This is a genomic window from Pseudomonas sp. GW821-FHT09E04, from assembly GCF_059416185.1.
Genome location: NZ_JBWKOR010000005.1, coordinates 113,194 through 170,864, shown reverse-complemented (window position 1 = coordinate 170,864; position 57,671 = coordinate 113,194). Strand labels below are relative to the sequence as shown.

At 61.7% G+C, this 57,671-nt stretch carries 50 protein-coding genes (2 of these 50 only partly in view); 25 read left to right on the top strand and 25 right to left on the bottom strand.

Translation table 11 applies throughout. From position 1 onward, the window contains the following. From AC07N4_RS19585 to AC07N4_RS19570, 4 genes are all read left to right on the top strand, one after another. Positions 1-1,852: the 3' portion of a YgiQ family radical SAM protein gene (locus AC07N4_RS19585; RefSeq protein ID WP_493065810.1), read on the top strand. The gene continues 461 nt to the left of window position 1, outside the view; 1,852 of the gene's 2,313 nt are visible here — the last part of the coding sequence; its start codon lies off the left edge, out of view; it ends in the stop codon at positions 1,850-1,852. A gap of 255 nt (positions 1,853-2,107) precedes the next feature. Next, a complete protein-coding gene (locus AC07N4_RS19580) occupies positions 2,108-5,383 on the top strand; it encodes a transglutaminase family protein (RefSeq protein ID WP_493065809.1) in 3,276 nt (1,091 codons plus the stop codon). A gap of 88 nt (positions 5,384-5,471) precedes the next feature. Further along, on the top strand, positions 5,472-7,958 hold the full coding sequence (locus AC07N4_RS19575; protein ID WP_102620128.1) for a circularly permuted type 2 ATP-grasp protein: 2,487 nt from the start codon (positions 5,472-5,474) through the stop codon (positions 7,956-7,958). Continuing rightward, the gene (locus AC07N4_RS19570; protein ID WP_102620127.1) at positions 7,958-8,854 is read left to right on the top strand and encodes a transglutaminase family protein; all 897 of its coding nucleotides are present in this window, start codon (positions 7,958-7,960) and stop codon (positions 8,852-8,854) included. The genes AC07N4_RS19575 and AC07N4_RS19570 overlap by 1 nt, the downstream gene beginning before the upstream one ends. 66 nt (positions 8,855-8,920) lie before the next feature. On the opposite strand, the gene AC07N4_RS19565 is transcribed toward AC07N4_RS19570, so the two are convergent. Continuing rightward, positions 8,921-9,100, bottom strand: coding sequence for a hypothetical protein (locus tag AC07N4_RS19565; protein ID WP_085732676.1), 180 nt, complete (start codon positions 9,098-9,100; stop codon positions 8,921-8,923). 68 nt (positions 9,101-9,168) lie between these two features. After that, positions 9,169-9,756 (bottom strand): cytokinin riboside 5'-monophosphate phosphoribohydrolase, encoded by a 588-nt coding sequence (locus AC07N4_RS19560; RefSeq protein ID WP_102620126.1) that lies wholly within the window; start codon positions 9,754-9,756, stop codon positions 9,169-9,171. Positions 9,757-10,097: 341 nt separating this feature from the next. Between AC07N4_RS19560 and azu the strand changes: the two genes are divergently transcribed. Both azu and AC07N4_RS19550 read left to right on the top strand, forming a co-directional pair. Continuing rightward, positions 10,098-10,544 (top strand): azurin, encoded by a 447-nt coding sequence (gene azu / locus AC07N4_RS19555; RefSeq protein WP_493065808.1) that lies wholly within the window; start codon positions 10,098-10,100, stop codon positions 10,542-10,544. 184 nt (positions 10,545-10,728) lie between these two features. After that, positions 10,729-11,013 (top strand): hypothetical protein, encoded by a 285-nt coding sequence (locus AC07N4_RS19550; RefSeq protein ID WP_102620124.1) that lies wholly within the window; start codon positions 10,729-10,731, stop codon positions 11,011-11,013. Between the two features lie 94 nt (positions 11,014-11,107). Here AC07N4_RS19550 and nadE read toward each other — a convergent pair whose 3' ends face one another. The 3 genes from nadE to AC07N4_RS19535 all read right to left on the bottom strand — a co-directional run bounded on the left by nadE (position 11,108) and on the right by AC07N4_RS19535 (position 14,176). After that, the gene (gene nadE, locus AC07N4_RS19545; protein ID WP_493065807.1) at positions 11,108-11,935 is read right to left on the bottom strand and encodes an NAD(+) synthase; all 828 of its coding nucleotides are present in this window, start codon (positions 11,933-11,935) and stop codon (positions 11,108-11,110) included. A 4-nt stretch (positions 11,936-11,939) separates the two neighbouring features. Beyond that, positions 11,940-13,163 carry a nicotinate phosphoribosyltransferase gene (gene pncB, locus AC07N4_RS19540; protein WP_102620123.1) on the bottom strand — a complete coding sequence of 408 codons (1,224 nt, stop codon included), beginning with the start codon at positions 13,161-13,163 and terminating at the stop codon, positions 11,940-11,942. A 107-nt stretch (positions 13,164-13,270) separates the two neighbouring features. Continuing rightward, positions 13,271-14,176 (bottom strand): LysR family transcriptional regulator, encoded by a 906-nt coding sequence (locus AC07N4_RS19535; RefSeq protein ID WP_007950669.1) that lies wholly within the window; start codon positions 14,174-14,176, stop codon positions 13,271-13,273. Positions 14,177-14,337: 161 nt separating this feature from the next. Here AC07N4_RS19535 and amaB point away from each other — a divergent pair, with 161 nt between their 5' ends. The 9 genes from amaB (at position 14,338) to AC07N4_RS19490 (ending at position 25,205) form a co-directional block, all read left to right on the top strand. After that, positions 14,338-15,828, top strand: coding sequence for an L-piperidine-6-carboxylate dehydrogenase (amaB, locus tag AC07N4_RS19530; protein ID WP_493065806.1), 1,491 nt, complete (start codon positions 14,338-14,340; stop codon positions 15,826-15,828). An 89-nt stretch (positions 15,829-15,917) separates the two neighbouring features. Further along, positions 15,918-17,201: an L-pipecolate oxidase gene (amaA, locus tag AC07N4_RS19525; RefSeq protein WP_493065805.1), complete on the top strand. Its 1,284-nt coding sequence runs from the start codon at positions 15,918-15,920 to the stop codon at positions 17,199-17,201. 364 nt (positions 17,202-17,565) lie between these two features. Beyond that, complete coding sequence (locus tag AC07N4_RS19520; RefSeq protein WP_096819799.1) at positions 17,566-18,699, top strand: ABC transporter substrate-binding protein; 1,134 nt, start codon at positions 17,566-17,568, stop codon at positions 18,697-18,699. Positions 18,700-18,845: 146 nt separating this feature from the next. Next, a complete protein-coding gene (locus AC07N4_RS19515) occupies positions 18,846-19,760 on the top strand; it encodes an ABC transporter permease subunit (RefSeq protein WP_007950661.1) in 915 nt (304 codons plus the stop codon). Positions 19,761-19,763: 3 nt separating this feature from the next. After that, positions 19,764-21,065, top strand: a complete 1,302-nt coding sequence (livM, locus tag AC07N4_RS19510) for a high-affinity branched-chain amino acid ABC transporter permease LivM (protein ID WP_096819798.1) — start codon at positions 19,764-19,766, stop codon at positions 21,063-21,065. Then, entirely contained in the window at positions 21,062-21,934 is an 873-nt protein-coding gene (locus AC07N4_RS19505; RefSeq protein ID WP_096819797.1) for an ATP-binding cassette domain-containing protein, read from the top strand. The genes livM and AC07N4_RS19505 overlap by 4 nt, the downstream gene beginning before the upstream one ends. After that, the gene (locus tag AC07N4_RS19500) at positions 21,931-22,647 is read left to right on the top strand and encodes an ABC transporter ATP-binding protein (protein ID WP_096819796.1); all 717 of its coding nucleotides are present in this window, start codon (positions 21,931-21,933) and stop codon (positions 22,645-22,647) included. The genes AC07N4_RS19505 and AC07N4_RS19500 overlap by 4 nt, the downstream gene beginning before the upstream one ends. A 757-nt stretch (positions 22,648-23,404) precedes the next feature. Next, positions 23,405-24,169, top strand: coding sequence for an SDR family oxidoreductase (locus AC07N4_RS19495; RefSeq protein WP_007950653.1), 765 nt, complete (start codon positions 23,405-23,407; stop codon positions 24,167-24,169). Between the two features lie 130 nt (positions 24,170-24,299). Then, a complete protein-coding gene (locus AC07N4_RS19490) occupies positions 24,300-25,205 on the top strand; it encodes a cation diffusion facilitator family transporter (RefSeq protein ID WP_102620120.1) in 906 nt (301 codons plus the stop codon). 39 nt (positions 25,206-25,244) lie between these two features. Here AC07N4_RS19490 and AC07N4_RS19485 read toward each other — a convergent pair whose 3' ends face one another. From AC07N4_RS19485 to AC07N4_RS19455, 7 genes are all read right to left on the bottom strand, one after another. Continuing rightward, positions 25,245-26,378 carry an AGE family epimerase/isomerase gene (locus AC07N4_RS19485; protein ID WP_493065804.1) on the bottom strand — a complete coding sequence of 378 codons (1,134 nt, stop codon included), beginning with the start codon at positions 26,376-26,378 and terminating at the stop codon, positions 25,245-25,247. A 100-nt stretch (positions 26,379-26,478) separates the two neighbouring features. Further along, positions 26,479-27,051, bottom strand: a complete 573-nt coding sequence (locus tag AC07N4_RS19480; RefSeq protein WP_493065803.1) for a HupE/UreJ family protein — start codon at positions 27,049-27,051, stop codon at positions 26,479-26,481. Positions 27,052-27,078: 27 nt separating this feature from the next. Continuing rightward, positions 27,079-27,693 carry an urease accessory protein UreG gene (gene ureG / locus AC07N4_RS19475; protein WP_007950645.1) on the bottom strand — a complete coding sequence of 205 codons (615 nt, stop codon included), beginning with the start codon at positions 27,691-27,693 and terminating at the stop codon, positions 27,079-27,081. Between the two features lie 22 nt (positions 27,694-27,715). After that, positions 27,716-28,390 carry an urease accessory protein UreF gene (locus AC07N4_RS19470; RefSeq protein WP_493065802.1) on the bottom strand — a complete coding sequence of 225 codons (675 nt, stop codon included), beginning with the start codon at positions 28,388-28,390 and terminating at the stop codon, positions 27,716-27,718. Further along, entirely contained in the window at positions 28,387-28,887 is a 501-nt protein-coding gene (gene ureE / locus AC07N4_RS19465; protein WP_096819791.1) for an urease accessory protein UreE, read from the bottom strand. Before ureE ends, AC07N4_RS19470 begins: the two co-directional genes overlap by 4 nt. Positions 28,888-29,090: 203 nt before the next feature. Continuing rightward, positions 29,091-29,723, bottom strand: a complete 633-nt coding sequence (locus AC07N4_RS19460) for a TetR family transcriptional regulator (protein ID WP_096819790.1) — start codon at positions 29,721-29,723, stop codon at positions 29,091-29,093. A gap of 174 nt (positions 29,724-29,897) precedes the next feature. Continuing rightward, a complete protein-coding gene (locus AC07N4_RS19455; protein WP_457383106.1) occupies positions 29,898-30,404 on the bottom strand; it encodes a hypothetical protein in 507 nt (168 codons plus the stop codon). 376 nt (positions 30,405-30,780) lie between these two features. On the opposite strand from AC07N4_RS19455, the gene AC07N4_RS19450 reads away from it, so the two are divergent. Further along, positions 30,781-32,856, top strand: a complete 2,076-nt coding sequence (locus tag AC07N4_RS19450; protein WP_493065801.1) for an AsmA family protein — start codon at positions 30,781-30,783, stop codon at positions 32,854-32,856. Between the two features lie 30 nt (positions 32,857-32,886). On the opposite strand, the gene AC07N4_RS19445 is transcribed toward AC07N4_RS19450, so the two are convergent. Next, positions 32,887-33,792, bottom strand: a complete 906-nt coding sequence (locus AC07N4_RS19445; protein ID WP_493065800.1) for a LysR substrate-binding domain-containing protein — start codon at positions 33,790-33,792, stop codon at positions 32,887-32,889. A gap of 119 nt (positions 33,793-33,911) precedes the next feature. On the opposite strand from AC07N4_RS19445, the gene AC07N4_RS19440 reads away from it, so the two are divergent. From AC07N4_RS19440 to AC07N4_RS19430, 3 genes are all read left to right on the top strand, one after another. Then, positions 33,912-34,550 carry an FMN-dependent NADH-azoreductase gene (locus AC07N4_RS19440; RefSeq protein ID WP_493065799.1) on the top strand — a complete coding sequence of 213 codons (639 nt, stop codon included), beginning with the start codon at positions 33,912-33,914 and terminating at the stop codon, positions 34,548-34,550. Next, entirely contained in the window at positions 34,551-34,856 is a 306-nt protein-coding gene (locus AC07N4_RS19435; protein ID WP_096819785.1) for a DMT family transporter, read from the top strand. A gap of 91 nt (positions 34,857-34,947) precedes the next feature. After that, positions 34,948-35,838 (top strand): alpha/beta fold hydrolase, encoded by an 891-nt coding sequence (locus AC07N4_RS19430; protein WP_493065798.1) that lies wholly within the window; start codon positions 34,948-34,950, stop codon positions 35,836-35,838. On the opposite strand, the gene AC07N4_RS19425 is transcribed toward AC07N4_RS19430, so the two are convergent. Then, complete coding sequence (locus AC07N4_RS19425; RefSeq protein WP_096819783.1) at positions 35,835-36,728, bottom strand: DMT family transporter; 894 nt, start codon at positions 36,726-36,728, stop codon at positions 35,835-35,837. The genes AC07N4_RS19430 and AC07N4_RS19425 overlap by 4 nt on opposite strands. Before the next feature lie 98 nt (positions 36,729-36,826). Between AC07N4_RS19425 and AC07N4_RS19420 the strand changes: the two genes are divergently transcribed. The 3 genes from AC07N4_RS19420 (at position 36,827) to AC07N4_RS19410 (ending at position 39,102) form a co-directional block, all read left to right on the top strand. Further along, positions 36,827-37,621 carry an AraC family transcriptional regulator gene (locus tag AC07N4_RS19420; protein ID WP_102620224.1) on the top strand — a complete coding sequence of 265 codons (795 nt, stop codon included), beginning with the start codon at positions 36,827-36,829 and terminating at the stop codon, positions 37,619-37,621. A 63-nt stretch (positions 37,622-37,684) separates the two neighbouring features. Next, the gene (locus AC07N4_RS19415; RefSeq protein WP_025111807.1) at positions 37,685-37,990 is read left to right on the top strand and encodes a PsiF family protein; all 306 of its coding nucleotides are present in this window, start codon (positions 37,685-37,687) and stop codon (positions 37,988-37,990) included. A 98-nt stretch (positions 37,991-38,088) separates the two neighbouring features. Next, a complete protein-coding gene (locus AC07N4_RS19410) occupies positions 38,089-39,102 on the top strand; it encodes an AI-2E family transporter (RefSeq protein WP_096819781.1) in 1,014 nt (337 codons plus the stop codon). Positions 39,103-39,159: 57 nt separating this feature from the next. Here AC07N4_RS19410 and AC07N4_RS19405 read toward each other — a convergent pair whose 3' ends face one another. Then, positions 39,160-40,434, bottom strand: a complete 1,275-nt coding sequence (locus AC07N4_RS19405; RefSeq protein ID WP_096819780.1) for an Hsp70 family protein — start codon at positions 40,432-40,434, stop codon at positions 39,160-39,162. A 293-nt stretch (positions 40,435-40,727) separates the two neighbouring features. On the opposite strand from AC07N4_RS19405, the gene AC07N4_RS19400 reads away from it, so the two are divergent. Beyond that, entirely contained in the window at positions 40,728-41,678 is a 951-nt protein-coding gene (locus AC07N4_RS19400) for a DnaJ C-terminal domain-containing protein (protein ID WP_493065797.1), read from the top strand. 23 nt (positions 41,679-41,701) lie between these two features. Then, positions 41,702-42,007 carry a chaperone modulator CbpM gene (locus tag AC07N4_RS19395; RefSeq protein WP_096819778.1) on the top strand — a complete coding sequence of 102 codons (306 nt, stop codon included), beginning with the start codon at positions 41,702-41,704 and terminating at the stop codon, positions 42,005-42,007. A 4-nt stretch (positions 42,008-42,011) separates the two neighbouring features. On the opposite strand, the gene AC07N4_RS19390 is transcribed toward AC07N4_RS19395, so the two are convergent. After that, entirely contained in the window at positions 42,012-43,139 is a 1,128-nt protein-coding gene (locus AC07N4_RS19390) for a sensor histidine kinase (protein ID WP_493065796.1), read from the bottom strand. 177 nt (positions 43,140-43,316) lie between these two features. Between AC07N4_RS19390 and AC07N4_RS19385 the strand changes: the two genes are divergently transcribed. After that, positions 43,317-50,312, top strand: coding sequence for an NEL-type E3 ubiquitin ligase domain-containing protein (locus AC07N4_RS19385; RefSeq protein WP_493065795.1), 6,996 nt, complete (start codon positions 43,317-43,319; stop codon positions 50,310-50,312). Positions 50,313-50,412: 100 nt separating this feature from the next. Here the strand turns inward: AC07N4_RS19385 and ureC are convergent, their stop codons facing one another. The 9 genes from ureC to urtC form a co-directional block, all read right to left on the bottom strand. Further along, entirely contained in the window at positions 50,413-52,113 is a 1,701-nt protein-coding gene (gene ureC / locus AC07N4_RS19380; protein WP_493065794.1) for an urease subunit alpha, read from the bottom strand. Positions 52,114-52,268: 155 nt separating this feature from the next. After that, positions 52,269-52,574 (bottom strand): urease subunit beta, encoded by a 306-nt coding sequence (locus AC07N4_RS19375; RefSeq protein ID WP_096819774.1) that lies wholly within the window; start codon positions 52,572-52,574, stop codon positions 52,269-52,271. Further along, entirely contained in the window at positions 52,574-53,107 is a 534-nt protein-coding gene (locus AC07N4_RS19370) for a GNAT family N-acetyltransferase (RefSeq protein ID WP_102620108.1), read from the bottom strand. The genes AC07N4_RS19375 and AC07N4_RS19370 overlap by 1 nt, the downstream gene beginning before the upstream one ends. A 5-nt stretch (positions 53,108-53,112) precedes the next feature. Then, positions 53,113-53,646 carry a GNAT family N-acetyltransferase gene (locus AC07N4_RS19365; protein WP_493065793.1) on the bottom strand — a complete coding sequence of 178 codons (534 nt, stop codon included), beginning with the start codon at positions 53,644-53,646 and terminating at the stop codon, positions 53,113-53,115. 9 nt (positions 53,647-53,655) lie between these two features. Then, positions 53,656-53,958 carry an urease subunit gamma gene (gene ureA / locus AC07N4_RS19360; RefSeq protein ID WP_007950602.1) on the bottom strand — a complete coding sequence of 101 codons (303 nt, stop codon included), beginning with the start codon at positions 53,956-53,958 and terminating at the stop codon, positions 53,656-53,658. A 334-nt stretch (positions 53,959-54,292) separates the two neighbouring features. Then, on the bottom strand, positions 54,293-55,132 hold the full coding sequence (locus tag AC07N4_RS19355) for an urease accessory protein UreD (RefSeq protein ID WP_102620106.1): 840 nt from the start codon (positions 55,130-55,132) through the stop codon (positions 54,293-54,295). A gap of 43 nt (positions 55,133-55,175) precedes the next feature. Further along, positions 55,176-55,874, bottom strand: a complete 699-nt coding sequence (gene urtE, locus AC07N4_RS19350) for an urea ABC transporter ATP-binding subunit UrtE (RefSeq protein ID WP_007950600.1) — start codon at positions 55,872-55,874, stop codon at positions 55,176-55,178. A 14-nt stretch (positions 55,875-55,888) separates the two neighbouring features. Further along, positions 55,889-56,758, bottom strand: coding sequence for an urea ABC transporter ATP-binding protein UrtD (gene urtD, locus AC07N4_RS19345; RefSeq protein ID WP_085711202.1), 870 nt, complete (start codon positions 56,756-56,758; stop codon positions 55,889-55,891). Continuing rightward, on the bottom strand, positions 56,755-57,671 hold the 3' portion of the coding sequence (urtC, locus tag AC07N4_RS19340; protein WP_493065792.1) for an urea ABC transporter permease subunit UrtC. It continues 163 nt past the right edge of the window; the window shows 917 of its 1,080 coding nt (coding positions 164-1,080); its start codon lies off the right edge, out of view; it ends in the stop codon at positions 56,755-56,757. The genes urtD and urtC overlap by 4 nt, the downstream gene beginning before the upstream one ends.

The window sequence follows — 57,671 nt, the reverse complement described above, 5'->3', positions numbered from 1 at the left end:
CGGCATCGAAGCCTCCCTGCGCCGCATCGCCCACTACGACTACTGGCAGGATCGCGTGCGCAACTCGATCCTGATCGACGCCAGCGCCGACATCCTGCTGTACGGCAACGCCGAGCGCGCGATTGTCGAAGTCGCCCAGCGTCTGTCCTACGGTCACAAGATCGAAGACATCACCAATGTCCGTGGCACCGCTTTCATCCGTCGCGACACCCCTGCGGGCTGGTACGAAGTCGACTCCACGCGCATCGACCGTCCGGGCAAGATCGACAAGATCATCAACCCGTACGTCAACACCCAGGACACTCAGGCTTGCGCCATCGAGCAAGAGAAGGGGCCGGTTGAAGATCCGGAAGAAGCCAAGGTCGTGCAGATCCTGGCCAGCCCGAAGATGACGCGTGACAAGACCGTGATCCGCCTGCCGTCGATGGAGAAAGTGCGTGGTGATGCGGTCCTGTACGCTCACGCCAACCGTGTGCTGCACCTGGAAACCAACCCGGGCAACGCCCGTGCCTTGGTGCAAAAACACGGCGAAGTCGACGTCTGGTTCAACCCGCCGCCGATTCCGATGACCACCGAAGAAATGGACTACGTGTTCGGCATGCCTTACGCACGTATCCCGCATCCTGCGTACGGCAAGGAAAAGATCCCGGCCTACGACATGATCCGCTTCTCGGTGAACATCATGCGTGGCTGCTTCGGCGGCTGCACCTTCTGCTCGATCACCGAGCACGAAGGCCGGATCATCCAGAACCGCTCCGAAGAGTCGATCATTCGCGAAATCGAAGAGATCCGCGACAAGGTGCCGGGTTTCACCGGCGTCATTTCCGACCTCGGCGGCCCGACCGCGAACATGTACCGCATCGCCTGCAAGAGCCCGGAAATCGAATCCGCGTGCCGCAAGCCGTCCTGCGTGTTCCCGGGCATCTGCCCGAACCTGAACACCGACCACTCGTCGCTGATCCAGCTGTATCGTAGCGCCCGTGCGTTGCCGGGTGTGAAGAAGATCCTGATTGCCTCCGGCCTGCGTTACGACCTCGCGGTCGAGTCGCCGGAGTACGTCAAAGAGCTGGTGACCCACCACGTCGGCGGTTACCTGAAGATCGCCCCGGAACACACCGAGGAAGGTCCGCTCAATCAGATGATGAAGCCGGGGATCGGCACGTACGATCGCTTCAAGCGCATGTTCGAGAAGTACACCAAGGAAGCGGGGAAAGAGCAGTACCTGATTCCGTACTTCATCGCCGCGCACCCGGGCACCACCGACGAAGACATGATGAACCTCGCCTTGTGGCTCAAGGGCAACGGCTTCCGTGCCGACCAGGTGCAGGCGTTCTATCCTTCGCCGATGGCCACCGCCACCGCGATGTACCACTCGGGCAAGAACCCGCTGCGCAAGGTCACCTACAAGAGCGACGGCGTGACCATCGTCAAGAGCGAGGAGCAGCGTCGTCTGCACAAGGCGTTCCTGCGTTATCACGACCCGAAAGGCTGGCCGATGCTGCGTGAAGCGCTGATCCGCATGGGCCGCGCCGACCTGATCGGGCCGGGCAAGAACCAGTTGATCCCGACGCATCAGCCGGCCACCGACAGCTACCAGAGTGCCCGTCGCAAGAACTCGACGCCGTCCGGCAGCCATAAAGTGGCGAAGGACGTAAAAGAGAAGACCACCAAGATCCTCACCCAGCACACCGGTCTGCCACCCCGCGCCAGCGACGGCGGTAATCCGTGGGACAAGCGTGAGCAGGCCAAGGCTGCGGCATTCGCCCGCAACCAGCAGGCCGCCAAGGAGCGCAAGGAAGCCGCGAAAGGCAAAGGGCCGAAACCGGCACGCAAGCCGGTCGTACCGCGCTAAAGAGAACGCCAACCTTCGGGTTGGCGTTTTTGCATTTCGCTGATCGTTCCCACGCAGAGCGTGGGAACGATCACGGGAGAGGGTCAGGGGGAGGGGTTCTTCGCAACATTTGCGTGCAACTGTGCCAAACCATTTCACCGCATCGCCCGATTTTGGTGCTGTACTGCCTTGAGCATTTCGGGAAAGCGCCCAAGCCTCTGCATGGCATAAGTCTTGCGCGCTTTCGAATACGCTTAGGCTCGCAGGAGGCACGCCGTGTCGATTCATGTCGCATTGCATCACGTCACGCATTACCGCTACGACCGCGCTGTCGAACTCGGCCCGCAGATCGTGCGTCTGCGCCCGGCTGCCCACAGCCGCACGCGGATTCTGTCGTATGCGCTGAAAGTCTCGCCCGAGCAGCACTTCATCAACTGGCAGCAGGACCCTCAGGGCAACTACCTCGCACGACTGGTGTTCCCCGAGAAAACCGCCGAGCTGCGGATCGAGGTCGACCTGCTGGCCGAGATGGCGGTGTTCAACCCGTTCGACTTTTTCCTCGAGCCCTACGCCGAGAAAATCCCTTTTGCCTACGCCGCCGATGAACGCAAGGAACTGGCGCCGTACCTCGAAACCCTGCCGCTGACGCCAAAACTCAAGGCCTATCTGGACGCCATCGACCGCACGCCGCTGCCGGCGGTGGATTTCCTCGTGGCGCTCAACCAGCGCCTGAGCGAGGACATCAATTACCTGATCCGCATGGAACCGGGCGTGCAAACCCCGGAGCACACCCTCGAACACGCCTCCGGCTCCTGCCGCGATTCGGCATGGCTGCTGGTGCAACTGCTGCGCAATCTCGGGCTGGCGGCGCGTTTCGTCTCCGGTTACCTGATACAACTGACCGCCGACGTGAAAAGCCTCGACGGCCCGTCCGGCACCGAAGTGGACTTCACCGATCTGCATGCCTGGTGCGAGGTGTACTTGCCCGGCGCCGGCTGGATCGGCCTCGATGCGACATCGGGGCTGTTCGCCGGTGAAGGGCATATCCCGTTGGCCTGCAGTCCTGATCCGTCCTCGGCGGCGCCGATCAGTGGTCTGGTAGAGCCTTGCGAATGTGAGTTCAGCCACGAAATGTCCGTGGAGCGGATCTGGGAAGCGCCTCGGGTCACCAAGCCCTACACCGATGACCAATGGCTGGCAATCCAGGCGCTGGGCCGGCAGATCGATGCCGACCTGTTGGAAGGCGATGTGCGTCTGACCATGGGCGGCGAACCGACCTTCGTGTCCATCGACGACCCGGATGGCGCCGAATGGAACACTGCCGCGCTGGGCCCGGACAAGCGTCGGCTCTCCGCCGAACTGTTCCAGCGCATGCGCAAACACTACGCGCCAAAAGGGCTGGTGCATTTCGGTCAGGGCAAGTGGTATCCGGGCGAGCAACTGCCGCGCTGGTCGCTGAATTGCTATTGGCGCCGCGACGGCCTGCCAATCTGGCACAACACCGCGTTGATCGCCGATGAGCAACAGGATTACGGCGCCGATGGCGCATTGGCCGGGCGCTTTCTGGCGAGTGTCGCCGAACGCCTGAAACTGCCGACACGTTTTGTGTTTCCGGCCTACGAAGACAATTTCTATTACCTCTGGCGCGAGGGTGCCTTGCCGAGCAACGTCAGCGCCGAAGACTCGCGTCTGGAGGAACCGCTGGAACGTGCGCGACTGCGCAAGGTGTTCAGTCAGGGGCTGGACAAGGTCATCGGTCAGGTGCTGCCGCTGGCGCGCACCGCCAAGGGCGATCAATGGCAGAGCGGGCGCTGGTATCTGCGGGATGAGCATTGCCGGCTGGTGCCGGGGGATTCACCGCTCGGTTATCGCCTGCCATTGGGTTCGCAGCCTTGGGTGAAGGCGGCGGAGTATCCGTTCATTCATCCGAACGACCCGAATCAGGACTTCCCCGAACTGCCCGACACTGCGCAACTCAATCGCCATGATGCGCCGGCTGCGGCGGATGAACGGGCGCCAAAGATCGACGAATCCGCCGACTGGCTGACCCGCACCGCGTTCTGCGCCGAGGCACGGGAAGGCCGGTTGTATCTGTTCATGCCGCCGCTGGAGCGGGTCGAGGATTATCTGGAGCTGGTGGCCGCCATCGAAGCCACTGCCGAGGAACTGCACTGTCCGGTGCTGCTGGAAGGCTACGAGCCGCCGAGCGATCCGCGCCTGAGCAACTTCCGCATTACGCCGGATCCCGGCGTGATCGAGGTCAACGTCCAGCCGTCCGCGACGTGGGACGAGTTGGTCGAGCGTACGGAGTTCCTGTACGAGGAGGCGCGCCAGACCCGACTGTCCACCGAGAAATTCATGATCGACGGGCGACACACCGGCACCGGTGGCGGTAACCATTTCGTACTCGGCGGAGCAACGCCGGCGGACTCCCCGTTCCTGCGCCGCCCGGATCTGCTGCGCAGCCTGATCAGCTATTGGCACAACCATCCGTCGCTGTCCTACCTGTTTTCCGGTCTGTTCATCGGTCCGACCTCTCAAGCACCGCGAGTCGATGAAGCGCGCAACGATTCGCTGTACGAGCTGGAAATCGCCTTCGCGCAGATGCCGGCGCCGGGAGAAGCGTGCGCGCCATGGCTGGTGGATCGCTTGCTGCGCAATCTGCTGATCGACGTCACCGGCAACACCCACCGCGCCGAGTTCTGTATCGACAAGCTGTATTCACCGGACGGCGCCACCGGGCGTCTCGGTCTGCTGGAGTTGCGTGCATTCGAAATGCCGCCCCATGCGCGCATGAGCCTGGCTCAGCAGCTGTTGCTGCGGGCACTGGTGGCGCGGTTCTGGCGCGAGCCCTATGCACCGCCGAAGCTGGCGCGCTGGGGCACCGAGTTGCATGACCGCTTCCTGCTGCCGCACTTCATCGAGCAGGACTTTGCCGACGTCATCGTCGAACTCAACAATGCCGGTTATCCGCTGCGTGCCGAATGGTTTGCGGCGCATCTGGAGTTTCGCTTTCCCAAGGTCGGCGATTACGCCGTCAACGGCATCGAGCTGGAGTTGCGTCAGGCCCTTGAGCCCTGGCATGTGCTGGGCGAGGAGGGCGCGGCGGGCGGCACGGTGCGTTACGTCGATTCATCGCTGGAGCGTCTGCAGGTCAAGCTCACGGGGCTGCCGCCGCAGCGTTATCTGCTGACCTGCAATGGCATCCCGGTACCGCTGCAACCGACCGGGCGGGTCGGCGAGTTTGTCGCCGGTGTGCGTTTCCGTGCGTGGCAACCGGCCAACTGCCTGCAACCGACGATCCCGGTGCATGCGCCGCTGGTGTTCGACCTGCTCGACACCTGGATGCAGCGCTCGCTGGGCGGTTGTCAGTACCACGTCGCGCATCCGGGCGGGCGTAATTACGAGACGTTGCCGGTCAACGCCAACGAAGCGGAGAGCCGGCGCATGGCGCGTTTCTTCCGCATCGGGCACACGCCGGGGAAACTTCCTATACCCATTGTCGAAACGAACGACGAGCTACCGATGACTCTCGATTTGCGACGCTTTTAGATCGTACGCGACGCCCGGATTTTTCGTATATCCGGGCGTCATGTGCCTGCGTTAGTCTGACCGTTCCTTGCTGGCTGCCGAGCTTTCCATGCCTGACCTGCTTGACCGCTACCCGCTGACGGCGGGCACTTACCACGAACTGCTCGATGCTGGCGGGGCGGTGCGTCCGCACTGGCAGCGGCTGTTCGACCAATTGCAGCGCAGCACCCCGACGCAACTGGTGCAGCGTCAGGCATTGCTGACCCGGCAGATTCAGGAAAACGGCGTCACCTACAACGTCTATGCCGACCCCAAGGGCGCGGATCGTCCGTGGGAACTCGACCTGCTGCCCCACGTGATCGCCGCTGACGAGTGGCAACAGCTGTCGGCCGGGATCGCCCAGCGCGCGCGCCTGCTCAATGCGGTGCTGGCGGATCTGTACGGTCCGCAGCGGCTGATCAGCGAAGGGTTGCTGCCGGCGGAGCTGGTGTTCGGCCACAACAACTTCCTCTGGCCCTGTCAGGGTATCTCGCCACCGGACGGGGCCTTTCTGCATCTGTATGCCGTGGATCTGGCGCGCACGCCGGACGGGCGCTGGTGGGTGACGGCGGATCGTACCCAGGCGCCGTCCGGTGCCGGCTATGCGCTGGAAAACCGCACCATCGTGTCCCGGGCCTTCCCCGAGCTGTACCGGGACTTGAAAGTGCAGCATCTGGCCGGATTCTTCCGTACCTTGCAGGAAACCCTGGCCCGTCAGGCACCCTGCGACGATGACGCGCCGCTGGTGGTGTTGCTGACCCCGGGGCGTTTCAACGAAAGCTATTTCGAACATCTTTATCTCGCGCGCCAGCTCGGCTATCCGCTGGTGGAGGGCGGTGACCTGACGGTGCGCGATGCCACGGTCTACCTGAAAACCCTCAGTGGCCTGCGTCGGGTTCACGCGATCATGCGTCGGCTCGACGATGACTTCTGCGATCCGCTGGAACTGCGCACGGATTCGGCGCTGGGCGTTCCCGGGCTGCTTGAGGCCGTGCGTCAGGGCCGGGTGTTGGTGGCCAACGCGCTGGGCAGCGGCGTGCTGGAGTCGCCGGGGCTGCTGGGTTTCTTGCCGAAGATCAATCAGTACCTGTTCGGCGAAGAACTGATCCTGCCCTCCATCGCCACCTGGTGGTGTGGGGAGGCGCCGGTGCTGGCCCAGGCGTTGGAAAAATTGCCGGAGCTGCTGATCAAACCGGCTTTCCCATCCCAGAGTTTTGCGCCCGTTTTCGGACGTGATTTGAGCGAAAAACAGCGCCAGAGTCTCGCCGAGCGCATGCAGGCCCGGCCTTATGCCTATGTCGCGCAAGAACTTGCGCAACTGTCCCACGCGCCGATCTGGCAGCCCGAGGACGGCCAGTTGCAACCGCGAGCCATCGGCATGCGCATGTATGCGGTGGCCAGTCGCGACGGCTATCGAGTGCTGCCCGGTGGCCTGACCCGGGTGGCGGCCGAAGCCGATGCCGAAGTGGTGTCGATGCAGCGCGGTGGTGCGAGCAAGGACACCTGGGTGCTGGGTGATCGGCCGCCAAGCGGTGAACAATGGAAGGCGCAGCGCAACATCGGTGTGCCTGATCTGGTGCGGCGCGATCCCTATCTGCCGTCGCGGGTGGTGGAAAACCTGTTCTGGTTCGGCCGTTACTGCGAGCGTTGCGACGACAGCGCGCGGTTGTTGCGGATCATGCTGGCGCGGTACGTCGACGGTGATGATCCACAGGCTCTGCAGGCTGCCGTGGAGCTCGGTGAGCGCCTGATGCTGCTGCCAGACGAAGGCGAGTTGCCGGAGCGCCTGCTCGCGGCTTTGCTCGGCGAGGACTGGTCGTTCAGCTTGCGTTCCAACCTGCAACGCTTGCAGTGGGCGGCGTCGCAGGTGCGCGGCAAGCTCTCGCGGGAGAACTGGCAGGCGCTGGTGGAGTTGCAGCGCGAGGCGACGGAACTGGACACCGACGAGCCGGACTTCGGCGAGCTGCTGGATTTTCTCAACCGGCTGGTGATGTCGCTGGCGGCGCTGTCCGGGTTTGCCCTCGACGACATGACCCGCGACGAAGGCTGGCGCTTCCTGATGATCGGCCGGCGCATCGAGCGTCTGCAATTTCTCAGTAGCAGTCTCGCGGGTTTCCTGCGCGGCGCCGGGGCGTTCGATCAAGCGGGGCTTGAGTGGTTGCTGGAACTGGGCAACAGCAGCATCACCTATCGTTCGCGCTATCTGGCGGTGGCACAGTTGATTCCGGTGCTCGACCTGTTGCTGCTGGACGAGCAGAACCCCCATGCGGTGTTGTTCCAGTTGAAACTGGTGACGCGCACCCTCAAGCGTCTGAACGATGATTTCGGTGTGCCGAGGGAGGCCGGGTTGCCAGAACTGGTCGAGCGTCTGGCGCGCTTCGACCTGGGGTGTCTGGAAAATCCCCTGTTCGGCGAATCCAGCGTACGCGCGGCCCTCGACGGGCTGGCGGATCTGCTGCAAGACATCGCCGACGCCAGCGGCCAGGTGTCCGATCGTCTGGCCCTGCGCCATTTCGCCCATGTCGATGATGTCAGCCAGCGCACGGTGTCCGTCTGATGAATGCCCACTACCAGATCCTCCACGACACCTGCTATCACTACGACAGCCCGGTCTCGCTGGCGCAGCAACTCGCGCACCTGTGGCCCCGGGAATGTGCCTGGCAGCGCTGCACCGAGCAGCAATTACTGATCAGTCCGGAGCCGACCGCACGTCGTGACGAACAGGATGTGTTCGGCAATCCGCTGACACGTCTGGCGTTCGAACGGCCTCATGATGAATTGCAGGTCAACGCACGGCTGACGGTCGAGGTGCTGGCGCGGCCGGCGCTGGATTTCAATCTGTCACCGGCCTGGGAATTGACGCGCAATGCGCTGACCTACAGCAGTCAACCGTTGTCCGCTGAGCTGCTGGAGGCTTGTCGCTACCGGTTTCAGTCACCCTACGTTCACTTGAAACGCAGTTTCGTCGAGTTCTCCGAAAGCTGTTTTCCGCCTGGGCGACCGTTGCTGCTGGGCGTGCAGGCGTTGATGGAAAAGATCTTCGACGAGTTCACCTTCGATGCCGAGGCGACGCAAGTCGCGACTCCGCTGGTCGAGGTGCTGGAGCGGCGGCGCGGAGTCTGTCAGGACTTTGCCCACCTGATGCTGGCCTGCGTGCGTTCCCGAGGATTGGCGGCGCGCTACATCAGCGGCTATCTGCTGACACGACCGCCACCGGGGCAGCCGCGATTGATCGGCGCCGATGCGTCCCATGCCTGGGTGTCGGTGTTTTGCCCGGTGCTGGGCTGGGTGGATTTCGATCCGACCAACAATGTGCAACCGGCACTGGAGCACATCACCCTGGCCTGGGGCCGGGATTTCTCCGATGTGTCGCCGTTGCGCGGGGTGATTCTGGGAGGGGGGAGTCATGATCCCGAGGTCAGGGTCACGGTGATGCCACTGAATGAGTCATGAAACACACTGCAGGAGCGGGCAAGCCCGTTCCTGCAGGTTTTGCGTTCAGTGGTCCTGCGGTGTTGCTCAGGCGTCGGGCGCCGGGTCTTTCGGTGCATCAACATCATCATCGGTCGCCACTTCACCGTCAGGGTTCAGTGCCGCTTCTTCAGCCATCTGCTTCTTGCGCTGAAGCTTTTCCTCTTTCTTCTGTTCCTTGGCCAGGTCACGTTGACGCTTGGCGAAGGAGTAATTGGGTTTGGCCATGGGCGATCCTCTTGGGTCGAAGGTGAGGTTGAGCGGCGCGTATTCTGCCCTGTATCGGTGCCCGGGGGTTAACCGGGTTTCTGGTCGACCCACTTTGGCGTGACGGTCGGCTGCCACTGGTCGAGAGCATCGAGCAGCGATTGCGGCGATTCGCTCACTTGCAGCATGTCACGGTGCGGTGCGCGAACGAAGCCTTCGCCGACGATGTGATCGAGAAATTCGGTGAGTTTGCTGTAGAAACCGTTCACTTCCAGCAGGCCCAGCGGCTTGCCGTGGTAGCCGAGTTGGCCCCAGGTCCAGACTTCGAACAGCTCTTCAAGCGTGCCGAGGCCACCTGGCAGGGCGATGAACGCATCGCTGAGTTCGGCCATGCGCGCCTTGCGGGCGTGCATGCCGTCGACCACTTCCAGGCGCGACAGGCTCTTGTGACCGATTTCCTTGTCCATCAGGCTCTGCGGAATGATGCCGATCACTTCACCGCCGGCCGCCAGTGCGGCATCCGCGACAATCCCCATCAGGCCGACAGCGCCACCGCCGTAGACCAGCGTCAGTTTGCGCTCGGCAATGGCTTTGCCGAGGGCGATGGCGGCTTCGGTGTACGCCGGGGTGGTGCCGGCGTTGGCACCGCAAAATACACAAACGGATGTGAGAGACATGCCTTCCTCCTGGGTCAATCCGTCACAGGGTAATGGCTGGCACGCCTTGATCCAAGGGCTAGACTTCGCGTTTCGGGGTTTCATAGGTGCCGCTGGCGCCACAGGCGTAGGCGGCGAGCAGGCTGCACAACAGACTGTTGAAGGACATGACTGATGCTCCAGATGAGAGTTGAGCCCTGAAGATACGGCCCGGCCAATCGTCTGGCTGTTAGATTGTTTCGATGAGTGTCATAGCCTGAAAGTTGTATACAATTTTTGACTCAAGTCATAGGAACTTGCGAAGATTTCAGGCAGTCTTTCCCCCATTCGTGTTTTTGTTAACCCTGCCTTGGAGATTCACCATGTTTTCCAAAGTTGTTGCGGTATCCCTGCTGGCGCTGGCCAGCAGCCAATTGATGGCTGCCGAGTGCAAAACCACCGTTGACTCCACCGACCAGATGTCCTTCACCACCAAGGAGATCGTGATCGACAAGAGCTGCAAGACTTTCACCGTCGAACTGACCCATTCCGGCAGCCTGCCGAAGAACGTCATGGGCCACAACCTGGTGGTCAGCAAGACCGCTGACATGCAGCCGATTGCCACTGACGGCCTGGCCGCGGGCATCGACAAGAACTACCTGAAGGACGGTGACGAGCGCGTCATCGCCCACACCAAGATCATTGGCGCCGGCGAGAAAGATTCGCTGACCATCGACGTATCGAAACTGGCAGCCGGCACCGATTACGGTTTCTTCTGCTCGTTCCCGGGCCACATCTCGATGATGAAAGGCACCGTGACCCTGAAGTAAGTTTCAGAGCCACCTGTCAGCAAAAAGCCGCTGTAGTTCGCTACAGTGGCTTTTTTTATGTCTGAACCGTTTGTCGGGTTCTGCTCTGAACCTGTTAGTTCTGACAGTAGACGCAGGTTTGCTTCGAGGCTCAAATCTCCGGACGTCGTGCTTGTCGTGCGACATGAGAAAGAAGGAGATGGTCATGACCGATAACGTTCAGCTGAAAATTACCAAAGTCACGGATTTGAAGGACAATTTGATCGAACAGGAGGGTAAAACCTCTGATCGGACACTGATTGTCTATGGCGAAGCCTATCGTCTAGCGGAAGTAACCATCGAAGATGATTTTCTCCCCCGTGGGAAAGTGACCACGGATCCAGCAGGGAAATGGAAGGTAACGCTGGAAGAACTGCCGGAGGGTGAGCGTTACTTTCAGGCGGAGGTTGACGGAAAGCGTTCGCAGAGCTGGATTGTATATATCGTGTGACAGAGTTCAGCGGTGGCTTTTGTAATCGAAGCGAGCTTTCTGACCTGTGCTGAGTGAGGCGCTTTGAACAAGCGCCTCACTTTTACACATGACATCAAGGCGCAAACGGCATGACGCGTTTGTGATGGGTCTTTTTGTACGTGTTGACGATGATGTCGAACGCTTCCTGACGCACCGGCTCGCCGTGCAGAAAGGCGTCGATCTCGGCGTAAGTCACGCCGTGGGAGGCTTCGTCCGGTTTGCCCGGCGACAGGTCTTCCAGGTCCGCCGTCGGCACTTTTTCCACCAGCGATTCCGGTGCGCCGAAGCTGCGGGCGATGGCCCGGACCTGGTTTTTCACCAGACCGCTGAGCGGGGCCAGGTCGCAGGCGCCGTCACCGAACTTGGTGAAGAAACCCATCACCGCTTCCGCCGCGTGGTCGGTGCCGATCACCAGGCCATGGGCCGCGCCGGCGATGGTGTACTGAGCGACCATGCGCATCCGCGCCTTGGTGTTGCCGAGCACGAAATCCACCGACACTGCGTGCTTGCCTTCGAAGGCTGCGACTTCGCCGGCCAGGGATTTCACTGCCGGGCCGATGTTGACGGTGTGGCGTTCGTCCGGGGCGATGAAGTCCACCGAGGCCTGGGCGTCGTGTTCATCGAACTGCACGTCGTACGGCAGGCGCACAGCGATGAACTTGTAGCCGTTGTCGCCGGTGCGCTCGCGCAGTTCACGCATGGCGCGCTGGGCCAGGAGCCCGGCGGTCAGCGAGTCGACACCGCCGCTGATGCCCAGCACCAGGGTCTTGAGCCCGGAATTGATCAGGCAATCCTGGATGAAGGTGATGCGTCGGGCGACTTCCGCTTCGAGGGCCTGGTAATCGGCGAACGGCGGCTGAACGTTGAGCTGTTCAGCAATCTCACGCTGTACGGCTTGCATGAATTCACTCCTTGCTAGAAAGGCTGGAAACGGCAGGAACCTGGAAAACGTGTCGCAAATAGGCGACGAAATTCGGGTCTTTGCAGTGGGTCTTGCCCGGCTCGTCGGAGATCTTCGCCACCGGTTGGCCGTTGCAGGCGGTCATTTTAAGCACGATGCTCATCGGTTCGACACCCGGAATGTCACAGGTCAGGTTGGTGCCGATGCCGAAGCTGACATTGATCCGACCGCGCAGCGCGCGGAAGATCTCCAGCGACTTGGGCAGCGTCAGGCTGTCGGAGAACACCAGGGTCTTGCTCATCGGGTCGATGCCGAGCTTGTGATAGTGAGCGATGCATTTTTCGCCCCACTGCACCGGATCCCCGGAATCATGACGCAAGCCGTCGAACAGCTTGGCGAAGAACAGATCGAAATCACCGAGGAAGGCATCGGTGGTGATGCAGTCGGTCAGGGCGATCCCCAGCAGGCCGCGGTACTCGCGAACCCAGCAATCGAGTGCGGCAATCTGGCTGTCGATCAGTCGCGGGCCGAGTTGCTGGTGGGCCATGATCCATTCGTGGGCCATGGTGCCCAGCGGTTTCATGTCCAGTTCGCGGGACAGGTGCACGTTGCTGGTGCCGACGAAACGCCCGGGGAAATCATGCTTGAGCACGTTCACCACTTCTTCCTGCACGCGGTAGGAAAACCGCCGGCGTGTGCCGAAATCGGCGACCTGCAACTGCGACAATTCTTCGGTCGAGGCGTTGGCCGTCAGCCAGTCGAACTTGCGGTAAAGCTGTTCGCGGGCCTGTTCCAGCACCGTTTCTCGGTAGCGATAGCGGTTGCGCACTTCGCTGACGATCGCCAGCAGCGGCACTTCGAACAGAATCACATGCAGCCACGGCCCGCGCAGACGGATGAACAGTTCGCCGTTCTCGATGCCGGTGTGCAGGTAGCGCAGGTTGAAGCGGAACAGGCCGAGGAATCGCAGAAAGTCAGGTTTGAGGAAGCTGATGCGCTCAAGGAAACTCAACTGATCGGCGCTCAGGCTCAACTCGGCCAGACGCTCGACCTGGAAGCGGATCTCCGCCAGATACGGGCGCAGATCTTCACTGTTACGGCAACGAAACTCCCATTCGACTTCGACGTTGGGGTAGTTGTGCAGCACCGCCTGCATCATCGTCAGTTTGTAGAAGTCGGTGTCGAGCAGGTTCTGCACGATGCGATCGGCAAACACACTCTCGCTCATAACGGGGTCTCCAGGCGGACCGCGCGTTGGCGCGGTATCAATCAATGGCGCTAGTGGCTCATATCCGGGGTGTGGATTGCCAGCGATTTTTATCCCGGCGCTGAGCCTCAGACCGCATCAGGACTGTCGATCTGCTCCAGCATCCACTTCACGAAATCCCGCACCTTGGGTACTTCCGCCGCGTGTTCCGGGTAGGCCAGGTAATACGCATCGGTGCTGGGCATTGCATGCTGCCAGGGAATGACCAGTTTGCCGTCGGCCAATTCCTCTTCCACCAGAAACCTTGGTAACAGGGCGACGCCGCAGCCGACCTGCGCGGCGCGGATGCACATATAAAAGGTTTCGAAACGCGGGCCGTGGTAGCTGTGTTCGGTCTGGTAGCCCTGGCTGTCGAACCAGTCGTGCCACGCCTGTGGGCGCGAAGCATTCTGCAGCAGCACCAGATCGGTGAGTTGCGTTGGATCAGTCAACGGAGTGTCCGGCAGACTGCTCGGTGCGCAGACCGGCACCAGTTCCTCGCCAAACAACTTCAGGCATTCGGTGCCGGGACGTGAACCCTGGCCGAAATAGAACGCCAGGTCGCTGCGCCCTTGCAGCAAGTCATCGGCCTCCTGCTCGTTGCACAGGTCCAGATGAATCGACGGATGGCGCAGGCGCCAGCCCTTGAGGCGCGGCACCAGCCAGCGTGCGCCGAAGGTCGAGGGTGTGGAGACGCGCAGGACTTCGGTCTCGCCGCCGTAGGAACGCAGGTAATGGGTCGACATCTCGACCTGGGTCAGGATTTTTCGTACTTCCACCAGGTACAAATCGCCGGCCGGGGTCATCTGCAAACGGCGGCGTACCCGACGGAACAACAAGTGCTGTAACAATTCTTCGAGTTGCGCCACCTGCTTGCTGACGGCGCTCTGGGTCAGGTTCAGTTCCTCGGCGGCCCGGGTGAAACTCAGGTGCCGGGTCACGGCCTCGAAGCACTGCAACGCGGTGATCGACGGCAAGTGGCGTTTGTTCAGCATGGGCGATCCTTTTCTTGTCTTTCTGCGCAGCATGAATAAACGGAATGATATCTCGCGTAAAGGTCGTTTGTTGCACAGCCTTCCTGACGCTACAACTAAAGGTCTGCCCGGTCGTGAAAACGCGCCCGCACACATTCAGTTTTTTGCTTGAGGAGTGACCCATGGTTGCCGCATTGCTTGATCGTCTTGGTGTGAACCCGGCCCTGTACCAGAACGGCAAAGTGCCGGTGCATTCGCCCATCGACGGCAGCCGCATCGCCGCCGTGAACTGGGAAGGCCCGGCCGAAGTCGAGCAGCACATCAGTCGCGCAGATCATGCGTTCGAACAATGGCGCAAGGTGCCGGCCCCGCGTCGCGGCGAGCTGGTGCGCCAGTTCGGCGAAGTGCTGCGCGAGTACAAGAATGATCTTGGCGAACTGGTTTCCTGGGAGGCCGGCAAGATTACTCAGGAAGGCCTGGGTGAAGTGCAGGAGATGATCGACATCTGCGACTTCGCCGTCGGCCTGTCCCGCCAGTTGTACGGCTTGACCATCGCTTCCGAGCGCCCGGGCCACCACATGCGTGAAACCTGGCACCCGCTGGGCGTGGTCGGCGTGATCAGTGCGTTCAACTTCCCGGTCGCGGTTTGGGCGTGGAACACCACGCTGGCGCTGGTCTGCGGTAACCCGGTGGTGTGGAAACCTTCGGAGAAAACCCCGCTGACCGCACTGGCCTGTCAGGCGTTGTTTGATCGCGTGGTGAAGAACTTCACGGATGCCCCGGCCAATCTCTGCCAAGTCATCATCGGCGGTCGTGATGCCGGCGAAGCGCTGGTCGATGACCCGCGTGTCGCATTGATCAGCGCCACCGGCAGCACCCGCATGGGCCGCGAAGTGGCGCCGAAAGTCGCCGCACGTTTCGCCCGCAGCATTCTCGAACTGGGCGGCAACAACGCGATGATCCTCGGCCCGAGCGCCGATCTGGACATGGCCGTGCGCGCCATCCTGTTCAGCGCCGTCGGCACCGCCGGCCAGCGTTGCACCACCTTGCGTCGCCTGATCGCCCATGAATCGGTGAAAGAAGAAATCGTCACCCGTCTCAAAGCCGCGTACTCCAAGGTCCGTATCGGTCACCCGCTGGAAGGCAACCTGATCGGCCCGCTGATCGACAAACACAGCTTCGAAAACATGCAGGACGCGCTGGAGCAAGCGCTGAGCGAGGGCGGCCGGGTGTTCGGCGGCAAGCGCCAACTGGAAGACCAATTCCCCAACGCCTACTACGTGTCGCCGGCCATCGTTGAAATGCCGGAGCAGAGCGACGTGGTGTGCAGCGAGACTTTCGCGCCGATCCTGTACGTGGTCGGTTACAACGACTTCGAAGAGGCGCTGCGCCTGAACAATGCGGTACCGCAAGGTCTGTCGTCGTGCATCTTCACCACCGATGTGCGCGAGGCCGAGAAATTCATGTCGGCAGTCGGCAGTGACTGCGGCATCGCCAACGTCAACATCGGCCCGAGCGGCGCTGAAATCGGCGGCGCGTTCGGTGGCGAGAAAGAGACGGGTGGTGGTCGCGAGTCGGGCTCGGATGCATGGCGCGCTTACATGCGCCGGCAGACCAACACCGTGAACTACTCGCTGGAGTTGCCGCTGGCGCAGGGCATTACGTTCGACTGACAGTTTTCTCAAAGCTATCGACCGTTCCCACGCTCTGCGTGGGAACGGTCATTTTGGTGTGTTTGGCAGGTTTCTGTTGGAGTCTGGCAATGCCGTTACGCGAAGAATGTCTGTGGGAAAAACTCACGCCGCAACGACCGGATAACACGGCGCTCAGGGGCGAGGTCAAAGTCGATGTCTGCGTGATCGGCGCCGGGTTTACCGGGTTGTCGGCGGCGCTGCATCTGTTGGAAAAGGGCAAAAGCGTCTGCGTGCTCGAAGCCCATCGCGCCGGGCATGGCGGGTCCGGGCGCAACGTCGGCCTGGTCAACGCCGGGATGTGGATTCCGCCGGACGAGATCGAGGCCGGGTTCGGCGAGGCCGTCGGCAGTCAGCTCAACCGCATGCTCGGTGCGGCGCCGGCGCTGGTGTTCAGCCTCGTGGATAAATACAACATCGATTGCCAGTTGCGCCGCGAAGGCACCCTGCACATGGCGCACAACGCCAAGGGTGAGGCGGATCTGCGCAGTCGCGAAGAACAGTGGAAACGCCGCGGTGCGCCGGTCGAACTGCTGACCGGCAAGGCCTGTGAACAGGCGACCGGGACGCAGAAGATTGCCGCCGCGTTGCTCGACCGGCGTGCCGGCACGCTCAACCCGATGGCTTATGTCACCGGGCTGGCCAACGCTGTCATCAGCCTTGGCGGAAAGATGTTCGATCACTCCCCGGTCACGCGCCTTGAGCGTCAGGGCCAGCAATGGTCGGTGCAGACCGAGCAGGGTTCGGTGCTCGCCGAACAAGTGGTGATCGCTTCCAACGCCTACACCGAAGGCGACTGGACCGAACTCAAACGCAATTTCTTCCCCGGTTACTACTATCAGGTCGCTTCGGTGCCGCTCACCGAAGACGCTGCTCATGAAATCCTCCCGGGCGGTCAGGGCTCGTGGGATACCCGCCAGGTGCTGAGCAGCATCCGTCGCGACAAGGACGGGCGTCTGTTGCTGGGCAGCCTTGGCAACGGCAATCAGAAACCGACCTGGTTCCTCAAGGCCTGGGCCGACCGGGTGCAGCAGCATTACTTCCCCAACCTCAAACCTGTGGAGTGGGAATGCACCTGGACCGGGCGCATCGCTTTTACTCCCGATCATTTGATGCGCCTGTTCGAGCCCGCGCCGGGACTGGTGGCCGTCACCGGTTACAACGGCCGTGGCGTGACCACCGGCACCGTGGTCGGCAAAGCCTTCGCCGACTACCTGTGTAACGGAAATCCTCAGGCGTTGCCGATTCCCTTTGCACCGATGCAGCCCCTGGCGGGCGTGGGTTTGCGCAGTTGTCTGTACGAGGCCGGGTTCTCGCTGTATCACGCGGGCCAGTGCCTGCGCATTGTCATTTGAGTGTTGAAATATGTTGCGTGAAGCGGCGCTTTTCGGCGTAGCGACTAGCCTGTAATGGTGCGGGTTGTAGCAGTCCCGCACCAGCAGTGTGCAGTTCGGTGACGCGGGCTGTTACAGGCTGGTTGCACGTCGTTTGGCGCCGCGGTTGCAATGATGGCGCGTGCGGGTTGCGCCTGAAAAAATAAATGGTTTCACCTTCCGCGGTTTAGACGGTTGCACGCCCAATGAAAATGGGAACGAAACAGTCGAAATAACAAGAAAGCAGCGACTTTTTGAAGAATAAAAAACCGATGGCACGGCCCTTGCTCTGAGCAATCCAGTGAAGTCGCAGTGCCAACTAAAAAAAACCTTGGAGCACCACCTCATGTCCCAGACGTTTTACAAGAAAGGCTTTCTGGCCCTCGCAGTGGCTACTGCGCTGGGTGTTTCTGCGTTTGCACAAGCTGATGTGAAAATCGGTGTGGCGGGCCCTATGACTGGCGCCAACGCGGCATTTGGCGAGCAGTACATGAAGGGGGCACAAGCGGCGGCCGATGCGGTCAACGCGGCGGGCGGCGTCAACGGGGAGAAAATCGTCCTGGTCAAAGGTGATGACGCCTGCGAACCGAAACAGGCGGTGACGGTCGCCAAGGACCTCACCAACCAGAAAGTCGCCGGTGTGGTTGGCCACTTCTGCTCGTCCTCCACCATTCCTGCGTCGGAGATCTACGACGAAGCCGGCATCATCGCGATCACCCCGGGTTCCACCAACCCGCAAGTGACCGAGCGCGGTCTGAGCGCCATGTTCCGTATGTGCGGGCGTGACGACCAGCAAGGCATCGTCGCCGGCGACTACATCGTCGACGTGCTCAAGGGCAAGAAAGTGGCCGTGCTGCACGACAAGGACACCTACGGTCAGGGCCTGGCCGATGCGACCAAGGCACAGTTGACCAAGCGCGGCGTGACGCCGGTGCTGTACGAAGGCCTGACCCGTGGCGAGAAAGACTTCAGCGCCGTGGTCACCAAGATCCGCGCGGCCGGTGCCGACGTGGTCTACTTCGGCGGCCTGCACCCGGAAGCCGGTCCACTGGTCAAGCAACTGCGTACCGAAGGCCTGAAAGACGTGAAGTTCATGTCTGACGACGGCATCGTGACCGACGAACTGGTGACCACCGCTGGCGGCCCGCAATACGTCGACGGCGTGCTGATGACCTTCGGCGCCGATCCGCGCCTGCTGCCGGAAAGCAAGACTGTAGTGGATGCCTTCCGCAAGGCCGGCACCGAGCCTGAAGGCTATACCCTGTACGCCTACGCTTCGGTTCAGGCACTGGCTGCGGGCTTCAACGGCGCCAAGTCCAACAAGGGCGAAGACGCTGCCAAATGGCTGAAAGCCAACCCTGTGAAAACCGTGATGGGCGAGAAGACCTGGGACGCCAAGGGCGACCTGAAAGTCTCCGACTACGTGGTTTACCAGTGGGACAAGGACGGCAAATATCACCAGCTGGAAAAACAGAAGTAAGGGCTGACGCGATCGGCTGACCTCTGCAGAAATTCTGTGGGGGCCAGCCCGGTCGTGGCTGACATTGCTCCGACGTACATCTGTATTTTTCCTAGAAGAACCGCGCGCCTCAGGGTGTGCAGGTTCTCACTGCGTGAGATTGCGTTATGGATGGTATTTTCCTGCAGCAACTGGTCAACGGCCTGACCCTCGGGTCGGTCTATGGCCTGATCGCCATCGGCTACACAATGGTCTACGGCATCATCGGCATGATCAACTTCGCCCACGGCGAGGTTTACATGATTTCCGCTTACCTCGCGGCAATCAGTCTGGCTCTGCTGGCTTACTTCGGTATCGAATCCTTCCCGCTGCTGATGCTCGGCACACTGGTCTTCACCATCGTCGTCACGGGGGTGTATGGCTGGGTCATCGAACGCATCGCCTACAAACCACTGCGCAACTCCACCCGACTGGCACCGCTGATCAGCGCCATCGGTATCTCCCTGATCCTGCAAAACTATGCCCAGATCAGCCAGGGCGCCCGCCAACAGGGTGTTCCGACGCTGCTCACCGGCGCCTGGCGCATCGACGTCGGCTCAGGCTTCGTCCAACTGACCTACACCAAGATCTTCATTCTCGTTGCCGCCTTCGTCGGGATGGGCCTGCTGACCTACGTGATCAAGTACACCAAGCTCGGCCGCATGTGCCGCGCGACCCAGCAAGACCGCAAGATGGCTTCGATTCTGGGGATCAACACCGACCGGGTGATTTCCTATGTGTTCATCATCGGTGCAGCGATGGCGGCCCTGGCCGGCGTGCTGATCACCATGAACTACGGCACGTTCGACTTCTACGCAGGCTTCGTCATCGGCATCAAGGCGTTCACCGCTGCGGTGCTCGGCGGGATCGGCTCGCTGCCTGGCGCCATGCTCGGCGGGATCATCCTCGGGATCTCCGAGTCGCTGTTCTCGGGCCTGGTCAACTCCGACTACAAAGACGTGTTCAGCTTCTCGCTGCTCGTACTTGTTCTGGTCTTCCGGCCTCAGGGCCTGCTGGGCCGTCCTCTTGTGTCGAAGGTGTAAGCGATGTCTTCAACCACTACAAAATCCATTGATGTCAAAAAAAGCCTGGTTGAGGCGATTCTCGCCGGTCTGATTGCCCTGATCGTGTTCGGGCCGATTGTCGGCGTGGTACTCGACGGCTACAGCTTCAACCTCGAACCGACCCGCGTGGCGTGGATCATTGCCATCGTCATGGCCGGCCGGTTTGCCTTGAGCCTGTTCCTGCAAACCCCCAAGGGCCTGAAAATCCTCGAAGGATTCGAGAGCACCGGTTCCGGCGTGCATGTGCTGCCCGCCGATCACAAATCCAGGCTGCGCTGGATCATCCCGCTGCTGATCGTACTGGCCGTGGCCGTGCCGTTTGTTTCCAACTCCTACCTGCTGGGCGTGGTCATCCTCGGGTTGATCTACGTGTTGCTGGGGTTGGGACTGAACATCGTGGTCGGTCTGGCCGGCCTGCTCGACCTCGGTTACGTGGCGTTCTACGCCATCGGCGCTTACGGTCTGGCGCTCGGTTATCAGTACCTCGGCCTGGGTTTCTGGACGGTGCTGCCGCTGGCGGCAATCACTGCCGGGCTGGCCGGTTGCATCCTCGGTTTCCCGGTGTTGCGCCTGCACGGCGACTACCTGGCGATCGTGACCCTCGGTTTCGGTGAAATCATCCGTCTGATCCTCAACAACTGGCTGTCCCTGACGGGCGGCCCGAACGGCATGCCGGCACCACTGCCGACCTTCTTCGGCCTGGAGTTCGGCAAGCGGGCGAAGGATGGCGGGGTGCCGTTCCACGAGTTCTTCGGCATCGCCTACAACCCGGACGTGAAGTATTACTTCATCTATGCGGTGTTGTTCCTGGTGGTGCTGGCCGTGCTGTACATCAAGCATCGTCTGGTGAAGATGCCGGTCGGTCGCGCCTGGGAAGCCCTGCGTGAAGACGAGATCGCCTGCCGCTCGATGGGCCTCAACCACGTGCTGGTCAAACTCTCGGCGTTCACCATCGGAGCGTCCACCGCCGGTCTGGCGGGTGTGTTCTTCGCTACCTACCAAGGCTTCGTCAACCCGACCTCGTTCACCTTCTTCGAATCGGCGCTGATCCTCGCCATCGTCGTGCTCGGCGGCATGGGTTCGACCATCGGTGTGGTGATCGCAGCGTTCGTGCTGACGGTTGCTCCGGAACTGCTGCGCGGCTTCGCCGAATATCGTGTGCTGCTGTTCGGGATCCTGATGGTGTTGATGATGATCTGGCGACCTCGCGGGCTGATCCGCATCAGCCGTACCGGGGTCACTCCACGCAAAGGTGCCATTCACTATGAGAGGACTGCGCCATGAGTGAAGTCGTACTCTCTGTTGAAAAACTGATGATGCACTTCGGTGGCATCAAGGCCTTGAGCGACGTCAGCCTGAAGGTCAAACGCAACTCGATCTTCGCCCTGATCGGCCCCAACGGTGCCGGCAAGACCACGGTGTTCAACTGCCTGACCGGGTTCTATAAAGCCTCCGGCGGCAAGATCGAACTCAACGTGCGCGGCCAGCAGACCAACGTCATCAAGTTGCTGGGCGAGTCGTTCAAGCCGACCGACTTCGTCTCGCCGAAAAACTTCGCCAGTCGCCTGTATTACAAGATGTTCGGCGGCACCCACCTGGTGAACCGCGCGGGTCTGGCCCGGACGTTCCAGAACATTCGCCTGTTCAAGGAAATGTCGGTGCTGGAAAACCTGCTGGTGGCCCAGCACATGTGGGTCAACCGCAACATGCTGGCCGGCATCCTCAACACCAAGGGCTATCGCAAGGCCGAAAGCGATGCGCTGGACTGCGCGTTCTACTGGCTGGAAGTGGTGGATCTGGTGGACTGCGCCAACCGTCTGGCCGGTGAACTGTCCTACGGCCAGCAACGCCGTCTGGAGATTGCCCGGGCCATGTGCACTCGGCCGCAGATCATCTGCCTCGACGAACCGGCCGCCGGCCTCAACCCTCAGGAAACCGAAGCGCTGAGCGCGATGATCCGGCTGCTGCGCGACGAGCACGATCTGACCGTGGTGCTGATCGAACACGACATGGGCATGGTAATGAGCATTTCCGATCACATCGTGGTGCTGGACCACGGCATCGTCATCGCCGAGGGCGGTCCGGAGGCTATCCGCCACGATCCGAAGGTGATTGCGGCTTACCTGGGCGCCGACGAAGAGGAAGTCGTATGACGCAACCCATCCTCGAACTCAAGGATCTGGACGTGTTCTACGGCCCGATCCAGGCCCTCAAAGGCGTCTCGCTGCAGATCAACGAAGGGGAAACCGTCAGCCTGATCGGCTCCAACGGCGCGGGCAAGTCGACACTGTTGATGTCGATCTTCGGCCAGCCACGGGCGGCAGGCGGACAGATCGTTTATCAAGGCGTGGACATCACCCACAAGTCATCGCACTACATCGCCTCCAACGGCATCGCGCAGTCGCCGGAAGGGCGGCGGGTGTTCCCCGACATGACCGTCGAGGAAAACCTGCTGATGGGCACCATCCCGATTGGCGACAAGTACGCCAAGGAAGACATGCAGCGCATGTTCGAGCTGTTCCCGCGGCTTGAAGAGCGTCGCACTCAGCGCGCAATGACCATGTCCGGCGGCGAACAGCAGATGCTCGCCATCGCCCGGGCGCTGATGAGCCGTCCCAAGCTGTTGCTGCTGGATGAGCCGAGCCTGGGGCTGGCGCCGATCGTGGTGAAACAGATCTTCGCCACCCTGCGGGAACTGGCGAAAACCGGCATGACCATTTTCCTTGTCGAGCAGAACGCCAACCATGCGTTGAAACTGTCCGACCGGGCGTACGTGATGGTCAACGGCGAGATCCGCCTGACGGGCACCGGCAAGGAACTGCTGGTGAATGAGGAGGTGCGTAACGCCTATCTCGGCGGGCACTGAGTTTTCAGGTTTTCCACAGCGATACAGAGCCCCGAGACGCCAGTCCCGGGGCTTTTTTGTATCCAGAATCCATCACGATCCACGCCATTCCCGAAATTGTGGAAAACAAAATCCCCAACCTGCCAAAGCGCGACATATAGACGCTGCAAATCGCTGTTTTTCCACAGTTTTGACTTGTCCCCGTTTGCTGTGGAGCCGGCTGTGAATAACGTGGGAGTAGCTGGCTGAGAGCCTTTAAAACCGTGGCTTGCAGGCCTGTGATTGTTTTTTGATCAGGCCTTTTCCCAGTTGCTGGGGGTTCGTTTGTCAACCTTTTTATGGCCATGGCAAAACAGGCGAATGCATGTGCGCAAGCCTGTGGATAAGTCTGTGATTAAACTCTGGAAAGACTGCGCTAAGGGCCGTGATTACTGGCCCTGCGCAATCACGGCGGTGACCGGTCGGTCGTGCAAAATGCCTTGCCCGGCACAATCGGCGGATCAGGGTCAAGCGAAAAACTTTGCTTTTGCGGCGCAAAGCCTTGTGTGGCGTGGCTTTGCGCATTTCCACTTGCCCCCGGAAACTGTGGAAGGGCTTGTGGATAACGTGCGTGCATGTGGCTACAGGCCACGCCACTCAAGGCGTTGCGAGCATTGATCAAATAATGAGCAGAAATGCACGCCAGTCGGTGGTTGCTCGTGAATGCGGGGCCGGGCATGCTGCCTGCTGATTTTCTATTCCAATGGCTGCCCCGGGTGGCCGAAGCAAGGAGAACACGATGTCCAACACCCTGTTTATCACCGGCGCGACGTCCGGTTTTGGTGAAGCCTGTGCCCGTCGTTTTGCCGAGGCCGGCTGGAAACTGGTGCTGACCGGTCGTCGTGAAGAACGCCTCAACGCGCTGTGTGCCGAGCTGTCGAAGCAGACCGAAGTGCATGGCCTGGTGCTGGACGTGCGTGATCGCAAGGCGATGGAGGAGGCGATTGCCAACCTGCCGCCGTCCTTCGCCAAGCTGCGCGGCCTGATCAACAACGCAGGTCTCGCGCTGGGCGTGGACCCTGCACCGAAGTGCGACCTCGACGATTGGGACACCATGGTCGACACCAACGTCAAAGGCCTGATGTACAGCACTCGCCTGTTGCTGCCACGCCTGATCGCCCACGGTCGCGGCGCCGGTATCGTCAACCTCGGTTCCATCGCCGGTAACTACCCGTACCCGGGCAGCCACGTTTACGGTGCGACCAAGGCGTTCGTTAAGCAGTTCTCGCTGAACCTGCGTTGTGACCTGCAGGGCACCGGCGTGCGTGTCAGCAACATCGAACCGGGGCTGTGCGAGAGCGAGTTCTCGCTGGTGCGCTTCGCGGGCGATCAGGCGCGTTACGACGCTACCTACGCCGGTGCCGAGCCGATCCAGCCACAGGACATCGCCGAGACGATTTTCTGGGTTCTGAACGCACCGGCGCACATCAATATCAACAGCCTGGAACTGATGCCGGTGAGCCAGACCTGGGCGGGTTTTGCCATCGAGCGTAACAAGGCTTGATACGGTTTTGCCCTCTTCGCCAGCGGGCTGGCGAAGAGGGCAAATCGGCCAGAATCTGGCAGTAAGGTAGACTCATCCCTCAACAACCCCGCCGCACCCTGCGGTTTTCAAGGTTTTTCGAGGAGTTCAAGTGAGTAACCGAGGTGAGCAGTCGCTGCTCAAACAATCGACCATCCTGATGTTCGCCGTGGCGATCGCCGGGATCGTCACCGGTTTTGTTTCGGGTTCCCAGTCCATCCTGTTCGATGGCTTTTTTTCGTTGATTGCAACGTTCATCAAAGTCCTGATGTTGATCACGGCGAAGCTCATCGCCAAGCAAAGCAACCAGCGCTTCCAGTTCGGCTTTTGGCATCTGGAGCCGATGGTGCTGCTGATCGAGGGCAGTTTCCTGCTGCTGATCGCGATCTATGCGTTTCTCAACGGCGTGTTCGGCATCATCAACGGCGGTCGTGAAATCGAGCTGGGTCTGGTGATCATCTACGCGGCGGTGTTTACCGTTGTCGAGTTCGCCTACTTCTTCTACGTGCGCCACCGTAATCGCAAGCTCAAGTCGAGCCTGATCCAGTTCGACAACATCAGTTGGCTGGTGGACGCGATGCTGTCCGTGGGCCTGTTGATCAGTTTCCTCGCGGCGCTGCTGCTCAAGTCCCAGGGCTATGGCGAATGGGCGAAATTTGTCGACCCGCTGATTCTCATCGTGCTGGCCCTGACCATGCTGCCGCCGGCCTTCAAGATCCTTGGCCCGGCGCTGCGTGACGTGCTCGGTATTGCGCCGGACACGCTGGACGACCAAGTCCGTCAGGTAATGGACGCGGCCAAGGTCGAACATGGTTTTGATGACTACGTGTCTTACGTGCAGAAGCACGGACGGGCGCGGTTCATCGAGATTCATGTGGTGTTGCCGGCGGATTACCGGCTGCAGAGCGTCGGCCAGTTGGATGTGCTGCGTGAGGCGATTTCCGCGAAGCTGGGCAAACCGGATGCGGCGCGCTGGCTGACCATCAGCTTCACTGGCGACAGGAAGTGGATTGCCTGATGTTGTGTGGCGAGGGAGTTTGCCCCCTCGCCACTGTTGTCAGGTCAGATAGTCGGCGAGGCCGCGATAGCAGGTCGCCAGGTGATACGGCGTGGTCGACGGCATGTCCTTGCGGCTGACCTCGCCCTGTTCGTCGCGGCACTCGTTCCAGCCACCGGCATGCAGGAAGCGCTGCTGCAACGCCTGCAACTGGCGCAGCACGGCGGCTTCGCTGTCCGGACGCAGTGTCAGCGCGCGCAGGTATTCGGCCTGGGCCCAGATGCGCTGGGTCGAATCTTTCGGGCGTCCGTCCCTATTCAGATCGAGCATGGCCCGCACGGCACCGGACGGCTGCACCACACCGAACTGCTCGGTGAACGCAAAGGCCCGGTCCAGGGCGGCATGCAGTTTCGAACCGCACAGCAGGGGCGAGGACTCCAGCAGGAAATACCACTCGAACTGATGGCCCGGCTCATACCAGTTATCCACAGCCCCCAGCGGTTTTTCCATCAGCACGCCATGTTGCGGATCGACGAAACGCTTGTGCATGGCTGTGCATAACTCGCTCAGCGCTTGCTTGACCTGTGCATCTTCGCGCACGGCCAGCGTGGCCAGGAAGGCTTCGGCCAGGTGCATCAATGGGTTTTGCAGCGGGCCGGTTTCCAGGGTAATCCAGTCACGGTCGAGGCAGGCTTCATAGAGGCCGTCACCGGTGGCGAAACGTCGGCCGATGACTTCCAGCGCAGCGTTCAGGGTCGATTCGACCAAGGGCTCGCGGGACTTTTCCCAGTAATGCGCGCAAGCGAACAGGATGAAGGCGTGGGTGTAGAGGTCCTTGCGCTGATCCAGCGGTTTGCCCTGCGGATCGATGCTGTAGAACCAGCCGCCGTGCTCGGCATCGTGGAAGTGCCGTTGCAGGGATCGGAACAGTGCGGCCGCCCGAGCTTCGGCGTTATCCACAACCCCGATCAGGCTGGAAAACAGATACAGCTGCCGTGCGCAGGCCATGGCCCGATAGCGCTGCGGTGGCAGCGGCTGATGCGCGGCGTCCAGCGCCTCGTAAGGCAACGCCATGTCGGCGTTCCAGCCCGGTCCTTGCCAAAGGGGCACGATCACGTCCAGAAAGTGCTGTTGCACTTCACCGAACAGGGTGGTCAATTCTGGCAGGGAGGTGGAGCGGGAAGCGTGGGGCATGGGCGGACGTCGTCACGGCAGGGGCGATTGCGCGACATGGTAGCAGAGAGTGGCGATCGATCGTTCCCGCGCCATGCGCGGGAGCGATCAGAGGTGCCATTCAGCCGGCCAGCAACCACGCGCCCGTCACGGCCGAAGCTGCTCCGGCCAGTCGAACCAGCGGCGCGGCCGCCTGAGGCAGAAAACGCACGACCGCATAACCCACTGCGTGCAGTGCAGCCGTCGCGACCACGAAACCGGCGGCATACGCCCACGGGCTCGACATATCCGGCAACTCCAGACCGTGGGCCACGCCATGGAACAGCGCAAACAGCGCCGTTGCCGCCACCGCCATCACCAATGGCGGACGCACCGCCAGCGCCACCGCCAGGCCCAGCGCCAGCACCGACGCGGCAATCCCGCTTTCCAGCGCCGGCAACTCCAGCCCTTCAAACCCGAGCAGGCCGCCGATCAGCATGGTGCCAACGAAAGTGCACGGCAGCGCCCAGCGTGCCGCGCCTTGCTGCTGCGCCGCCCACAGACCGACGGCCACCATCGCCAGCAAATGGTCGAGGCCGCCGATCGGGTGACTGATGCCGGCCACCAGGCCAGAGTCGCCGTGGCCGGGGTGGGCGAAGGCCAGTGCCGGGGTCAGCAGTAGCGCGACGGCGCCGAGAATGCGTTTGAGTGTCATGGATAAGCTTCCTTGTTGATCAGTGAATCAGGCTGCGGTCAGCAGGCCCTGGCGTTCGATGAAGGCGATGATGTCTTCCAGGCCCTGACCGGTTTTCTGGTTGCTGAACACGAACGGCTTGCCGTTGCGCATGCGTTGGGTGTCGCTGTTCATCATCTCCAGCGAGGCGCCGACCAGCGGCGCGAGGTCGATCTTGTTGATCACCAGCAGGTCGGATTTGCAAATGCCGGGCCCGCCCTTGCGCGGCAGCTTGTCGCCGGCCGACACGTCGATCACGTAGATGGTCAGGTCGGACAGTTCCGGGCTGAAGGTCGCGGAAAGATTGTCGCCACCGGACTCCACCAGAATCAGGTCCAGCCCCGGAAAACGCCGGTTCAGTTGATCCACCGCCTCAAGGTTGATCGAGGCGTCTTCACGAATGGCGGTGTGCGGGCAGCCACCGGTTTCCACGCCGATGATGCGTTCCGGTGCCAGCGCTTCGTTGCGCACCAGAAAGTCGGCGTCTTCGCGGGTGTAGATGTCGTTGGTGACCACCGCCAGGTTGTAGCGTTCGCGCAGCGCCAGGCACAGGGCCAGGGTCAACGCGGTTTTGCCGGAACCGACCGGGCCGCCAATGCCGACGCGAAGGGGTTGTGTGTTCATGTGATTCTCCAGATAAAAGGCCCTAGGAACGGAACAGGCGGCTGTACTGGCGCTCATGGGCCATGCACGCCAGGGACAGACCGAACGCGGCGCTGCCGAGGTGTTCGGGATTGATTCGGGTGGCGTCCTGCTGCGCCTGTTGCAGCAGCGGCAGCAGTTCGCTGGTCAGGCGCTGGGCGGCTTGCTGGCCCAGCGGCAGGGTTTTCATCAGTACCGCGAGCTGGTTTTCCAGCCAGCTCCACAGCCACGCGGCGAGGGCGTCCTGCGGGCTGATCTGCCAGGCGCGGGCCGCCAGCGCCCAGCACAAGGCAAGGTGCGGTTCGGCGCAGTGTTCGAGAAAGTCCCGCGCTGCCTGATCGAGTTCGGGCAAGCCGTTGAGTAATTGCTGCAACGAGTAGCCCATTTGCCGGCTCTCCAGATGCAGTTCGCGGGTTTCGCGGCTGGCGCGGTGGCTTTCGCAGATACGCAGCAGCTCATCCCAGTTTTCGTCCGCTGCGCTCTGGCAATGGGCGAGCAGCATGGGTGCTTCGAACCGCGCGAGATTGAGCAGCAATTGATCGCTGATCCAGCGGCGGGCGCTGTCCGGGCTGTCGACGCGGCCGTTATCCACCGCCATCTCCAGGCCTTGGGAATAGCTGTAACCGCCAATCGGCAACTGCGGACTGGCCAGGCGCAGCAGCGCCCAGGCCGGGTTCACAAACGGACGCCGAACTGGTGGAGTTTCGGCGCGTAGTTGAAGTCCTCGTCACCGTGCCGCGAGTGGTGATGGCCGCCACCGTAGGCGCCGTGTTCCGGCTGGAACGGGGCTTCGATGGATTCGACCTGCGCGCCCAGTTGTTCAAGCATCGCCTTGAGTACGTAATCGTCGAGCAGACGCAACCAGCCGTCACCGACTTGCAGCGCGACGTGGCGATTGCCCAGGTGATAGGCCGCGCGGGTCAGTTCAAAGGCGTTGGCGCAGGTGACGTGCAGCAGTTGTTCGGGGCGGGCGCAGACCCGGACGATCCGGCCATCTTCGGCTTGCAGGCATTCGCCGTCATGCAGTGGCGGCTGGCCGCGCTCCAGAAACAATCCGACGTCTTCGCCTTCGGCACTGAAACAGCGCAGGCGGCTTTTGCTCCGGGCTTCGAAAGTCAGGTGCAACTCGGCGGCCCAGACGGGTTGAGGGTCGATTCTGCGATGAATCACCAGCATCGGAAAGCTTCCTGCTATGGACAATGCTCAGGCTAGAGCAAGGGGCTTGCCAATCGGACGAGACGTAGGAAAACCCTGTCGGAGCCTAGCGGATGTTTCAAGATGTTGCAGGATTGTGAGGTGTTTTGGTGCATGAAGGTTTTTACATGCACCAATTTACGGCGCAAAAAAAATCGCAGCTCCAGGCTGCGATTTTGGTCTGCTTACTCGGTACTCCCGAGCCCTTGCCAGTGCTTGAGCCCGATAAAGATGAAGCGCAACTGCTGGGTGATCTTCGCCTGTGGCGTCAGATGCTCGGGCAGGGCTTCGGCCGGTGGATCGATGATGTCCGGCAGGGTGGCGAACACCGATTTGACGATCAGGTCGGCCATCACGCTCAGGCCCTCACGATTGAGATGCTGCAGCTTGGGCATCAAGGCCAGATCCGCCGCCAGGTCGGAACTGATGTTCTCGCGCAGGCGACCAATCGCCTGACGCACCGGCAGCGATCCGCCGTACTGCTCACGGGCCAGAAACAGGAACTGCGAGCGGTTGGCGCTGACCACGTCGAGGAAGATCCGCACCGACGCATCGATGATCCCGCCCATGACGAATTCGTTGTGGCGCACCAGGCGGATGGTTTCGCGGAAGGTCTGGCCAACTTCGCTGACCAGTACCAGGCCGAGTTCGTCCATGTCGGCGAAATGCCGGTAGAAACCGGTGGGCACGATGCCAGCGGTTTTCGTCACTTCACGCAGGCTCAGGCTGCCGAATCCTCGGCCGCTTTCCATCAAGTGGCGGGCAGCGTCCATCAGGGCGTTGCGGGTCTGTTGTTTCTGTTCGGCGCGGGGCAGCATCGCAAGGGTGTGTTCTTAGGCAAGACAAGCGCCGCACTCTAGCAAATCGGCTTTGTCGGCGTCGAACGGCAGCGGGGGAGATGGAAGCGGGAAATCGCGACTTCTTTATACAGGCTGCTGAAAAGTCAAAAGCCCAATCCGGGGATTGGGCTTTTTTTCCAGGCCGCCACGGGCTTAGCTCAAAGCGCTGTTGCGTTCGATCACGCGGTCACCACCACCTTCGGCCAGGGTTTGACCTTGTGGGGTTTTGTCGTAGCCATCTGCAGCCAGGGTTTGGCCTTGTGGGGTCTTGTCGTAGCCGTCAGCAGCGAGGGTCTGGCCTTGTGGAGTGCGATCGGAACCATCGGCTGCAAGGGTTTGACCTTGTGGAGTGCGATCCGAGCCGTCTTGAACCAGACCTTTTTCTTCCAGACGATCACGGCCGCCTTCAGCTACGGTTTGACCTTGTGGGGTCTTGTCATAGCCATCTTGAACCAGACCTTTTTCTTCCAGGCGGTTACGACCGTTTTCAGCCAGAGTCTGGCCTTGTGGAGTGCGGTCAGAACCGTCAGCGGCAACAGTCTGGCTGAACACCGAGTGGCTGGATTTCACTTGCGGGGTAGCCTGGTCGGCGGCTGGCAGAGCGAAAGCGGTGCTGGCCAGCATCGAGAGGGTAAGACTGAACAGAAGTTGGCGTTTCATGATGGGTTGCTCCTTGGGAGGGCGATAAAGTGGGTACGAAGCTAATGCTACTCTCGATAAGTCGATATAAAAGTTCATAAACACAATGGTAATAATCAACAGAATTGATTGTTCGCTTGGGAGGCTCTAGCTCGGGCGTTTCAGGCGAGCGGTTTTGCACCGCAGTGGGTATTTTCCACCCACTTGCGCCTCGCAAAAGTGCGGGGCCGGTAACGCCGACTCGACCGATCGGTCAGAATGGCGACCGTTTTTTGGCCCTGATGGGGCTTTCGATTAAACCTGCGGGCTGTTTGTCAGTCGTAGACTTCATGAGGGCCCTATCAGGCCCGTCGTTTCAGCGGTGTCGATCCGCCGTCGTATTCAGGAGCTTTGTGCAATGACGCGCACGCGTAAAATCTTCGCCTGGACCTTCGCCACCCTCGTGTTGTTGCTGGCGGTGCTGGTCCTGATCATCGTGTTCTTCGACTGGAACCGGATCAAACCGCCCCTCAACGCCAAAGTCTCGGAAGAATTGCACCGACCGTTCGCCATCAACGGCAACCTCGCCGTGGTCTGGCAGCGTGAGCCGGACGAGGGCGGCTGGCGCGCCTGGGTGCCGTGGCCGCATGTGGTGGCCGAAGACCTGACCCTGGGCAACCCGGATTGGTCGAAGCAGCCGCAGATGGTCACCCTCAAACGGGTTGAACTGCGCATTTCGCCGCTGGCGCTGCTGGCACAACGGGTGACGATCCCGCGTATCGACCTGACTGAACCCAACGCCCAATTGCAGCGCCTGGCCGATGGCCGCGCCAACTGGACGTTCAAATTCGATCCCAAGGACCCGAATGCCGAGCCCTCGAGCTGGGTGGTGGACATCGGCGCCATCGGTTTCGACAAGGGCCATGTCACTCTGGACGACCAGACCCTCAAGACCAACCTCGACCTGTTGATCGATCCGCTGGGCAAACCGATTCCCTTCAGCGAAATCGTCGGCGACAAAGCGGCGAAAACCGCGCTGGAAAAAGGCGGTGCACCGCAGGATTACGCTTTCGCACTGAAAGTCACCGGCCAGTACCACGGTCAGAAACTCGCCGGCCAGGGCAAGATCGGCGGCCTGCTGGCCTTGCAGGACGCGGCCAAACCGTTCCCGCTGCAGGCCCAGGCGAAGATCGGCGACACCAGCATCGAACTCGCCGGCACGCTGACCGATCCACTGAACCTGGGCGCCCTCGATCTGCGCCTGAAACTGGCGGGCGCCAGCCTGGGCAATCTCTATCCGCTGACCGGCGTCACCCTCCCGGATACACCGCCATACGCCACCGACGGTCATTTGATCGCCAAACTGCATGAGCCGGACGGCGCGCAGTTCCGCTATGAACAGTTCAACGGCAAGATCGGCGGCAGCGACATTCACGGCGATCTCGCCTACGTCGCCAGTCAGCCACGGCCCAAGCTGAGTGGCGCGCTGCTGTCCAATCAACTGCTGTTCGCCGACCTCGCACCGTTGATCGGTGCCGACTCCAATGACAAGCAAAAGGCCCGCGGCGGTGAAAGCAAACAACCGACGGACAAAGTGCTGCCGGTGGAAGAGTTCAAGACCGAGCGCTGGCGCGATATGGATGCCGACGTCGAATTCACCGGCAAACGCATCGTCCACAGCGAGAAGTTGCCGTTCACCGACCTCTATACCCATCTCAAACTCAACGACGGCGAACTGAGCCTGGAGCCGCTGCGCTTCGGCGTGGCCGGCGGCAACCTTGATGCGCAGATCCGCCTCAACGGCCGCACTGAACCATTGGAAGGCCGGGCGAAACTGACCGCGCGCAAGTTCAAGCTCAAGCAACTGTTCCCGACCTTCGAACCGATGAAGACCAGTTTCGGTGAACTCAATGGTGACGCCGACATCAGCGGTCGCGGCAACTCGGTGGCCAAGCTGCTGGGCGGTGCGAACGGCAACCTGAAGATGCTGATCAATGACGGCGCGATCAGTCGTGAGCTGATGGAACTGGCGGGCCTCAACGTCGGCAACTACGTGGTCGGTAAAGTCTTTGGCGACAAGGAAGTGAAGATCAACTGCGCGGCGGCGGACTTCGACATCAAGACCGGGCTGGCGACCACGCGGCTGTTCGTGTTCGATACCGAGAACGCGATCATCTACATCGACGGCACGGCGAACATGGCCACCGAGCAACTGGACCTGACCGTGACCCCGGAATCCAAGGGCTGGCGCCTGATCTCCCTGCGCTCGCCGTTGTACGTGCGCGGCAAGTTCATCAAACCTGATGCCGGGGTGAAAGCGGTGCCGCTGATCCTGCGTGGGGCCGGCATGGTGGCGCTGGGCGTGATCGCCGCACCGGCGGCGGGGCTGCTGGCGCTGGTGGCGCCGAGCGGCGGCGAGCCGAATCAGTGCGCGCCGTTGCTGGAGCAGATGAAGGCAGGCAAGGCGCCGGTGACCGTCAAACCCACCCGATAAACCGCCAATGATCATAGCCTCGGGCCGAGGCTATGATCGCGGCGACAGTCCCGACAGCAGCGCCTCTTCGCGCAGCCAGGCAAAAAACGCTTTCACCGGTGGATGCCGCTCACGCCCCGGAACGCACAGGGCGCTGTAACCGGCGCCATCGACTTGCACCTCGCCCTTGTACGGCACCAGCAGACCGCTGGCGACGCTCTCCGACACCAGAATATTGCTCGCCAGCACCAGCCCTTGCCCGGCAATGGCAGCTTGCAGCGCGTAATGTTCTTCGTCGTATTCGCGGATCGCCGGGTGCTGTTTCAACCAGTTCTCGCCTGACTGCGCGCTCCATGCTTCCCAGCCATGGGCATACAACTTCGAGTTGTGCCAGCGCACGCTGATCAGCGCCGGGGTGCGACGGGCGGCCAGCGCCACCTGTTCCGGCGAGCCATACACGCCGAACGATTCATCGAACAGGCACAACCCGTAGAGGTTCGGGTAATCGTCGAGGCTGTAGCGCAGCACCAGGTCGACGCTGGCGTCCTGATGCAGGTCGATCACTTCGCAGTGCGTGTCCAGCCGCACATTGATGTGCGGGTGTTTTGCGTAAAACCGCCCCAGTCGCGGCACCAGCCACAGCGCGGCGAAGGCGGCGGTGGTCGACAGCGTCAGGCTGCTGCCGCTGCGTTGCGGGCGCAGGGTGTCGACGCTTTGCGCCACCTCCAGAAACGCCCCGTGCAGGCTGCGGAACAGCCGCTCGCCACCCTCGGTCAGTCGCACTTGACGCGGCAGGCGTTCGAACAGTGCCACGCCGAGCCAGTCCTCCAGCGAGCGGATCTGATGGGAAATCGCCGTCGGCGTCACCGCCAGTTCTTCGGCGGCAGCCTTGAAACTCAATAGCCGTGAGGCGGATTCGAACGCGCGCAGGGCGGTCAGCGGCAATGAAGCGAACATGAAAACTCCATGGATGAAATCAATTCAGCCAGACTGATTTTTGCTCATTTGAGGCGATGACTGAATGGCAGCAATCTGGCGCCACGCAGCCACTCAAGTCTAGTCCCAAGGAGATTCAGATGAGCAAGATTCTTGCGATCCATGCCAGCCCACGCGGTGAGCGCTCCCATTCACGGCGCCTGGCGGAAAGTTTTCTCAGCGCTTGGCAAGTCCGTCATCCGCAGGCTCAGGTCACCCGCCGTGAAGTCGGGCGTGCATTGATTCCGGCGGTGAATGAAGCGTTTGTCGCGGCGGCGTTTTACCCGGAGCCTGAAGCACGGCCGCTGTCGATGCAGGCCGATCTGGCCCTCAGCGATCAACTGGTGGGCGAGTTGTTCGAGCACGATCTGCTGCTGATTTCCACGCCGATGTACAACTTCAACGTGCCCAGCGGCCTCAAGGCCTGGGTCGACCAGATCGTACGCCTGGGCCTGACGTTCGATCACACCCTGGACAATGGCATCGCCCAGTACACGCCGCTGTTGCGCGGCAAGAAAGCGCTGATCGTCACCAGTCGCGGCGGTTTCGGTTTCGGCCCGGGTGGCGAGCTGGAGGCGCTGAATCACGCCGATCCATGGTTGCGCACGGCGCTGGGTTTCATCGGCATCAACGACGTCACGGTGGTCGCGGCCGAGGGCGAGGAATCCGCCGAACGCACCTTCGCGGTGTCGGTGGCTGAGGCCGAGCAGCGCTTGCTCGACCTGGCCCGGGCGTTCTAAGTGGCCTGGCTGTTTCTGCTGATTGCCGCCGGGTTCGAAGTCACCTTCGCCATGGGCATGAAGTACGCCGAGGGTTTCACCCGGCTGTGGCCGTCGCTGGTTACCGTGGTCGCGGCGGTAGGCGGGATTTATTTCCTGACCCTGGCAATGCGCGAGCTGCCGGTGAGCATCGCCTACCCGATCTGGACCGCCATCGGCTCGCTCGGCACGGTGTTTCTCGGTTTCGCGCTGCTGGGCGAGAGCCTGACGCTGGTGAAGTTGCTGTCGGTGGGGCTGATTGTGGCGGGGGTGGTGGGGCTGAAGTAGGCTGGTCGTGGAGTTGTCATCATCGAGGAGGATGCTTGGCGGGCGTTTTGCACGTCATGCATCCACCCACCGACCACAGGGATGTCTGCCCATGTCGCAGGATTCGGCCACACGTTATCCACTGGTGCTGGTGCCGGGAATGCTCGGGTTTATCCGGCTGGTGCTGTACCCGTACTGGTACGGGATCATCGCCGCGTTGCGCCGGGGTGGTGCGACGGTGATTGCGGTGCAGGTGTCGCCGCTCAATTCCACCGAAGTGCGTGGCGAGCAGTTGCTGGCGCGCATCGATGAAATCCTGCGCGAGACCGGCGCCGCGAAGGTCAATCTGTTTGGCCATAGCCAGGGCTCGCTGACGGCGCGTTACGCGGCGGCGAAGCGCCCGGATCTGGTGGCGTCGGTGACGTCGGTGGCCGGACCCAATCACGGTTCGGAACTGGCCGACTATCTGGCGAAACACTATCCGGCAGACAGTGCCCGGGGCCGCATTCTTGAGGCACTGCTGCGTTTTGTCGGCTGGTTGATGGCACTCATGGAAACCGGTTACCACGGGCCGAAACTGCCGGTGGATATCCACGCCTCGCACCATTCCCTGACCACCGAAGGTGTGGCGCTGTTCAACCAGCGTTATCCACAGGGCTTGCCGGAAACCTGGGGCGGGCAGGGGCCGGAAGAGGTCAACGGGGTGCGTTATTACTCGTGGTCCGGCACCTTGCAGCCGGGCAAGACCGACCGTGGCGGCAACCTGTTCGACGGTACCAATCGCAGTTGCCGGTTGTTTGCCAAGACCTTCGTGCGCGAGCCGGGACAGTGCGACGGCATGGTCGGACGCTACAGCTCGCACCTGGGCACGGTCATCGGTGATGACTACCCGATGGATCACTTCGACATCGTCAACCAGTCACTGGGACTGGTCGGCAAAGGCGCGGATCCGGTGCGGCTGTTTGTCGAGCACGCGGCGCGGTTGAAAGCCGCCGGGGTCTAGGCGGCGCTCGGGGTGCGGGAGCGGCCGAGGACGGTCGTCCAGCGCTCGGAAAGAATCACCCCGCCCAAGGTCAGCAAACCGCCTACCAGGTGATACATCGCCAGTTGTTCCTTCAACACCACCGCGGCAATCAGCGCGGTGATCAACGGCAACAGGTTGAAGAACAGCGTGGTCCGACTCGGCCCCAGACGCTGTACAGCCTGCATCCACGCCAGCGGCGCGAGCATCGAGGCCAGCAGGCACGCGTACAGCACCAGCGGAATGTTCTGCAGGGTCAGGCCGGTTTTCGGCGACACGGCGTACAGCGGAAACAGCACCACCACCGCCACCAGCACCTGCAAGTACAGCAACACCAGCGGCGGCAGGCGCAGCTGCCATTTTTTCAGCAGGGTGCTGTAGATCGCGTAGGCGAGGGTGGCGATCAGCATCATCGCGTCACCCAGGTTCACCCCGTGTTGCAGCAAAGCGCCGAGGCTGCCGGACGACACCACCACCAGCACACCGGCGAAGGACAGCACCGCACCGACCAGCGCACCAGCGGTCAGGCGCTGGCCAAGGCTGATGATCGCCATGGCCAGCGACATCAACGGCATCAGCGAGAGGATGATGCCCATGTTGGTGGCGGTGGTCATGGTCGCGGCGAAGTAGGCCAGGCTCTGGTAGACCGCCATGCCGAGCACGCCGAGGATAAAAATCTTGCCCAGGTTCGGGCGGATCTGCGGCCAGTGCGCGATTACCTTCCTGAGCATGAACGGGGTAAACAGCAAACCGGCCAGCAGCCAGCGGTAGAAGCCGATTTCGGCGGGGAAGATCGCACCGACGGCAAGCTTGTTGATCACGGTGTTGCCGGCCCAGATGAAAATCGCCAGCAGGGGAAACGCGTATTGCATGGGAAGAGAAACCAGTACGTTGATGAACGGTGATTATCCCCTGTCTGGATGCAGGCCTATACTGCGAACCGGACAACCTGCCTCTGATTCCGGACAGCATGAACAGTAAACACATCGATCTGCTGGATTTCAGCGAACTGCCGTCGGCGGTGTATTTCCGCTATGCCGACTTCAACGCCCACGAATACGCCGCGCCGCACCGCCATCCGTGGGGCACGCTGGAATACGCGGCCCACGGCGTGCTGCACATGGATGTCGACGGCAGCCGCTTCATGTCGCCACCGCAGTACGCGGTGTGGGTGCCACCGCAGGTCGAGCACAGTTTCTACAGTCATCAGCCGGTCAATTATCGGGCGGTGTGCCTGGCGCCCGAGGTGTGCGCGGATTTGCCGGCGCAGGCTTGCACCCTGGCGATCAGCGACATTCTCAAGGCAATCCTCAAGGACTTCGCCGCCCGGGATGTGAAGATCCCCGCGTTCGATGCCGACCAGCGCCTGGCCCAAGTGCTGGTGGATCAGTTGCGGCAGGCGCCGGTTCATCAGTGTTATCTGCCATACGCCAGCAGTCCCGGGTTACTGACCATCCTCGAAACCCTGCAGGCCGAGCCCGGCAACAATGAACCGCTGGCGCACTGGGCGGCGCAGGTGCATGTCAGCGAGCGCACCCTGGCCCGGCAATTCGTGCGGGAGTTGGGGATGAGTTTCGGCGAATGGCGCCAGCGGCTGCGCTATCTTGCGGCCATCGAGGCGCTGGAGAGTTCGCGCAGCGTGCAGGAAATCGCCTTCGATCTCGGCTACAGCAGCGGCTCGGCGTTCATCGCCATGTTTGCGCGGCAGGCCGGATGTACGCCGGAACAATACCGGCGTAGCCATCTGGAGACTAGGAAGGTGTAACAAGCTTTGACTACACTCAGCCGGAGGCCGCCTCCATCGATGCGGCAACAAGGAGAAAACTCCATGAAGATGTTGCGTGTCCCTTTGTTGATGATCGGTCTGCTGCTGTGCTCCCAGGGTTTTGCCGCCACGGCGCAACAGAACAAGATGACCACTTGCAACGCCGACGCCACGGCCAAGAGCCTGAAAGGCGATGAGCGCAAGACCTTCATGAGCACTTGCCTGAAGGCAGCGCCGGCGGCCAACGACGCCAAGACCCTGACCCCGCAGCAGGAAAAGATGAAAACCTGTAATGCCGACGCCAAGACCAAGGCCCTGACCGGCGATGCGCGCAAAACCTTCATGAGTGATTGCCTGAAGAAAAAATAAGATCGACAGATCGCAGCGAGCGGCAGGGCATCCGCTCGCTTCGGCGCTGGATCGCTGGCAGACTGCCAATCCTTTTACGCCGTTCGTTTTGAGGCTGTATGCCAACGTTTTCTGAGCGTCATGTTGTGTTCTGGGTCAGTTGCATCATCATTTTCGGCGGTTTGCTGCTGGTGCTGCCGCTGCGCTTGTTGCCCAGTCTGCTGGCCGGGCTGCTGGTGTTCGAGCTGGTCAACATGCTTACCCCACAACTGCAACGGCTGATCGAAGGCCGCCGCGCGCGCTGGCTGGCGGTGGCGTTGCTGGGCACGCTGGTGGTGAGTGTGCTGGCGCTGATCTTTGCCGGGGCTATCAGTTTCCTGCTGCACGAGGCGGAAAACCCCGGGGCTTCCCTCGACAAATTCATGGGCGTGGTCGATCGTGCACGCGGGCAACTGCCGCCGTTTGTCGATGCTTATCTGCCGGCCAGTGCCGCGGAGTTTCGCGTGGCCATCGGTGAGTGGCTGAGCAAGCACTTGTCCGACCTGCAACTGGTGGGCAAGGACGCGGCGCACATGTTCGTGACCTTGCTGATCGGCATGGTGCTCGGCGCGATCATCGCGCTGCAGCGCGTACCGGACGTCACCAAGCGCAAGCCGCTGGCGGCCGCATTGTTCGATCGTCTGCACCTGCTGGTTCAGGCGTTTCGCAATATCGTTTTTGCGCAGATCAAGATTTCCCTGCTCAACACCTTCTTCACCGGGATCTTCCTGGCGGTGATCCTGCCGCTGTTCGGGATCAAGCTGCCGCTGACCAAGACCCTGATCGTGCTGACGTTCCTGCTCGGTTTGCTGCCGGTGATCGGCAACCTGATGTCGAACACGCTGATCACTATCGTCGGCCTGTCGCTGTCGATCTGGGTGGCGATTGCCGCGCTGGGCTACCTGATCTTTATCCACAAGCTCGAATACTTCCTCAACGCGCGCATCGTCGGCGGGCAGATCAGTGCCAAGTCCTGGGAGTTGCTGTTGGCGATGCTGGTGTTCGAGGCCGCGTTCGGCCTGCCGGGGGTGGTGGCGGGGCCGATTTATTACGCGTATCTGAAGAGTGAGTTGAAGCTGGGCGGGATGGTTTAAGCGATTTGATCGCTCCCACGTCGAACCGTCTGCGTGGGAACGATCATCAGTGCAGTGTCAGTTCATCGAGCCATAGCGTTTCATGGCTTCAATCGCCAGGCCGCTGCCGATGCTGCCAAAGATGTTGCCTTCCACATGCCGCGCGTTTGGCAGCATCGCCGAGACGCTGTTGCGCAGCGCCGGGATACCGCTGGAACCACCGGTGAAGAACACCGTATCGACCTGACCCACCGCCACATTGGCGTCCGCCAGCAATTGCGTGACGCTGCCGCGCACGCGCTCCAGTTGCGAATCGATCGCCGATTCGAACAAGGCCCGGGTCAGCTCGACGCTCAGCCCGGATTCGATCCGGTCCAGCGGCACGTGGCGGCTGTCGTTGTGGGTCAGCTGGATCTTGGTTTCTTCCACTTCCATCGCCAGCCAGTGCCCGGCGCGCTGTTCGATCAGCTTGAACAGACGGTCGATGCCGCCGGTGTCCTCGATGTCGTAACGCATGCTGCCCAGGGCCAGGGTCGATTTCTGCGAGTACACCGAGTTGATGGTGTGCCAGGTCGCCAGGTTCATGTGGTGACTGGTCGGCATGAACGCGCCGCTCTTCATGCGGCTGCCGTAGCCGAACAGCGGCATCAGGCCTTGCAGGCTCAGTTGCTTGTCGAAATCGGTCCCGCCGATGTGCACACCGCCGGTGGCGAGGATGTCGTCGTGACGGTTATCCATGCCCCGACGCTCGGGCGACAGGCGCACCAGCGAGAAGTCCGACGTACCACCGCCGATGTCGACGATCAGTACCAGCTCTTCCTTTTCGATGGTCGACTCGTAGTCGAAGGCCGCAGCGATCGGCTCGTACTGGAACGACACGTCCTTGAAGCCGAGCTTGCGCGCCACTTCCACCAGGGTGTCTTCGGCTTCCTGGTCGGCCAGCGGATCGTCGTCGACAAAGAACACCGGACGGCCCAGCACCACCTGTTCGAACTCACGACCGGCGGCCGCTTCGGCGCGGTTCTTGAGCTGGCCGATAAAAAGACCGAGCAAGTCCTTGAACGGCATCGCGGTGCCGAGGACGCTGGTGTCGTGCTTGATCAGCTTGGAACCGAGCAGGCTCTTGAGCGAGCGCATCAGCCGGCCTTCGTAGCCTTCCAGGTACTCGTGCAGCGCCAGGCGACCGTAGACCGGGCGGCGCTCCTCGATGTTGAAGAAGACCACCGACGGCAGGGTGATCTTGTCGTCTTCCAGCGCGATCATCGTTTCCATGCCGGGGCGCAGCCAGCCGACGGTGGAGTTGGACGTGCCGAAGTCGATGCCGCAGGCACGGGCTGGAGAGGCGTCTTTCATGGTCTTTCAGTTCCGGTCAAAAAAACGGCCGCGCAGTGTATGCCAGTGCGCGACAGATTCGAAGGCCAGTCATCTGCTATTTCACGACTAAGCTTGCTTGAAAGTCGCCGCTTTGCCCCAAACTTGCTGGCATGGGCCGGCAGACATACCGGCGGTCGCAAGAACCGCCGTCCACTGCCGATAAACTTCTGCTGCGCCACCCGGTCACAAGTTTGAGATCGGTCAACCTGGCACGCGCGAATCGGCGCATGCTGACGGCGGCGCGAAATCGATAACGGATGGTGACTCCTTCAATGGACTTCAAAGACTATTACAAGATACTCGGCGTGGAGCCGACGGCTGACGACAAGGCAATCAAGGCGGCCTATCGCAAGCTTGCGCGCAAATACCACCCCGATGTCAGCAAGGAAAAAGACGCCGAGGCCAAGTTCAAGGATGCCTCGGAAGCCTATGAAGCGCTGAAAAGCGCCGACAAGCGCGCCGAATACGATGACCTGCGCCGCTACGGCCAGCACGGTCAGCCGTTCCAGGGCCCACCGGGCTGGCAGAGCCGTGGCGGCTTTGGTGGCGGCGGTGGCGACACCGGTGACTTCTCGGACTTCTTCAGTTCGATCTTCGGCAATCGCGGCCCCGGTTTCGGTGGCGGCGAAGGCCGGCAATCCCGCAGCGCCGGACGGCGAGGGCAAGACGTGGAACTGGAACTGCCGATCTTTCTCGAAGAGACGCTTTCGAACGAATCGAAAAAAATCAGCTTCCAGGTGCCGCAATACAACGGTTCCGGCCAGCACGTCAGCAACACCAGCAAGAGCCTGAACGTGAAGATCCCGGCGGGCGTGACCGACGGCGAGCGCATCCGCCTCAAGGGCCAGGGTGCACCGGGCATCGGTGGCGGCGCCAATGGCGATCTGTACCTGACCATCCGTTTCGCGCCGCACCCGAAATTCGATGTCGAAGGCGAAAACCTGATCATCACCTTGCCGCTGGCACCGTGGGAACTGGCGCTGGGTGCCGAAGTGGCCGTGCCGACCCTGACCGGCAAGATCAACCTCAAGGTGCCGGCCGGCAGCCAGAACGGCCAGCGCATGCGCGCCAAGGGCCATGGCCTGCAGAACAAGGCCGGCGAGCGCGGTTATCTGTTCGTCCAGCTCAAGGCCGTGATGCCGAAGGCTACGGGCGATGACGTCAAGGCACTGTGGCAGGAACTGGCGAAGAAAGCCGCCTTCAACCCGCGAGAGAACTTCTGAACCCGGCGACGGAGTAGCCCATCATGAGCAGCCCCCTGATCGTTCAACTGGACATGGCAGAATTCTGTGAGGCGGCCGACCTGTCGGACGTCTACGTGATCGAAATCGTCGAACACGGCATCCTCGAACCTCAGGGCGCGCAGCCCCGGGAATGGCGCTTCACCGACTACGAACTGGCCCTGGCCAAACGCGCCGTCAAGCTGCGGCGCGACCTGGAGCTGGAATGGGAAGGCGTCGCCCTGGCGCTGGACCTGCTGGAAGAAGTGAAGGAACTGCGCGCCGAGAACCGGATGCTTCGTCAGCGTCTGGCGCGGCTGGTGGTCGAGTAGCGCTTCAAACCTCTCTGGGCAGCGTCACGCTGAACAGCGTTCCGTCGGCTTCGCTTGAACTGACTTCGATCGTCCCGCCGTGGGCGGTCACCACTTCCTTGACGATGAACAGCCCCAGGCCGAGGCTGGTCGACGGTTGCCCGAGTTCTTCGTCGGCGCTGCGTACCAACGGATCGAAAATCGTGCCGATGGCCTCTTCGGGAATCGGCGTGCCGTCGTTATGCACGCTCAGGCACACGTTGTCGGTGTCGCCGCGCAGATCAACGCTCACCTCGCGGGGATCGGAGCCGTGCTGCAAGGCGTTGCCGATCAGGTTCTGCAACAGCTGATCGATCCGTCCGGCATCCCAGGCACCCCGGGTATCGCCGCTGATGGTCAGTGTCGGATCGCATTCCGGATTCCCGGCGCAGGCTTCGGCGATCGCCCGGCGCGCGGCTTCTGCCAGGTCCATGGGGACAGGGTTGATCGGCAGGCTTTTGCCGAGGCGACTGCGCACCAGTTCGAGCAGGTCGCTGACCATGGCCGCCATGTGCCGCGCACCGTGTTTGATGTTCAGCGCGCAGGTCAGCGCATCGCCTTCCAGGGTGGTTTTGCGCATCAGCACTTCGGTCGACATGCTGACCGCTTGCAGCGGCGCGCGCAGGTCGTGACCGAGGATGGCGAGGAAAATGTCGCGCGAGCGGTTGACCTGCTCGGCGTAGGCTGCCGTGGATTCCGCCAGCGCTTCGTCGATGGCTTCGTTGAAGCGGATCATGTCCTGAAAATATGCCATGTCCGGCGACTGCAGCGAATTGACCCACAAGCGAATCACACAGGCGCGCAGGTGACGGAATTCCGAGGTCATCTGCACCAGGTCGAACCCCACCGTATGCCGCAACTCACCGTGGCTGGCGCCGGCCTCGTCCAGGCTCGGGGTTTTCTCGGGGCCTTCGCCCTTGGCCTTGGCGATTTGCTCGCTGGCGGTTTGTGCAGTGTCCATGTCCCGCGCGGCGGCCAGCAGGATGGCCTTGGCATGGTCGCGCAGCGCCGTCTGATCCATATTGTCGGCCGCCGGCGTGATCGTACGGGCGAACTGCTCCCATTCCTCGACGATGTGATCCGCGTGTTGCCTGATGAATTCGGATAAACGCATGTCCGGGTTCCTGGAAATTCAAGGCGGGGCGTTCGAATATTAGTCCCTTTGCGCGGGAAAGATAGCGCCGCTCGAGCCTGACATTTCCGCTGACAAGACGCCGTACTGCGAGACATATGTACCGCAGCCACGGAGGTTCGCCATGGTCTGCTTTCGCTCCATTTCAAGGAGCGAATCATGCCCGAAATCCCTCTCACCCCACCTTCGCCGGATAAGGCTGCACCGCCTCCCGGGCCGGTTGTAACGCAAAGTCTGCACGCCGGTTTCCTCCAGCAGGCCAGCCCCGACTGGTTGATCAATGCACCGGTTCAGCAGCGGGTAGGGCTGAAAAGTGCCGATAACGCCACACCCGACTGGTACAGGCGCGCCTCGCGCGATCAACGCAAGGCGGTGGGCGACGCCGTGACTGCCAGCCTCGCTGCCCAGGCTCGCCTGGACAAAGCCATGTCGGGCTTCCAGGACATCGACAGCTTCGCCGCGCCATTGCTGACCAAGGCCCTCAAGGACCGCTTCAACGTGACGCTGGACCTCAACAAGACCTGGCTGCTGCTGAACAAACCGGTGGAATTGGGGATTTTTGCCATCGACATCGATTTCTTCGAAGTCCTGAAACTGCCATTGCTGCAAGCGGCCCTGCACAACTTCGAAGATCGTGAATGTAAACGTGGCGCCTTTCATGAAACCTCGGGATTTCGCAGGGAAACCTCGACACCCGGCACGCTTGCGCCGTTGAGCACGCCCCTGACGGTCGAGCAATTCACCGGTCTGTGCCGTTCACTGGACATCGGGGCGAAATATCAGGCGTACCTCAGGGATTTCCTGCGCCCCAAGGACGCAGTGACCGAACACGTGCTGCGCGACAAATTCGTCGCCGCGCATAAAACCGCTCTGCGTGCGGCGGCCGAACTGGCACTGGTCAAAGGTGATATCGGACACGAAGACTACGCCTCGATTCGCTCGATCCTCAACGGTGAACTGGTACCGCGTCAGGGCCGTCGGCAGATCTGGTTCCGTGATCTGGGCCTGATGGGCCGGCGCATGACTGGCTGCGTGATGTTCACAATCTGCGAGAAGTATCGCTACAGCGACGACTCGATCCTGTATATCCCGGGTGATCCTTACCACCCGCTCAAACGCTACAAGGGGCTGGAAATCGCAGCGATGTTCAAGCAGCGGTTTACCGCACGCGACGCGACTCAAACTCATCCCGCCGAACCGAATGCCTACCAGCGCTTTTTCAGTCAGTTCGTCGCCTATGCCGACCGGCCGCGCTACTTCGGCCAGTTCACCGACGACACGCCGAACCGCACGTTCACGCAAAGGCTGGCGCCCTACGAGCCGCTGCTCAACGAGTTTTTCAAGGCACTCAACCCGATCAACGCCGCGCTGACAGGGATCCGCGAATTGCCACCTGCGCCGCCGATCGAACAGGTGCCGAATGCTGAGCCGTATCTGAACCCGGTTGACCTGTCTCGCAAGGGGGGCGGGATCTGGTCGGACAATGTCGACCTGTGGAATTACCAGTTCGAGCAGCATCGTGAGCGGTTGATCGCCGATGCCCGCAGCCATGCCGTGCCCACGGCGGATGTCGACGCCAGGGTACGCTCGGAGAAGTTCGCCGCGTTGTTGAACATCGGCATGCTGGTGCTGATGGGTGTCTCGATGTTCGTGCCGGTGCTGGGCGAAGTGATGATGGTAGTGATGGCCGGGCAACTGTTCGAAGAAACTTTTGAAGGCGCCATCGAGTGGAGCGAAGGTGATCGCAAGGCTGCCAAGGCCCATCTGATCGATGTCGCGCAGAATCTCGCGTTGATTGCTTTGATGGCGGGGGTGGGAAAGGGGTTTGCTCGGTTGGCGGCAGCCAGATCGGTGCCGGTCATCGAGAACCTGCATCAGGTGGAATTGCCCGACGGCACGACCCGCTTGTGGAAGCCTGACCTTCGTGGTTACGAGAGTCCGGTTAGGCTGGATCCGTACGCGATGCCGAATGCGCTGGGGCAATACGAGGCCGGAGAAAAAACCTGCATCCGGCTCGACGGCAAGACCTACCAGCAGGCTTATGACGAATCGCTCAAGGCCTGGCGCATCCAGCATCCGAGCGATCCGCAGGCCTATCAGCCGCCCCTGGCGCACAACGGCGCCGGCGCATGGCGGCATACCCTGGAACGCCCACAGGATTGGGATCGATTGACGCTGTTGCGGCGCATCGGCCACAGCACCGAGCCCTTTGCTGACGAACAATTGCTGACGATGGCCGATGTCGCCGGTGTCAGCGACAACGCCTTGCGCAAGATGCACCTGGACAATGCCTTGCCGCCGCCGGAACTGACGGACGCCATGCGCCTGTTCAACGCTGAGCGTGACGCCGGACTGATCGTCGGACAGGCCGCCGGCGCACAGGCGATCGACAATCGTTTTCTGCATCTGTTGGCGCTGCTACCCGACATGCCACGCTGGCCGTTCGGGCGGATGCTGAAAATCTACGACAGCCCTGACCTCTCGGGGAGGGCGCGCAATTACGGGACGAAGCGCGGCGGCAAGGCGCCGATCCGGATCAGCCGGGCCGAGGTGTTGAACGGTCAGCTGCCGACCCGAATACTCACGGCGCTGGATGAAGCGGAGACGATTCGCCTGTTGGGTGGCGAGCCTGCACGCGTTCGGTCGGCACGGGCGCGGGAGTTCTCCAGACAGATTGCCGACTTCGCCAGCACGCATCAGCCCGCGTTGTTCGACAGCCTTCTCAAGGGAACCGAGCCAGTCGATCCCCGGGCGACAAAGCTGCAGCGAGTCGTCCCCGGACTATCCGAACGTGCGGCAACGGCTGCATTGGGACAAGCCGATGCCGAAGAACTGGCACGACTGGACAGCGCCGCGAAGGTCCCGTCGCATTTACAGGAGCTCGGTCGCTGGTATGGCCAGGCAGGCCGCATGACAAGGGCACTGGCCGGGTTGCACAGTGAAACCATGGCCTCGGCCGACAGCCGCCATCTCGCGTTGCAGACGTTGGGACGATTACCGGGGTGGTCCAATGACGTGCGTCTGGAAGTCCGCGAGGGCAGTATCAGCGGCCCGATGCTGGATGCCATCGGCAGCGAAACGGCCTCCGAACACAAGTATCTGGTCAAGTACGGGGACGCCTATCAAGCCGCCAATGAGCGAGGCGAGCCGCTTAACAGTATTCCGGTCAGGGGCGACAACTTTTTCGCCTCGTTGATGCATGCCTTGCCCGATCCGGCACGTCATGCGCTGGGTCTGCCGAATGTCGGGCAGAGTGTCGAGTTGCAAGGCGCGATCATGGATCGGGCGCTTGCCGAGCGCAGTCAGTCGGCACAGATTCTTCGCGCAGGCGCCGCCGAGAAACCCTGGTTCAAGCCGCCGCAACGCATTGCCCCCAAACTGCTCGGTTATCCCGCCAGCGGCGATGGGCCGGGGCCAGACCCTGTGTTGATCGGGCACGTGCAGAATGTCTATCCGGGATTGACCGACGTCCAGGCCCGCGGCTTCATTCTTGAGCAATGGCGGCTGGGCAAGACTGACCAACAGATCCTTCATCTGCTCAACAATCGAATGAGCGAATGGCGAGAGCTGGAAACAACGCTTGATGAATGGCTGATGTCGCAGAACCTGCGCCTGCGTAATGCCCGTGACGAATTCGTCAGCGTGGCGCAAAACATCAAGGACTGTTGGCGCAACGCACCGTTGGCCGAACACAATGCTCAGGCGGCGCGCCTCACGATCATCAGTGATGCTCCGCTGCCGCCATTGACGGCGGATTTCTCTCACGTGCGCGAACTGACACTGCGCGCCCCGGTAGTGGGTGACACGCTTGCAGCGTTCCCCAACGTTGAAAAACTGGTGATGAGCGCCGGCGTCGCGGAATTCGACAAGGTCCTCACAACGTTGAAGACACTGCGGCACATGACCCGGCTGAAACTGGCCACACCCCTCACGGGCGCGGTGGCGTCGAGGATCAGGGAACTGACCCGGCTCGAGGAGCTGGAGCTGCACTGTACCGGCAGCGGCGCCAACCCAGTGGTGCCGGTGCAGCTTGATTTCAGCGGCATGCGCCAGCTGCGCAGGCTCGAAATCGGCAGCCCGCAAATGCATCAATGGCCGCGCGGTGTTCTGGATTTGCCACGACTGGAGCGTCTGAACCTGCGATCAACCTCGATCAATGCGCTGCCGATGGAAATCTATGAAGGTCATCAGCGACTGTTGTCCGGTCTGTCGCTGGACTGGTCGAAGTTCCCGCGCCGGGTGTTCAAACCGATCTACGAATTCGTCCGCAGTCAACCTCGGCATCTGATCGATCTGGACGAAATGGTTGCCGACTACTGTCGCGGTGAGCTCAAGCGTTTTGTCGGCATGGAGTCCAGCCTGTTCGATGTCCTGAGCAATGGTTTCAAGACGCAATGGACAGATGCCGGGAGCCGGCTCGTCGCCATCGAAGCCCTGAGTGAACAGTTCAGCGAACTCAACCGGCTGACAGAGTGGGTCGGTTCCGAACCGACCATCGCCAACGGCGGCGCCGCACGCTCGGCAGTCGCCGAAACCTTGCGGAGCAATTGGCGCAGTGGCTTGTTCCAGCGCTACGGCGCGCGCACCGAAAGCGTGTTTTTCAACCTGTACGTCAGTTTGCCCACCGATCCGTCGGTGCTGGATATTCTGGGTTCTCCCGTGGACAGTCTGCCGGTCTTGTCTGCTGAAGGTTTCAGCCACGTCAGAAGCCTGCATCTGGCCGGGTTGCAGGCCCCGGTCGAACAGTTGCGCGGTTTCATCCGCACCTTCCGCGGGGTCGATACCCTCGACCTGAGCCATTGTGGCTTGACCGAACTGCCGCTGGAACCGAGCGATCTGCCGGCGCTCGAAACCCTGAACCTGCACGATAATCCTCTGGAACGTATCGACGTGCGCGGCATGAATCGCCTGATGGCGCTGGACCTGAGTTCGACGGCCCTGCGCGAATGGCCGGCCGGTGCCGAGGATCTTCCGGAACTGACCTGGCTGGATCTCAGCGACAGCCAATTGACCTCGCTGCCGGATACGCTGCTGGCGCGTGATGCATTGTTGCTGGATACCAGCCTGACCGGCACCGCGTTGAACCCGCAAGCCAAAGCCGCTCTCGCCACTGCGCGGCAGAGGATCGAAGGCGCCCGAGGCCTGGCCCCCGGATCGTTGCAGCGTTTTGCGCTGGAGGAACCGCGTCACCGTACACCGCCCACCGAAAGCGGTTCGGTCATCGCTCGGCGCCTGTTGCCGTTGCCGCCACGGTTGCCTGCTGTTGAAGGGCCGGCCGGATGGGGTGCGCGCTTGCGCCGCCTGTGCCCGCAGTACGACAACACTCGGGCACAACAGGCCATCGAACGGATGCAGAGCGCGGGGCTGACCGAGGTGCAGATCAGTGCGCGAATCGACGCATGGGAACAGACATTCGAGTCGCTGACGCGGCGCCTCAACGATTGGCTGTTCACTCATGAAACCCGTGGTATGGATTGGACCGTGTCGTCGCGCACCCGCCAGATTGCTGCGCAGCGCATCATCGAATGCTGGCGGGACGGTACGGACGACTGGAATGGCGTCACTGATCGCGAGCTGAACCTCGACGGTCTGCAAGTAGGCAATCTGCCCGAGCTGACGGACGTGTTTCCTGCGGTGAGTACCCTGAACCTGGCGGGTGTCAAGCTTTCCACCGATGGTTCCAATGCATTCCTCAGGGCATTCACACAGGTGCGCCGACTCAACCTCAGTGGCAACCACTTGCCGGTTATCCCCGAACCTGTCGGGCAAATGCGTCGGCTGGCGCGACTGGAACTGTCGTTCACCGGCCTTGCGGACTCCGCGGCGCTGTTTCAAACGCTTGAAGGTTTGACCCAGTTGCAATGGCTGGATCTGAGCCATAACAGCCTGCGCGCGTTCAGTGTCGCTCGACTCGGGCGACTGGAGCGGCTGGATCTGCGTGACAACCTGCTCACGGCTTGGCCGGAGGGAGTATTGCAAGCCCCGCACTTGCAGGCGATCGACTTGAGCAACAACGAAATATCGTCAATTCCAACGCAGCTGTATGACGGCAGCCATGCTGCGCTGATTGCCGGCAGCAATCTTTCGGAAAACTACGAAATGTCGCAGCAAAGCCTCATTCGGCTGCGTGAATACGCTGATGCGCAGGGGCGTCGTGACGCGCTGGGCATGACGTATGCCGATATCGACCGAATGATCGACGATCTGGACAGCACCACCGAAAGCGATGACGAAGACCTGAGGATCGACAGTGAACCCGATGAGGTCCTTCCGGCGCTCGCCGAAGCGGTCCTTGAGCAGCAAGTGACACCATGGATTGAAAACATCCCCCAGGAGGACGCCTTGCGTTATCGGGCGATGTGGCAGCGGTTGGCAGTCGAGCCCGACAACGAGGCCTTCTTCCATCTGCTGTCGCGGATGCCGGATACCGAAGAGTTCCGGGTGTTTCGCGCCGACCTGACCCGACGGGTCTGGGAAGTCGTCGAGGCGGCCGATGGCAGCCAGGAGCTGCGCGATACGCTGTTTTCCATGGCAACCACGCACACGACCTGCGTCGACGGGCGCACCCTGGCGCTCAGCGAAATCGAGGTCAAAGTGTATGAGTACAACGCCTTGCGACACCTGCAGCCAGGTCTTGCGGCGAAGGGGCGCGCCTTGCTCGACTTGTCGCGACAACTGTTTCGCCTGGGTGAGGTGGAAAAACTCGCGGCGCGCAGCATGGACCGTCACGCCGATCCTGCGGAAGTGCGCCTGCAGTATCGAATCGGCCTGACCTCCGGCTGGGAGGATGGCCTGCTATTGCCTGGGCAACCCAGCCACATGCGGTTTGCCCGGCCGATCAGGGGCGAGGATCTGGCAGCCGCTCGCGCGGCGGTGGTGAAGGCTGAAAAAGGCGAGGGGTTTTATGAGGAACTGATCAGCCGTGATTACTGGGTGCAATACCTGACCGAGAAGTACCCGGATGAACTCGGCGCGCTCAAGCGCAGTTCGGATGAAAAATTGCAGCGACTTGAGGATGAATACGAAGACGTCACCAGCGCGGCGTACCAGGAGGCGGTGCAGATGCTCGAGGTTGAACGCAGTATTGAGCGCAACCAGCAACTGATTGCCTTGTCACGTCAGGAAACCGGCGAGCCGGTGAGGGTCGGGCTTTAGGGTGAGCGGCCCGGTACTTCGCGGTATCTGATGGACACTTCAGACCGCTGAAGCGCTGGCAGTCTCGGTCGTCGAAAGGCTCGACGACCGAGGCCAGACATCAGAACAGAAAGTAACGCTGCGCCATCGGCAGGGTTTCGGCCGGCTCACACCAGAGCAACACGCCGTCGGCCTTGACCTGATAGGTCTGCGGATCGACGTCGATGTTGGGCAGGTAATCGTTGTGGATCAGGTCGGTTTTCTGCACGTCGCGGCAGCCTTTGACCACGGCGATTTTCTTCTTCAGGCCCAACACTTCGGGCAGCCCGGATTCCTGCGCTGCCTGGCTGATGAACGTCAGACTGGTGGCATGCAACGAGCCACCGTAACTGGCGAACATCGGGCGATAGTGCACCGGTTGCGGGGTCGGGATCGACGCGTTGGCGTCGCCCATCAGGCTCGCGGCGATGGCGCCGCCCTTGAGGATCAGCGTCGGTTTTACACCGAAGAAGGCCGGGCGCCACAGCACCAGATCCGCCCACTTGCCGACTTCCACCGAACCTACCTCGTGGCTGATGCCATGGGTGATCGCCGGGTTGATGGTGTACTTGGCGATGTAGCGTTTGGCGCGGAAGTTGTCGTTGCCTTCGCCGTCCTTAGGCAACGGGCCGCGCTGCTTTTTCATCTTGTCGGCGGTCTGCCAGGTGCGCGTGATGACTTCGCCGACGCGGCCCATGGCCTGGCTGTCGGAACTGATCATCGAGAACGCGCCGAGGTCGTGGAGGATGTCTTCGGCGGCAATGGTTTCGCGGCGGATACGGCTTTCGGCGAACGCCACGTCTTCGGCAATGCTCGGGTCGAGGTGGTGGCAGACCATCAGCATGTCGAGGTGTTCGTCGATAGTGTTGCGGGTGAACGGCCGGGTCGGGTTGGTCGAACTCGGCAGCACGTTGGCGAAACCGCAGGCCTTGATGATGTCCGGCGCATGGCCGCCGCCGGCACCCTCGGTGTGGTAGGTGTGAATGGTGCGGCCCTTGAACGCGCCGAGGGTGGTTTCAACGAAACCCGACTCGTTGAGGGTGTCGGTGTGGATCGCCACCTGCACGTCGTACTGGTCGGCGACGCTCAGGCAATTGTCGATGCTCGCCGGGGTGGTGCCCCAGTCTTCGTGCAGCTTGAGGCCGATGGCGCCGGCCTTGACCTGTTCGATCAGCGGCTCCGGCAGGCTGGCGTTGCCCTTGCCGGTGAGGCCGATGTTCATCGGGAACGCATCGGCCGCCTGGAGCATCCGCGCCAGGTGCCACGGTCCCGAAGTGCAGGTCGTTGCATTGGTGCCGGTGGCCGGCCCCGTGCCGCCGCCGATCATGGTGGTGACGCCGCTCATCAGTGCTTCTTCGATCTGCTGCGGGCAGATGAAGTGGATGTGCGTGTCGATGCCGCCGGCGGTGAGGATCATGCCTTCGCCGGCAATCACTTCGGTGCTGGCGCCGATGGCGATGGTCACGCCGGGCTGCACGTCGGGGTTGCCGGCCTTGCCGATGGCGGCGATGCGCCCGTCCTTGAGGCCGACGTCAGCCTTGACGATGCCCCAGTGGTCGATGATCAGCGCGTTGGTGATGACAGTGTCGACCACTTCGGCCGCCAGCAACTGGCTCTGGCCCTGGCCATCGCGGATCACTTTGCCGCCACCGAATTTCACTTCTTCGCCGTAGGTGGTGAAGTCCTGTTCGACTTCGATCCACAGCTCGGTGTCGGCCAGGCGCACCTTGTCGCCGACGGTAGGGCCGAACATGTCGGCGTAGGCTTGTCTGGAAATCTTCATCTAGCGTCCTTCAGGAAAATAGCGGTGAGCCATCGACCCTCACCCTAACCCTCTCCCAGAGGGAGAGGGGACTGATCGCGGTGAGGCGGCTATCGGTGATCGGCTCCCTCTCCCTCCGGGAGAGGGCTGGGGTGAGGGCTGCGGTACACGCGGACTCAGAGGTCACCCATGACCCGCCCGGCAAACCCGAACACCCGCCGGTGCCCGGCGTAATCCACCAGCTCCACCTCGCGACTCTGGCCCGGCTCGAAACGCACGGCCGTACCCGCCGGGATGTTCAGGCGCATGCCACGGCTGGCGGCGCGGTCGAAGGTCAGGGCGTCGTTGGTCTCGAAAAAGTGGTAGTGCGAACCGACCTGGATCGGCCGGTCGCCACTGTTTGCCACTTTCAGGCTGATCGTGCGACGACCGACGTTGAGTTCGATGTCGCCGGGCTGGATCCGGTATTCGCCGGGAATCATCAGTGGGCTCCTTGCAGGATCTTGTAATAGAGGGCTGTCGGGCGATACGTGCCGCTCGGGTCGCAGGCGTAATCGGGAATTTCCCCGGCGCGGGTGTAACCCAGGGCCTTGTAGAAGTCTTCGGCGGGGGAGCCGGCTTCGGTATCGAGGTAGAGCATGCCGCGCTTGTACTGGCGGGCCGTCAGTTCCAGCGCTTCCATCAACTGCTGGCCGAGGCCGCGCCGCCGGGCGTGTTCGCGCACCAGCAGTTTCTGCACTTCGGCGCGGTTCAGACCGTTGGCCTTCTGGCAAAGACCCAGTTGCACGCTGGCCTGCACCTGTTCGTCCTTGACCACCACCCACAGCAAGACGTTGCCCTTGTTCAGGTTGTCCTGCACTTCATCGAAATAGGCGCGGGCCTGAGTGGCATCCAGATCGGCCATGAAGCCGACGCTGGCGCCATACCCCACGGCGTCGAGCAGCAGGTCGATCAGGCCCTGACGATAGTGCGCAAAACTTTCAGCATTGACGCGTCGCAGTTGGGCGGGGTTCATCGGTGTCACTCCTTGTTGGCGAGCGGCGGCTCCGCGCCAGGGTTGAGGGTCAGTTGCATGAACGTCAGGTCGAGCCAGCGGCCGAACTTGGTGCCGACCTGCGGCATCTGCCCGGTGATGATGAACCCGGCGCGTTCGTGCAGACGGATCGACGCCGCGTTACCGCTTTCGATGGCGGCGACCATGACGTGCTTGCCGCAGGTTTTCGCACGTTCGATCAGCGCGGTCATCAATTGCGGGCCGAGGCCGTTGCCGCGCTGGTCGCTGCGCACGTAGACCGAGTGCTCGACCGTGTGACGGAAACCGTCGAACGGCCGCCAGTCACCGAACGAAGCGTAGCCGAGGGTGGTGTTGTCGGCGTCGACGATCACCAGGATCGGATAGCCTTGGGCCTGGCGCGCGCTGAACCACGCCTGACGGTTGCCGAGGTCGACCGGGGATTCGTTCCAGATTGCCGTGGTGTTGAGCACGGCGTCGTTGTAGATGTCGCGGATCGCCGGCAGGTCGGCATGCAGGGCATCGCGAATGGTGTAAGTCATGGTGCGGCCTCAGACGATCGGTTGGTGAACGGTGACCAGTTTGGTGCCGTCGGGGAACGTCGCTTCGACCTGGATCTCCGGGATCATTTCCGGGATGCCTTCCATCACCTGATCGCGGGTCAGCAGGGTGGTGCCGTAATGCATCAGTTCAGCCACGGTCTGGCCGTCCCGGGCGCCCTCGAGCAGCGCCGCCGAGATGAAAGCCATCGCTTCCGGGTAGTTGAGCTTCACGCCACGGGCCAGTCGCCGCTCGGCAACGAGGCCGGCGGTGAAGATCAGCAGCTTGTCTTTTTCGCGTGGGGTCAGGTCCATCGTTTTAAATCCATTTGGGCAGATTTGTGTGGTTCTTTCGGTTTGAGGGGGGCAGTTGGAACCGCCCCTCACCCTAGCCCTCTCCCGGAGGGAGAGGGGACTGATCTCGGTTGTTTTCAATGGCCAGTTCAGTCAGTTGAATTCTTGTGTCTGAAACATTTCCAGCGGTCACCTCGGTCAGGTTCCCTCACTCTCCCGGAGGGGGGACTGATCTCGGTTGTTTGTTATGGCCGGGTCAGTCAGTAATTTTTTGAGACTGCAAAATTCTTTCCAGACAGCTCGGTCAGGCTCCCTCTCCCCTCCGGGGAGAGGGCGGGGGGTGAGGGGCTGGCCCTCAAGTACTCCAGATTCTCGGCGGCTGAGCTTCACGGCCGAGCAACGCAGGCCTGAGCAATCGCCACAGATCAATCAGCCATCCACGCGCCAGCAACGCTTCACTGGCCAGACAACGGGCGACCAAAAGTCCGGGAAGTTGCGTCAGATCCCCGCGCACGTCGTGGCCCAGCGAGCGGCAGCGCTCCAGCAGTTCGGCATCGATTTCGCCGGTCACCAACAACGTCGCAAACACCGGATTGCCATCCAGCCCGATCGGCGAATCGAGCAAGCCGTCATCACCGACGATGCGCTGACGCTCATGCCACAACAACCGTCCATCACGGCGAATATCCAGATGCGCCTGGAAATGCCCGAGGTCGAAGCGTTCACCACTGGCCGGACGACCCAACGCCACCACGTCCCAGTAGAACAGTCGTGCATCGCCTTCAAGATCGATCGAGGTCGTGAGTTCCGCCTGGGCGGCGCTGTAGACGATGGTTTCCTGTGGCAGCCATTCCAGTGTCGCGCCGGCGGCGACGTGCAGGTCCAGCGACTGATAAGCGGGGCCCGCCGCGCGATACCACTTGGCCGCGCCGGGGCTGGTGATCTGTGCCCAGGCGCCCTGTTCGACGCGGGCGCTGATGTCGAGCCGGTCACCGCCGGCAATCCCGCCCGGCGGGTGGACGATGATGTGCTGGCAGACCTCGGGCCCTTCGGCATACAGATGCTTTTGCACCCGCAACGGGCCGAGGTGTCGGCGTCGGGTCGGCCGCGTGCAATCGCCGAAGCGGGCGTAGGCCAGCTCAAGCTCGGCGTGCCAGCTCGGGGTAAACAGGGCAGTCGCTAAAGGTAAGTTCATGTTTTCTGATTATCGTTAGGACGCTACAGATTAGACCGTAACCTCAAATAGTCACCAGCCCGCGCACACCTTCGGCTTCCATATTTTCGCCACGGCCCTGCTGCACGATCTCGCCCCGGGACATCACCAGGTACTGATCGGCCAGTTCGGCGGCGAAATCGTAGAACTGCTCCACCAACAGGATTGCCATGTCGCCTCGGGCGGCGAGCTTTTTGATCACCGCGCCGATTTCCTTGATCACCGACGGCTGAATGCCTTCGGTGGGTTCGTCGAGAATCAGCAGCCGTGGACGGCTGGCCAGTGCGCGGCCGATGGCGAGTTGTTGTTGCTGACCGCCGGACAGGTCGCCGCCGCGCCGCTGTTTCATTTGCAGCAGCACCGGGAACAGCTCGTAGATAAACGCGGGAACCTCTTTGGCTTCGCTGCCGGGAAAACGCGACAGGCCCATCAGCAGGTTTTCTTCCACGGTCAGTCGGCCGAAAATCTCCCGGCCCTGCGGCACGTAGGCGATCCCGGCGTGTACCCGTTGATGTGGCTTGAACGTGGTGATCGGTTTGCCTTCCCAGTTCACCGCGCCTTCCTTGGCCGGCAACAGGCCCATCAGGCATTTGAGCAACGTGGTCTTGCCCACGCCGTTACGGCCGAGCAGGCAGGTGACTTCGCCGACCTTCACGTCAAAGCTCAGGCCCCGCAGGATGTGGCTACCGCCGTAGTACTGATGCAGTTTGTCGACTTGCAGCATGTTGGAATTCCTCTTCAGCGCCCGAGATAGACTTCGATCACGCGCTCGTTGTCTTGCACCTGTTCCAGCGAACCTTCAGCCAGCACGCTGCCCTGGTGCAACACGGTGACGTGGTCGGCAATCGAGCCGACGAAGCCCATGTCGTGTTCCACCACCATCAGCGAATGCTTGCCCGCGAGCGACTTGAACAGCTCGGCGGTGAATTCGGTTTCGGCGTCGGTCATGCCCGCCACCGGTTCGTCGAGCAGCAGCAGTTGCGGGTCCTGCATCAGCAACATGCCGATTTCCAGAAACTGTTTCTGCCCGTGGGACAGCAGCCCCGCCGGGCGATTGACCGAGGTGGTCAGGCGAATGGTGTCGAGCACTTCGCTGATCCGGTCTTTCTGCTCGCCGCTCAACTTCGCCCGCAGACTGGCCCACACCGACTTGTCGGTTTTCTGCGCCAGCTCAAGGTTCTCGAACACGCTCAGGGCTTCGAACACCGTGGGTTTCTGGAACTTGCGACCGATGCCGGCCTGGGCGATCTGTACTTCGCTCATTTGCGTCAGGTCGAGGGTTTCGCCGAACCACGCCTTGCCATGACTCGGGCGGGTCTTGCCGGTGATCACGTCCATCAGCGTGGTCTTGCCCGCGCCGTTGGGGCCGATGATGCAGCGCAGTTCGCCGACGCCGATGTACAGGTTCAGAGCGTTCAGCGCCCGGAAACCGTCGAAGCTGACGCTGATGTCTTCCAGGGTCAGGATCGTGCCGTGACGGGTGTCGAGGCCCGGACCGACGCGTTGTCCGAGGCCGATCGAGTCGCGGCTGGTGCCTTCGTCCTTGTTGGGCTCCACCGGGAAAAAGGCCGGTTCCAGCATGAATTCAGCGCTCGCCGTGACTCTCATGATTCACCTCGTTTCTTCAGCAGACCGATCACGCCTTTGGGCAGGTACAACGTCACGACGATGAACAGCGCGCCGAGGAAGAACAGCCAGTATTCGGGGAACGCCACGGTGAACCAGCTCTTCATGCCGTTGACCACGCCGGCGCCGAGCAGCGGGCCGATCAGGGTGCCGCGCCCGCCAAGCGCCACCCACACCGCGGCCTCGATCGAGTTGGTCGGCGACATTTCGCTCGGGTTGATGATCCCCACCTGCGGCACGTACAGCGCGCCGGCCAATCCGCACAACACCGCGCTCAAGACCCAGACGAACAGCTTGAAACCACGCGGGTCGTAGCCGCAGAACATCAGGCGGTTTTCCGCATCGCGAAGCGCTGTCAGCACCCGGCCGAACTTGCTGCGCGCCAGCCGCCAGCCGATGAACAGGCTCGCCACCAGCAGCAACACCGTCGCCAGAAACAGCACCGCGCGGGTGCCGGGTTCGGTGATGCCGAAACCGAGGATCGTGCGGAAATTGGTAAAGCCGTTGTTGCCGCCGAAACCGGTCTCGTTGCGGAAAAACAGCAGCATCCCGGCGAAGGTCAGGGCCTGGGTCATGATCGAGAAATACACGCCCTTGATCCGCGAGCGGAAGGCGAAGAAGCCGAACACCAGCGCCAGCAACCCCGGCGCCAGCACCACCAGGCACATCGCCCAGAGGAAGTTGCCGGTGCCGCTCCAGTACCACGGCAATTCGCTCCACGACAGAAAGGTCATGAACGCCGGCAAGCCATCACCGGCAGCCTGACGCATCAGGTACATGCCCATCGCATAACCGCCGATGGCGAAGAACAGACCGTGGCCCAGCGACAGCAGACCGGCATAACCCCAGACCAGATCCAGCGCCAGGGCGACGATGGCGTAGCAGAGAATCTTGC

Bases quoted from the DNA above. Each gene is read 5' to 3' on its own strand.
- AC07N4_RS19505 (WP_096819797.1), top strand. From the start codon at position 21,062: ATGAGTGAAGTCGTACTCTCTGTTGAAAAACTGATGATGCACTTCGGT.
- pncB (WP_102620123.1), bottom strand. From the start codon at position 13,163: ATGAGCGAGAGTGTGTTTGCCGATCGCATCGTGCAGAACCTGCTCGAC.
- AC07N4_RS19520 (WP_096819799.1), top strand. From the start codon at position 17,566: ATGTCCCAGACGTTTTACAAGAAAGGCTTTCTGGCCCTCGCAGTGGCT.
- AC07N4_RS19390 (WP_493065796.1), bottom strand. From the start codon at position 43,139: ATGCGTTTATCCGAATTCATCAGGCAACACGCGGATCACATCGTCGAG.
- AC07N4_RS19420 (WP_102620224.1), top strand. From the start codon at position 36,827: ATGAACAGTAAACACATCGATCTGCTGGATTTCAGCGAACTGCCGTCG.
- AC07N4_RS19575 (WP_102620128.1), top strand. From the start codon at position 5,472: ATGCCTGACCTGCTTGACCGCTACCCGCTGACGGCGGGCACTTACCAC.
- AC07N4_RS19430 (WP_493065798.1), top strand. From the start codon at position 34,948: ATGTCGCAGGATTCGGCCACACGTTATCCACTGGTGCTGGTGCCGGGA.
- AC07N4_RS19495 (WP_007950653.1), top strand. From the start codon at position 23,405: ATGTCCAACACCCTGTTTATCACCGGCGCGACGTCCGGTTTTGGTGAA.
- AC07N4_RS19560 (WP_102620126.1), bottom strand. From the start codon at position 9,756: ATGTCTCTCACATCCGTTTGTGTATTTTGCGGTGCCAACGCCGGCACC.
- AC07N4_RS19570 (WP_102620127.1), top strand. From the start codon at position 7,958: ATGAATGCCCACTACCAGATCCTCCACGACACCTGCTATCACTACGAC.
- AC07N4_RS19410 (WP_096819781.1), top strand. From the start codon at position 38,089: ATGCCAACGTTTTCTGAGCGTCATGTTGTGTTCTGGGTCAGTTGCATC.
- AC07N4_RS19440 (WP_493065799.1), top strand. From the start codon at position 33,912: ATGAGCAAGATTCTTGCGATCCATGCCAGCCCACGCGGTGAGCGCTCC.
- AC07N4_RS19400 (WP_493065797.1), top strand. From the start codon at position 40,728: ATGGACTTCAAAGACTATTACAAGATACTCGGCGTGGAGCCGACGGCT.
- AC07N4_RS19375 (WP_096819774.1), bottom strand. From the start codon at position 52,574: ATGATTCCCGGCGAATACCGGATCCAGCCCGGCGACATCGAACTCAAC.
- livM (WP_096819798.1), top strand. From the start codon at position 19,764: ATGTCTTCAACCACTACAAAATCCATTGATGTCAAAAAAAGCCTGGTT.
- amaB (WP_493065806.1), top strand. From the start codon at position 14,338: ATGGTTGCCGCATTGCTTGATCGTCTTGGTGTGAACCCGGCCCTGTAC.
- urtD (WP_085711202.1), bottom strand. From the start codon at position 56,758: ATGAGAGTCACGGCGAGCGCTGAATTCATGCTGGAACCGGCCTTTTTC.
- urtE (WP_007950600.1), bottom strand. From the start codon at position 55,874: ATGCTGCAAGTCGACAAACTGCATCAGTACTACGGCGGTAGCCACATC.
- AC07N4_RS19460 (WP_096819790.1), bottom strand. From the start codon at position 29,723: ATGCTGCCCCGCGCCGAACAGAAACAACAGACCCGCAACGCCCTGATG.
- AC07N4_RS19565 (WP_085732676.1), bottom strand. From the start codon at position 9,100: ATGGCCAAACCCAATTACTCCTTCGCCAAGCGTCAACGTGACCTGGCC.
- AC07N4_RS19515 (WP_007950661.1), top strand. From the start codon at position 18,846: ATGGATGGTATTTTCCTGCAGCAACTGGTCAACGGCCTGACCCTCGGG.
- AC07N4_RS19445 (WP_493065800.1), bottom strand. From the start codon at position 33,792: ATGTTCGCTTCATTGCCGCTGACCGCCCTGCGCGCGTTCGAATCCGCC.
- ureE (WP_096819791.1), bottom strand. From the start codon at position 28,887: ATGCTGGTGATTCATCGCAGAATCGACCCTCAACCCGTCTGGGCCGCC.
- AC07N4_RS19455 (WP_457383106.1), bottom strand. From the start codon at position 30,404: ATGAAACGCCAACTTCTGTTCAGTCTTACCCTCTCGATGCTGGCCAGC.
- AC07N4_RS19415 (WP_025111807.1), top strand. From the start codon at position 37,685: ATGAAGATGTTGCGTGTCCCTTTGTTGATGATCGGTCTGCTGCTGTGC.
- AC07N4_RS19370 (WP_102620108.1), bottom strand. From the start codon at position 53,107: ATGAACCCCGCCCAACTGCGACGCGTCAATGCTGAAAGTTTTGCGCAC.
- azu (WP_493065808.1), top strand. From the start codon at position 10,098: ATGTTTTCCAAAGTTGTTGCGGTATCCCTGCTGGCGCTGGCCAGCAGC.
- AC07N4_RS19450 (WP_493065801.1), top strand. From the start codon at position 30,781: ATGACGCGCACGCGTAAAATCTTCGCCTGGACCTTCGCCACCCTCGTG.
- AC07N4_RS19355 (WP_102620106.1), bottom strand. From the start codon at position 55,132: ATGAACTTACCTTTAGCGACTGCCCTGTTTACCCCGAGCTGGCACGCC.
- AC07N4_RS19485 (WP_493065804.1), bottom strand. From the start codon at position 26,378: ATGCCCCACGCTTCCCGCTCCACCTCCCTGCCAGAATTGACCACCCTG.
- amaA (WP_493065805.1), top strand. From the start codon at position 15,918: ATGCCGTTACGCGAAGAATGTCTGTGGGAAAAACTCACGCCGCAACGA.
- AC07N4_RS19365 (WP_493065793.1), bottom strand. From the start codon at position 53,646: ATGACTTACACCATTCGCGATGCCCTGCATGCCGACCTGCCGGCGATC.
- AC07N4_RS19425 (WP_096819783.1), bottom strand. From the start codon at position 36,728: ATGCAATACGCGTTTCCCCTGCTGGCGATTTTCATCTGGGCCGGCAAC.
- AC07N4_RS19535 (WP_007950669.1), bottom strand. From the start codon at position 14,176: ATGCTGAACAAACGCCACTTGCCGTCGATCACCGCGTTGCAGTGCTTC.
- AC07N4_RS19550 (WP_102620124.1), top strand. From the start codon at position 10,729: ATGACCGATAACGTTCAGCTGAAAATTACCAAAGTCACGGATTTGAAG.
- nadE (WP_493065807.1), bottom strand. From the start codon at position 11,935: ATGCAAGCCGTACAGCGTGAGATTGCTGAACAGCTCAACGTTCAGCCG.
- AC07N4_RS19480 (WP_493065803.1), bottom strand. From the start codon at position 27,051: ATGACACTCAAACGCATTCTCGGCGCCGTCGCGCTACTGCTGACCCCG.
- ureA (WP_007950602.1), bottom strand. From the start codon at position 53,958: ATGGACCTGACCCCACGCGAAAAAGACAAGCTGCTGATCTTCACCGCC.
- ureC (WP_493065794.1), bottom strand. From the start codon at position 52,113: ATGAAGATTTCCAGACAAGCCTACGCCGACATGTTCGGCCCTACCGTC.
- AC07N4_RS19500 (WP_096819796.1), top strand. From the start codon at position 21,931: ATGACGCAACCCATCCTCGAACTCAAGGATCTGGACGTGTTCTACGGC.
- AC07N4_RS19385 (WP_493065795.1), top strand. From the start codon at position 43,317: ATGCCCGAAATCCCTCTCACCCCACCTTCGCCGGATAAGGCTGCACCG.
- AC07N4_RS19395 (WP_096819778.1), top strand. From the start codon at position 41,702: ATGAGCAGCCCCCTGATCGTTCAACTGGACATGGCAGAATTCTGTGAG.
- ureG (WP_007950645.1), bottom strand. From the start codon at position 27,693: ATGAACACACAACCCCTTCGCGTCGGCATTGGCGGCCCGGTCGGTTCC.
- AC07N4_RS19405 (WP_096819780.1), bottom strand. From the start codon at position 40,434: ATGAAAGACGCCTCTCCAGCCCGTGCCTGCGGCATCGACTTCGGCACG.